This is a genomic window from Micromonospora sp. WMMD712, from assembly GCF_029581295.1.
Taxonomy (GTDB): Bacteria; Actinomycetota; Actinomycetes; order Mycobacteriales; family Micromonosporaceae; genus Micromonospora; species Micromonospora carbonacea.
The window spans coordinates 4,976,646-5,033,448 of sequence record NZ_CP120743.1 but is presented as its reverse complement, the minus strand read 5'-3'; the positions used below and the strand labels follow the sequence as shown (position 1 = coordinate 5,033,448).

Below are 56,803 nucleotides of genomic sequence, written 5' to 3'. Positions count from 1 at the left end.
GGCGCGGACTGGGCGCCCACGCCCGACGTCACCATCTTCCATGGCCCGACCGAGGAAGGGATGGACCGGTGGAGACCGGAGTGGGGTACGACCAGGACAGCCGGGTGGTCCTCCACCCGTTGGTCTATCTCGCCGACGGCGACGAGGTGACCATCGGTCGGCGGGACATCGACTCGTACGGCGTCTTTCCCAGCGACGGCGCGGAGTTGGTCCGGCGGCTCGCGGCCGGTGACACGCCCAACGAGGTGGACCGGTGGTACCGGAGCGAGTACGGCGAGAGCGCCGACATCGAACATGTGCTCGCCGCCCTGGACGAGCTGGGTTTCATCGCCGGGGCCGAGGTCGCGCACGAGGAGCCCGGCCCGGTACGCGGGCAGCGGCTGGGCGCCGTGCTCTTCTCCCGGCCCGCCCTGCTCGGCTACGGCCTCCTGGTCGCCTGGGCCGTCCTGGCGATGGTCCGCTCGCCGGATCTGGCGCCCACCTACCGGCATCTCTTCTTCACCGAATACTTCACCGTGATCGAGCTGGCCCTGGCCGCCGGCGCGCTCCCCCTGATCGTCCTGCACGAGGTGTTCCACGTGCTGGCCGCCCGCCGGCTCGGCCTCCGGTCGCGGGTCAGCATCGGACGCCGGTTCTACTACGTCGTCCTGGAGACCAACCTCGACGGGCTGGTCACGGTGCCGCGCCGGCAGCGCTACCTGCCGATCCTGGCCGGAATGCTGCTCGACGGGCTGGCGTTCAGCACCCTCACCCTGGCCGCCGACCTGACCCGGTCCGCCGACGGCGCGTTCTCCCCCGTCGGCCGGGTCTGCCTGGCGCTGGCCTTCGCGACCCTGCTCCGGCTCGCCTGGCAGTTGTTCCTCTACCTGCGTACCGACCTGTACGTCCTGGTCACGACCCTGCTCGGCTGCGTCGACCTGCACACCACCGCCAAGCGGCTGCTGCGCAACCGGGTGCTCGCAGCCGTGGGACGCCGGGATCGGATGGCCGACGAGTCGCAGTGGCATCCCGTCGACCGCCGGGTCGCCCGCTGGTACTCGTGGTTGGTCGTCGCCGGCTACACCTTCTCGCTGGCGCTCTTCGTCGTCGCCGTGGCCCCGGCCATCTACCGGATGTTCGCCGGCGCGATCGGTCGGTTCTCCGGGGCCACCAGCGCTCAGCTCATCGACTCGACGCTGTTTCTCGGCCTGAACCTGTCACAGGTCCTGTTCACCGTCTGGCTGGCGGCACGGGAGCGGCGGCAGCGCAGGGCCCAGAAGTTCCAGCACGTCATCGCCTGAAAGGGGCGTCATCATGGGCAGCCATCACTGGATCGCCGCCGATCGCCGGGCCGACCACGACCGGCTCCGAGGGACGCTGGAGCTTCCCCCGCTGCTCGCCCGGATCGACGCCCACCGCCGGCTCCGGGGTCCCTTCACGGCGGCGGGTCAGCTGGTGCGCGCGATCGGCGTCGACGCGCTGGCCCGCTGTCCCGAGCTGGGTCCCCGGCACCACATCGAGATCCTGACCGCCGCACCCGAGTTCGACGGCGCGGTGCCGCACATCCGCGCCACCCTGGAGCACCGGCCGACCTCGGAGGCGCGGACCCGCTACCAGGCTCGCCTGCACACCCTGCGGATCGCGCACGGGCTGACCGAGTTCGTCCGCGACTACCTCGCGGCCCTCGACGGGGCGCCACGGGCCATCGTGTTCGCCAACATGCAGGAGGCCGATCCGACCGACCGCGAGTTCGTCGCCGTGCTGCTCCGGCGGCTCGACGCGGCGCGGCTGACCGTCGTGGTGGAGACGGGCACCGAGCCGATGCAGGAGCCACCGGGACCGGTCAGCGTCTCGCTGCCGGCCACCCTGCGGGAACGTACGATCCGCCACGCCGCCCCGGTGGGCGCGACCACGGCCCGCCAGGAGGAGAACTCGCCCCGCGAGGATGGGGAGCCGACCGGTGACGGGGACGCCGGAACCGACCCCCTGGCCGGTCTGGACGACGCGGCGATCCGCGAGCTGGCCCGGGCGCACGTGGCGACCGAGTGCCTCGACGACGATCCGGCCGGGCTGGCCGCGTACCGGAGCCTCTCCACCGCCGACCGGGCCGTCCTGCACGACGAGCGTCGGGCCGTCCTGGTCTCCCGGAACGAGCCCTCGCTGCTGCTCGGTGCGGTCCCGTTCCACGCCGAGCGGGGAACCGGCTCGCCGGCCGAGATCGCCGCGGTGCTACGGGAGGCGCAGGTGTACTGCAAGAACCGTGGCCTCTACCACGCCACGGTGGAGCTCGGCCTGCGCGGCCGGGCGGTCCTGGACCTGGCGGACGCCCCGGACCTCTGGTGGGACCTCACCGGCGACGTGACCACCTCGCTGGCGGCGACGAGCCGCGCGCAGGAGGCCGAGGCGCTGTACGACGAAGCCCGCACGATCTCCACCGATCCGGCCATCCACATGCACGCGGCGTACGGCACCTCGATGCTCTTCGCCCGGCACTACGACGACGAGCGGCGCGATCCCGAGCGGGCCCGCCGCTGGCTCAACCAGGCCATCGCCATCGCATCGCTGCTGCCCGACCCGAAAGAGCGCGCCTTCCAGTCCGCGTTCCAGCGCAACGGCCTCGCCCTGGTGGAGACCCGGCAGGGGCGGCCGGAGGCGGCGCTGCTGCTGCTGAACGAGGGCATGGCCCTGCTCGACCGGGAACTCGAACCCGAGGAGCAGTTGCTGCACCGGACCGGGCTGCGCTACAACCGGGCCCAGGTGTACGGCATGTTCGGCAGGCTGGAGGAGGCCCTCGCCGACTACGACTTCGTCATCGACGCCGATCCGAACTTCCCCGACCACTACTTCAACCGGGGCAACGTCCGCCGCCGGTTGGGCCGCAACGCGGAGGCGATCGAGGACTACCAACACACGCTGCTGCTCTCCCCGCCGTTCCCGGAGGCGTACTACAACCTGGCCGACGCCCGGCTCGAACTGGGCGACGTCGAGGGCGCTCTCGCCGACCTCGACCGGGTGCTCGAACTGGAACCGGAGCACGTCTCGGCGCGGGTGAACCGGGCGGGGATCCGGTGCGACCTGGACGACCTCGACGGCGCCTGGGCCGACGTCACCGCCGGGCTGGCCGTCGCCCCCGACAACGCCCACCTGCTCTGCCTGCGCGGCCGGGTGCTGGCCGAGCGGGGCGAGACCGAGGCGGCCGACCAGGCGTTGACCGCCGCGCTCGGGGTCGACGCCGGGCTGGCCGAGGCCTGGGCGCTGCGGGGCGGCGTCCGCTACGGCGCTGGCGACCTGACGGCGGCGGTCACGGATCTCGACCACGCGGTGGAGCTGCTCGACACGCCGGAAATCCGGTACAACCGGGCGCTCGTGAACCACGCGGCGGGCCGGTTCGCGGAGGCCGCGGGGGACTACCGGGCGGTGCTCGCGGTCGCCGACGACGCCGACGCGGCCGAACGGCTCGACGTCTGCCTCGCCGCCATGTCCGCGCCGGCCACGGTCTGAGGCGTCGGTGGCCACCCGGGAGCGGACGGCTCCGCCGGTCGCCGAGGTGTTCACGGAGGCGATGGCGAGACTCGTCTCCGGGGTCGCGGTGGTCACCGTCCGCCGCCCGGACGGCACACCGGGCGGCCTGCTCGTCTCGTCCGTCTGCTCGTACAGCGTCCGTCCGCCCTCCCTCCTGATGTCCATCGGCCGGGAGTCGCGCTCGTATCGCGCGCTCCTGGACGAGGCCGAGTTCGGCGTGCACCTGCTGGGTGCCGCGGACTGCCAGGTCGCGAGGGTGTTCGCCGGCCGGAGCGACGACAAGTTCGCCGGGCTGGACTGGAGCTGGGAGGAGACCGTGCCGCGGCTCCACGCCACGCCCGTCTACCTGCGCTGCCTGCGCCGCCGGGTGTTCGAGCACGGCGACCACGCGGTCGTCATCGGCGAGGTCGCCCGGGGTGGTCTCGCCGACGGCGAACCGCTGGTCTACTACCGACGGGCCCTGGGCTGGCGGTTGACCTCCGCCGGGCCGGCCCAGTCGCCCTGACCACCTGCGGCCCGGCCGAGGCCGGCAGGATATCCGGGGCCGGATCGGCAGCCCTTCACCCCGCACCGGCGGCCGGTCCGCGGCTGGTCCGCCCCGCTGCCACCCGGACCGGTCGCGCACCAGACCGCAGAGCAGTGCGGCGACGGGGCGGCCGATCCGGTGAGGATCGCCCGCTGGAGGGCGCGCAGTCCCGGGCCGGGCTCGATCCCGGCCTCGTCGACCATCGTCCGACGGGCCAGTTGATAGGCGCCCAGTGCCTCGGCCCGGCTCCCGGAAAGATAGAGGGCGAGCATCCGCTGCTGGTGGAAGCTCTCCCGTAACGGGTACCGGGTGCAGAGTTCCTCCAGCTCGCCGACCAGCTCCAAGCTCCGGCCCTGGCACAGGTCCACGCCGATCCGTTCCTGTAGCAACGCGAGCCGTTCGGTCTCCAGGCGGACGGCGTGCCGGCCGATCGCGTCGGATCGGCCGGCGTCGACCAGCGCCGGCCCCCGCCAGACCGCCAGGGCCCGCCGGAACAGCTCCCCACCCTCGGCGCACCGGCCCTCGGCGAGCTGGCGGCGCCCTTCGGCGGCGAGGGACCGGAACCGGTGTACGTCCAGTTGGCCGTTGCCGACCCGGATGACATAGCCGAAGGGCCGCGTCAGCAGAACCGGGTGCTGCCGGCCGACGCCGGACTCGGCCCAGTTCGGGGTGAGGATCCGGCGTACCGCGCTGACGTACATCTGGAGCGCGGCGACGGCAGACCGGGGCGGCCGGTCGTCCCAGAGCCCGTCGACGATCCTGGAGACCGGAAGCGGCTCGTTGGCGTGCAGCAGCAACAGTGTGAGCAACGCGCGTTGCAGCGGGGCGGTCGGGGCGCACGACTCGCCGTCGCGGAACACCTCCAGCGCGCCCAGAATGCCGAATCGCAGACCTCCGGACGGCGCGGGCTCAGGCATGGTGGAAAGTGCGACAGGTCTCGCCGGCATCGACGCCTCTCGCGGAAACAGGCAGAGCGAGGTCCATTCTTCGCGGCATCCTTACCCTCCGGTTTCGATACTGCGAGCGGGCAGCCGCAATCGTGCACAGGCGGTGCCGCAATCGACGAAACGCGCTGGAAACAAAGAGCCCGGCCATCGCAGCCGAGAGTAAGGCTAGCAACACGGCAAGTGAGTTAGCAATACCATTCGTGAGCTCGACTCACGATCTTGAAATGGGCGAGCGGGAACTATTGGCAGATCCACCTTCAACGAATTCCGAACGACCTGACATCGTTTTCACATGATTCGCCGTCCATGAATAACATAAAGCTTCCATAGTTGACCGATCCGGATTTTTCGGAGCGGGCATCCCGAACAGAAATGGCCTTTTTCTTCCTATGTAGCGGTTGGCTTCCGACACGACCGGAGACGAGAACGGCACCGCAGGATCCTTGGTGGCCCGGCGTGCGCGTAGACAGCAGCCCCGCAGGCGCGGCTCGTGGAGGGCGGCGGGCCGAGCGGTAGCTGATCGATCCGGCCACCCCGCGGGACGTCGCATTCGCCGCCACCCGGCAGCACTACGGTGAAAGGCCGGCGGCGGCCAGGAGTCACCAGCCGGCCGACACAACGGAAGGTCGTGTCCATGCCCAGCGGTCGTCTCATGCGGATCCACAGCGCCGAGTTCGAGGCCATGGCCGCCCGGGTCCGGCGGGTCACCGAGCTGACCTCCCGCCTGAACGTGCTGCCCTTCGAGGACGAGGCGGGCAAGGCGGCACTGTTCGCCCAGATCCTCGGCAGGCCGCTGCCCGCGCGGGTCACCGTCTATCCGCCGTTCTACACCGACCACGGCCTCAACCTCGACCTCGCCGAGCGCGTGTTCATCAACCAGAACTGCACGTTCCTCGACTACGCCGGCATCCGGCTCGCCGAACGCGTGATGGTCGGCCCGAAGGTCACCTTCATCACCAGCGGCCACCCGGTCGACCCCGAGGAGCGGCGGCTGTATCTCACCGGCGCGCCCATCGACGTGGCGGAGAACGTCTGGATCGGCGCGGGCGCCACGATCCTGCCCGGCGTCAGCATCGGCCGGGACGCCGTCGTCGCGGCGGGAGCGGTCGTGGCCGACGACGTCCCGCCGGCGACCCTGGTCACCGGCGCGAAGGCGACCCCGCGCCGCCAGTGGTGAGCGCCCGCTCCCGGCAGCACCCGCTCCCGGTGGCGCCTGCTCCCGGTAGCGCCCACCCGGGGAACGAGATCGTGCTCGATCAGGGAAAGAGTGCCCTCGCGCCGCCTTGGACACGACTCTTTCCCGGATCGAGCACGATCTTGCGGGTCGACGCCATCAGGCCAGCCGCACAATCAGTCCAGGATCGCCGTCGCCTCGACCTCGACCTCGACGTCGGGCTCGAAGAGGTGGTCGACACCGATGAGCGACGCCGGGGGCAGGGGCTGCGGCAGGCCGAGTTCCCCCGCGACGTCGTCGACGCCGGCCATGAAGTCGCCGATCCGCTCCGGCGCCCAGTTCGTGACGTAGAACGTCAGGCGGACCACGTCCGAGAAGCTCGCGCCGGCACCGGCGAGACCCTGGGCCGTGTTGCGGAGCGCCTGGGCGACCTGCCCCCGAAGGTCACCGGTCGCGACCGGCCGCCCCGCCTCGTCGCGGCCGATCTGGCCCGCCACGTGGACGTGGCGCGACCCCGACGCGACCGCGACGTGGTGGTAGGGGACGGGCTGCATCATGCCCTGGGGGGAGAAGAGCTGGACACTCATCATGTTTCCTTCCTCGCACCAAACTTGGTATCTCATTGATACCTGGTGCTTGGAGGAAACTTCAACGAGACTAGGTGTCATGGCAGATACCGACCCCGGCACGGCGGAGCGCCTCGACCTCACGCAGGCACACCGGGAGCTCCTGGACCAGGTCCTCGACAAGTGGTCGCTGGAGGTGCTCAACACCCTCTGCGAACGACCCTCACGGTTCAACGAGCTACGCCAGGCGATCCCGACCGTCAGCCAGAAGTCGCTCAGCGCGACCCTGCGCCGCCTCGAACGCAACGGCATCGTCGAACGGCGCGTCCTCTCGTCGCGCCCGGTCGCCGTCGAATACCGGATCACGCCACTGGGCAAGACCCTCCGGCAGCCGGTAGACGTCCTCCTCGACTGGGCCGACGAGCACCTGGGCGCGATCGAGGCGGCCCGCCGGGCGTACGACGGGGCAGACCCCACCGCCTCGTGACAGCGGGCGAGGCCCGCAGCTCGACAGCGAGCGCCCGCCCCGAGCACGGGACGGGCGCGACGCGCTCGTGTCGGGTCAGGCCCGCCCGGGGACGTGCGCGACGAACGCCCGCCACGCGACCGGCCCGAACGCGAGCGCCGGCCCGGCCGGGTCCTTCGAATCGCGCACGCCGACCACGCCCGGAAGGTTGTCGGCGACCTCGACACATGCGCCGCCGTTGGAGCTGCCGCGGGTGGACTTCCGCCACCGCGCGCCGGTCAGATCATCCATGCTCTCGCCCTCAGCAGGTCGATGGTCTGGTCTCGCGGCAACGAGACTGACCTGACGGTAACCCCGATCGCCCGGCGGTGACTTCGCCAATTTGCTGCACGGGACGGGCGCGACGCGCTCGTGTCGGGTCAGGCCCGCCCGGGAACGTGCGCGACGAACGCCCGCCACGCGACCGGCCCGAACACGAGCGCCGGCCCGCTCGGGTCCTTCGAGTCCCGTACGCCGACCACGCCCGGAAGATTGTCGGCGACCTCGACGCAGTTGCCGCCGTTGGAGCTGCTGCGGGTGCTGGTGCGCCACTGGGCGCCGGTCAGGTCAGCCACGGTCGCTCTCCCAGAAAGTCGATGGACTGGTCTCGCGGCAGCGCGAGCGACCTCACGGTATCCCAGACCGCCCACAAAGGAGCAACGTCGTTCGTGATGTGCCCGGCGGCCTGATCGTCGAGGTAGCCGACGTCGTCTCCGTCGGGCGTCGTCGCGATGACGAAGGGCCCGGCCCGTCCCGGATGCAGGCCGGCGCTCAGCGGCAGCACGTACACCATCACCATGGGCCGCTGAGCCATGGCGAGGAGGTGATCGAGCTGCGGGCGCATCACCTCGGGCTTGCCCCGACGCAGGGCAGCTTCGTCGACCACGAAGACGGACAGCGGCGGCCGGGGCCGATCGAACACCGCCGCGCAACGCTGAAGCCGCATCTCCACGTGATCGTCCGCATCCGCCACCAGCGGACCGCAGGCAAGAACCGCACGGGCGTATGCCTCGGTCTGAAGCAGGCCCGGAATGACGACCGACTCGAAGCATCGCAGGCCGGTGGCCTCGCGTTCGATCTCCGTCCACGGGCGGAACCACGCCGGCTCCTTCCACCGCAGTACGTCCGGCCACAGCTCAAGCACGTCCCTGCCGAGAAGCTCCGCGACCTTGGCACGGTGCCTGGTCTGCGGAATCCGTCCCCGGCTCGCCCAGCGGGCCGCTGTCTTCGGGTCCACGCCGATCTCGGCTGCCAGGCTCTCCGCCGTGTGCCCGCTCTCCACCATCGCCACCTGCACGCCTTTGTGCACCACGCACCCTCCCGCAGCATCTCGCTACATCCCGCATACCCGGGAGACATAGTGCAACGCGCTGTGTTCGCTCCGCAACAATCGGCAAGGCGACGGGTGGGACGACGTGGCCGGGGTAGGGATGACCCCGACGGCCGCACGTCTGACGCCCGGCGCGACGCCGCCCGAGCCGCCCGAGCCGACCGAGCGCTTCCTGTCCCGGGCCAGCCCCCCGGGAGCTGAGCCAAGCGTGCGCGCTCGGACGGGCCGGGACCACGTCAGGGGTTCGCCGGGGCCCGCCCGCGGAGGGATCAAGCCTGACCGCCCGGAGCGGGCGGGCCCCGGCGAACCCCACCCCCGCAGGACAGCCCTACAAACCCCCACCCCGCAGGACAGCCCTGCAATCCCCCACCCCCGCAGGGCGGTCAGGCGAACGCGCTGAGCCCCGTCAGCCGCTGCCCGACGACGAGCTGGTGGATCTCGGAGGTGCCCTCGTAGGTGAGCACGCTCTCCAGGTTGTTGGCGTGCCGCATGATCGGATACTCCCCCGAGACGCCGTTCGCGCCGAGGATGGTGCGGCACTGCCGGGCGATGGCCAGCGCCTCCCGCACGTTGTTCAGCTTGCCGACGCTGACCTGCTCGGGCCGCAGTCGCCCGGCGTCGGCGAGCCGGCCCAGGTGCAGCGCCAGCAGGAAGCCCTTCTGCCACTCGACGGCCATGTCGGCGAGCTTGGCCTGGGTGAGCTGGAAGCCGGCGAGCGGCCGGCCGAACTGGGTGCGCGTGGTCGCGTACGCCAGGGTGGTCTCCAGGCAGTCGCGGGCCGCGCCGAGCGCGCCCCAGACGATGCCGTGCCGGGCCTCGGTGAGGCAGCTCAGCGGGGCCTTGAGCCCGGCCGCGCCGGGCAGCAGCGCGTCCGCCGGGAGCCGGACGTCGTCGAGCGCGATCTCGCCGGTGACGGAGGCGCGCAGCGACATCTTGCGCCGGATCTCCCGCACCGACACCCCGGGCGCGTCCAGGGGTACGGCGAATCCGCGCACCCCCTCCTCGGCGCGGGCCCAGATCACGGCGACGTCGGCGACCGGCGCGTTGGTGATCCACATCTTGCCGCCGTGCAGCAGCCAGTCGTCGCCGTCGCGGCGGGCGCGGGTGGCCATCGACGCCGGATCGGAGCCGTGGTCGGGCTCGGTCAGCCCGAAGCAGCCGATCGCCTCGCCGGTCGCCATCGGGGGCAGCCAGCGCTGCTTCTGCTCCTCGCTGCCGTAGCGCCAGATGGCGTACATGGCCAGCGAGCCCTGCACCGAGACCAGGGACCGCACGCCGGAATCGCCGGCCTCCAGCTCCAGGCAGGCCAGCCCGTACGCGACGGCGGTGGCGCCGGCGCAGCCGTACCCGGTCAGGTGCATGCCGAGCAGGCCGAGCCGGCCGAACTCCCGGGCCAGCTCGCGGGCCGGCACCTGGCCCCGCTCGTACCAGTCGGCGACGTGCGGCCGGACCCGGTCGTCGACGAGCCGGCGCACGACGGACCGGATCTGGCGCTCCTCGTCGTCGAGGAGGGAGTCCAGGTCCAGCAGGTCGACAGGAGTCATCCCGCCACCCTAACGAAGGCTCAGGAGCGGGTCACTCGTGCTGACCGGCCAGCACCAGCACCCGGGCGTGGATCTGGTTGCGCTGCTGGAGGGCGGCGCGCAGCGCGCGGTGCAGCCCGTCCTCCAGGTAGAGCCCGCTGTTCCACTGCACCACGTGGGGGAACAGGTCCCCGTAGAAGGTGGAATCCTCGGCGAGCAGCTTGTCCAACGCCAGCTCGCGCTTGGTGGTGATCAACTGGTCCAGCCGCAGCGGACGCGGCGGGATCTCCGCCCACTGCTTGAGCGTCAGGTTGTGCTCCGGATAGGGACGCCCGTCCCGGACCGCTCTGAAGATCACGACGGCACGCTCCCCTCCCCCTCACCGTTCCGACCCACCGCGCCGGGTCGGATCGCGGCGTGGCACCGCGCGGCACGGCACCGATGACCGTGCCAGCGTAGCCGCCCCCGCCACACCGCGTTTTACTCCCTCATGTCGCTTTCGCGACCACTGTTGGTCGACCCCGCCCGGCGACGCCGAGCCGGGCCGCCGACGCCCCCCGGCGTCAGCTCCAGCGCCCCCGCCGGACCACCTCGTCGACCGGGCGACGCCCCCGCCGCAGCGACGGCGACCGGTGGTCCGGCGCACGGTAGCCGACGGTGAGCGCGCCGACCGGGTCGAACTCCGCCGGCACCCCGAACGCCTCCCGGTACGCCTGCGTGCGCTGCGCCGGGATGCCGAAGAAGCACGCGCCCAGCCCCTCGTCGACGGCGGTGAGCAGCATCAGCAGGGCGGCGAAGCCGGTGTCGACATACCAGTACGGCACCGGCCAGCGCTCCTGCGCGCGGTCCGTCCAGCCCTTGTCCGGCTCGGCGTAGCGCTCCAGGTACGCCGAGCGGTTGGCGTGCGGCACGACGATCAGCGGGGCCCGCCGCATCCCGGCCAGCCACCGCTCGCGCCCGCCGCCGTCCGGGGTGGTCGCCGCCCAGAACCGCTCCCGGTCCGCCGGCTCCTCCAGCACCAGGAACCCCCAGCCCTGGGCGAACCCGGCGGACGGGGCCCGCACGGCGTGGTCGAGCAGCCGCCGCACCACGTCGGGCGGGACGGGGCGGTCCGGGTCGTAGTTGCGCACCATCCGGCGTCGCCGGAGCACCTCGGCGAACTCCACGCGGCCCGCCTCCGTTGCTACCGGGCCCCGGGCCGGATGCCCATGGTGCCCCGCCAGGTGTCGCCCGGCTCCAGGGTGATCACGTCCTTGCCCGAGCGGTACGCGTCCGGCGGGCAGGTCATCGGCTCGACCGCCACCGAGCGGCGGTGCCGCTCGCCGGTGAGGGTGTCCCCGGAGAAGATCTGCCACCAGCCGAACTCGCGGTCCGCCCAGACGGTGACGGCCGCCGCGTCGTCCGGGGCGGCCAGGGTCACCGAGGAGCCGCCGTCGGCGTCGCGGACCACGTCGCCGAACGCCGTGTCGAGCACCGCGTGGCCGATGCGCCGGGGGCTGGTGTAGTCGTACTCGGTGCCGGCGACCGGGGTCGCCCCGACCGGCAGCAGCCGCCCGTCCACCTGCACCCGCAGCTTCGCCGGCACCCGCAGGGCGAGATCGTCCACCGCCACCCCGGGAAGTTGCAGGTAGGGGTGCATCGAGAAGCCGAACGGGCAGGGCTCCCCGCTGACGTTGGTGGCCTCGTGCTCGATGCGCAGGCCGCCGGGGCCGACCGAGTAGCGGTTGCGCAGCCGAAGCGCCCACGGGTAGCCCGGATGCGGGGGCAGGTCGTAGCCCAGGGTCACGGCGTCGTCGGACTGCTCGACGAGGTGCCACGGCACCCAGTTGACCAGGCCGTGCAGGGCCACGCCCCGGCCCGGCTCGGTCAGCGTGAGCTGGAACTCCCGGCCGCCGAAGGCGTACTGGCCGTCGCGGATGCGGTTGGGCCAGGGGGCCAGCACCTGCCCGGCCCCGCCGGGGCAGAGCTCGTCGGCGGCGAACCCGTCGACGTAGTCGACGCCGTCGTGCCGGTACGTCCGCAGGCCGCCGCCGACCTCGACGAGCACGGCCTCGTGGCCGGCGGCGGAAATGGTCCACTGGGTGCCTGACGGCGGGCGGGGTGCGGCGTTCTGCATGCCGGTGACCTTAGTCGGTCAGCTCTGTGCACGGGGTGCGCGGTCCGTCACCGCGCGCACCCCGCCGCCGACGGTCACCCCCGCGCCCCCGACGTGGCCGCCCGGTAGCGCACCAGGGCCGGGAAGACGGCCGCCAGCAGCACCGCGAGCACCGCCGCGGCGAGGCCGCCGCCGACCCAGGCGACGCCGGTGCCGAGGCCGGCGGCCGTCGCGCCCGCCCGCAGGTCGCCGAGGCGGGGCCCGCCCGCCACCACCACCGTGTTGACGCCCTGGAGCCGGCCCCGCATCCGGTCCGGCGCGTGCACCAGCAGCATCGTCTGCCGCAGCACGGCGCTGACCAGGTCGGCCGCGCCGGCCACGGCGAGCAGCCCGACCACCAGCCAGAGCTGGCGGGCCAGCCCGGCGGCGGCGATGGCCAGCCCCCAGCCGACGACGGCGCACACCAGCGCCACCCCCTGCCGGTGGAGCCGGCCGATCCAGCCGGAGGTGAGCCCACCGAGCATCGACCCGATGGCGATGGCGCTGAACAGCCAGCCGACGGCCGCGCCGCCGCCGAAGCGTTCCTCGGCGATCTCGGGGAACAGCGCCCGGGGCATGGCCAGCACCATCGCGACGAGGTCGATGGCGAAGGAGAGCAGCAGCACCGGCGTGGTGGCCAGGTAGCGCAGCCCGTCGACGACGCTGGCCAGCCCTGCCTTGCGGGGCGCGCCGTCGCCGTCGGGGTCCGGCTCCGGCGGCAGCGCCGGCATCCGCAGCGTCGCCCAGACCGCCGCCGTGAAGAAGACCGTGTCCACGGCGTACGCGATGGGCAGCGCGACCCCGACCTCCCAGGCCGCGAAGATCAGCCCGGCCAGCAGCGGCCCCAGCACGGACGCGGCGGTGTGGGTGGTGAAGTTCAGGGTGCTCGCGGCCGGGACCAGCTCGGCCGGGACGAGCCGGGGGATGCTCGCGGTGCGGGCCGCACCGCTGACCGCGAACCCGACCGACTGCAACGCCACCAGGACCAGCAGCAGCACCGGGCTGCCGACCCGGAACACGGCCTGGGCCAGCAGCCCCACCATCGACGCCCACAGCACCGCCTGGCTGACCAGCAGCACCGCGCGCCGGTCCCGGGCGTCCGCGACCGCGCCGCCCCACAGCCCGAAGACCAGCAGCGGCAGGAACGCGGCCACGCCGAGCAGCCCGACCCAGAACGAGTCCCGGGTCAGCGCGAACATCTCCACCGGCACGGCCACGGCCGTGAACTGGAAGCCGAGCATCGCGACGCTGTTGCCGACCCAGATCCGCCGGTAGACGGGCACCCGCAGCGGGCGCAGGTCGATCGCCCAGCGGCGCGCCCCGCGCGGCCGGGTCTCCTTGACGGCGGTCACGGGGCGAGCCGCTCCACGACCCATCGGCCGTCGTCGGCCGGCCCGGGGTCGGGCGCGGTGCGGCGGAACCGCAGCCGGTCGTGCAGCCGGCTGGCCCGGCCCTGCCAGAACTCCACCGTCTCGGGGCGCACCCGCAGGCCGCCCCAGTGCGGGGGCGCGGGCACCGGGTCGACGTCGGCGAACCGCTCGGCCGCCGCCCGGTAGCCGGCGTCCAGCACGGCCCGGTCGCCGATCACCCGCGACTGCTCGCTGGCCCACGCGCCGAGTTGCGAGCCGCGCGGCCGGCTGGCGAAGTAGGCCTCGGTCTCGGCCCGGTCGACGGGCTCGATCCGCCCGGCGACCACCACCTGCCGCTGGCGCGGAAACCAGGGAAAGACCAGGCTGGCGTACGGGTTGGCCAGCGCCTCCGCGCCCTTGCGCGAGCCGTGGTTGGTGAACAGCACGAAGCCCTGCGGGTCGTACCCCTTGAGCAGGACGGTGCGCCCGCTGGGGCGGCCGGCGCCGTCGGCGGTGCCGAGCACCATCGCGTTCGGCTCGGGCAGGCCGGACGCCACCGCGTCGGCGAACCAGCGGGCGAACTGGGCGTGCCAGTCGGCGGCCAGGTCCGTCTCGGAAAGGCCCAGGTCGGCGGCGTACTCGTTACGCATCCCGGCCGGACCGGGTGTGTCACCCGTCACAACTACCCTCCCCTTCGGTGGCCCCGTCACCCTCGGCGACGCTGGCCAGCCCCTACCGCCCAGTCTCATCGACCTCGCCCGCTTGTCCACCGGCGGGGATGTCGCGTGCAGCACAGTCGTCGCGGGTCGCGCAGCCGGTTACCCACCAGGCAAGATGTCACGAACACGTCCCTGAGGGTCGCCTAAGGCGCTCGGCCGGCCGGGCCGGATGAGCCCAGGCGGGCGCATCGAGCAGATCCAGGAGTAAGAATGGCCGACTTCAAACCGGGTCTGGAGGGCGTCGTAGCCTTCGAGACCGAGATCGCCGAGCCGGACCGCGAGGGCGGCGCGCTGCGCTACCGCGGCGTGGACATCGAGGATCTGATCGGTCAGGTCTCCTTCGGCAACGTCTGGGCGTTGCTGGTCGACGGCCGGTTCGGCCCCGGCCTGCCGCCGGCCGAGCCGTTCCCGGTGCCCGTGCACTCCGGCGACATCCGGGTCGACGTGCAGTCCGCCGTCGCGATGCTCGCGCCGTACTGGGGGCTCAACCAGCTCCTCGACATCTCCGACTCCCAGGCCCGCGAGGACCTCGCCCGGGTGTCGGTCACCGCGCTCTCCTTCGTCGCCCAGTCCGCGCGCGGCCTGGGCCTGCCGGCCGTGCCGCAGAAGGAGATCGACAAGGCGGAGACGATCGTCGAGCGCTTCATGAAGCGCTGGCGCGGCGAGCCCGACCCCCGCCACGTGAAGGCCGTCGACGCCTACTTCATCTCGGCCGCCGAGCACGGCCTGAACGCCTCCACCTTCACCGCCCGGATCGTCGCCTCCACCGGCGCCGACGCCGCCGCCTGCATCTCCTCCGGCATCGGCGCGCTCTCCGGTCCCCTGCACGGCGGCGCGCCGTCGCGGGTGCTCAGCATGCTGGAGGCCGTCGAGCGCAGCGGCGACGCCGAGGGCTACGTCAAGGGCGTCCTCGACCGGGGCGAGCGGCTGATGGGCTTCGGCCACCGGGTCTACCGGGCCGAGGACCCGCGCGCCCGCGTGCTGCGCCGCACCGCCAAGGAGCTGGGCGCGCCGCGCTTCGAGATCGCCGAGGCGCTGGAGAAGGCGGCCCTGGCCGAGCTCCAGGCCCGCCGCCCGGACCGGGTGCTCGCCACGAACGTCGAGTTCTGGTCGGCCGTGGTGCTGGACTTCGCCGAGGTGCCCGCGCACATGTTCACCTCGATGTTCACCTGCGCCCGGATGGGCGGCTGGAGCGCGCACATCCTGGAGCAGAAGAAGCTCCAGCGGCTGGTCCGCCCGTCCGCCCGCTACGTCGGGCCGGGCACCCGCAAGCCGCAGCAGGTCGAGGGCTGGGACGCCATCCCGCACGGCGTGTAAGTGCAAGGAAGGGCACCCTGTTAACGCCTTCTGCATAGCAGGGGCCCCCTGCAAACACCCACCACCTGGGTGCGCGACGCCCGTCCGATCCACCCGTCGACGCGACGACGGAAGGGGCCCCGCCGGTTCGGCGGGGCCCCTCCGCGCGCCAGAAGGTCCGTCCGGCCCCGCGTGACCGGGGCGGGGTGGCGACGTAACCGGGCGGATGTGTCATACGCCTCAGCTCAGGCGGCGGGACCGTCGGGTGCCCGGGCCGCCCCGGGTGCAAGGATGGGGGCTCGGCAGTGCCGCCGGACCGGGCTCGGATCCGGCCGGCCGTGCGTCCCGCGCACGCGTCCGTCCTCCGCGCCCGACCACCACCTGTGACCGGGCCCCGCCCACGCGGAAGGATCTCGACAACCGTGGCTGACGCACCGACCATCCGGATTCCCGACGACATCAAGCCCGCCGACGGGCGGTTCGGCTGCGGGCCGTCCAAGGTCCGTCCGGCGGCCGTCTCCGCCCTCGCCGACGTGGCGACGGGCTTCCTGGGCACCTCGCACCGGCAGAAGACCGTCCGCGACCAGGTCGCCCGGCTGCGGCGCGGCATCGCCGAGTTCTACTCCCTCCCCGAGGGCTACGAGGTGATCCTCGGCAACGGCGGCACCACCGCCTTCTGGGAGGTCGCGACGTTCGGCCTGATCCGCGACCGGGCGCAGTTCGCCACCTTCGGCGAGTTCGGGGCAAAGTTCGTCAAGTCGGTCAAGGACGCCCCGTTCCTCGGCGAGCCCACCGTGCGCAAGGCCGAGCCGGGCAGCGCCCCGGCGCTGGTCGCCGAGGCCGGCGTCGACGCGTACGGGCTGCCGCAGAACGAGACCTCCACCGGCGTCGCGGTGCCGATCAGCCGGGTCGCCGGGGCCGACGAGGGCGCGCTGCTGCTGGTCGACGCGACCTCGGCGGCCGGCGGCCTGGCGGTGGACGTCGCCGAGACCGACGTCTACTACTTCGCCCCGCAGAAGTGCTTCGCCTCCGACGGCGGCCTCTGGCTGGCCCTGATGTCGCCGGCCGCCCTGGACCGGGCCGCCGAGATCAAGGCGTCGGGCCGCTACATCCCGGCGTTCCTCGACCTGGTCACCGCGATCGACAACTCGCGGCTGGAGCAGACCTACAACACCCCGGCGCTGGCCACCATCTTCCTGGCCGCCGAGCAGACCGACTGGATGAACGAGCAGGGCGGCCTGGCCTGGGCGGCCAAGCGCACGGCCGAGAGCGCCGGCATCGTGTACGGCTGGGCCGAGCGCTCCGCCGTGGCGACCCCGTTCGTCACCGACCCGGCGCTGCGCTCCAACGTGGTCGCCACGATCGACTTCGCCGACGGGGTGGACGCGGCGGCGATCGCCAAGGCGCTGCGGGCCAACGGCATCGTCGACACCGAGCCCTACCGGAAGCTGGGCCGCAACCAGCTCCGCATCGCGCTCTACCCGGCCGTCGAGCCGGCCGACGTGGAGGCGCTGACCGCCTCGATCGACTACGTGGTCGAGCGGCTCTGAGGCATCGTCACACTGGGTGGCCGCCGCACCGCCGCCGGCCACCCAGTGTGATCATCTTCGCAGCTCATCCGCGACATGCGGGTGTCGCATCCCCCACCGGGTTGCGGATGGGCGTACCGTGGTGCGGGACGCCCGGGTGGCCGACCCGTGGCGTGCGGCCAGCGAAGCGGGACGGAGGCAACGCTCATGCGCCCAGTACGCTTCGTCGCCCTCTCCGAGGACGGCCAGGCTCTGGTGCTCGCCGACGAGGTCGGGCGGCTGCTCGCCCTGCCCATCGACGAGCGCATCGCCGGCGCCCTGCACGCCGAGCCGGGCGCGCCCCCGCTCGCCGTGGTGCCGAACACCACCGACCACCCCCTGCCGTCGCTGTCCCCGCGCGACATCCAGGCCAAGATCCGCTCCGGCGAGTCCGCTGAGGACGTGGCGCGCGTCGCGGGCGTCCCGGTCGACCGCGTGCTCCGCTACGCGGGCCCGGTGCTCCAGGAGCGGGCGATGCTCGCCCAGCACGCCCGGCGCACCCGCCTCAAGGGCGCGGAGAAGCCGACGCCGCTGGCCGAGGTGGTCAACGGCCGGCTGGCCCAGCACGGGATCGACACCGAGAAGATCTCCTGGGACGCCTACCGCCGCGACGACGGCACCTGGCGGATCATCGCCACCTGGCCGTCGGGCAAGGCCACCGCGCAGGCGGTGTGGGATCTGGACAAGACCCGGCAGCACGTGGTCCCGCACGACGACATGGCGCAATACCTCTGCGCCGAGCGCCCCACGCCGATCCTCGGCCAGGAGCCGGCACCCGAGCGGGGCGGCCACGCGCTGCCCGGCCCCTCGCGCGGCGAGCCGAGCCGGGGCGGGCACGGGCTGCCCGCGGCGGCCGGCGACCACAACCGCCCGGGGCGCGACCCGATCCGCGCCGGGCGCGACGCCCTGCTCGCCTCCCTCGACCGGCCGCTCGGCTCGACGTCCGGCCGGGGCCTGGAGCCGCGCACGCCGGCGGCGGCGCTGGCCGGCTCGGACGCGCCCCGGCAACGGCCGGTCGGCGGCGGGGCGGCGGCCCTGCTCGGCGGCGGCCAAGGCTCGGCGTTCGACGACGACTCCGACGCGCCCAAGGAGGTCCCGGCCGTGCCGTCGCTGGCGGTGCTCCGGCCCCGCCGCACGGGCGCTGCCGCAGCGGCGGCCTCCGGCGGCGAGGCCACCGACGCCTCCGGCAAGCCGCGCAAGCGCCTGCCGAGCTGGGACGACGTGCTGTTCGGCAGCGGCCCGGCGGCCCGCGAGTCCTCCTGACCCACCCGTGGCCGGGCGGTGCGCCGCCCGCGCGCCGCCCTGCCACGGCGAGGCATTCGGCGTCCCGCCGTGGCAGGGTGGGCACATGAAGTACACCAATCTGGGACGCACCGGCCTCTCGGTGAGTCGGCTCTGCCTCGGCACGATGAACTTCGGGCCGCAGACCAGCGAGCCGGACAGCTTCGCCGTCATGGACCGGGCGATCGAGCACGGCATCAACTTCTTCGACACCGCCAACGTGTACGGCTGGCAGACCGGTGAGGGGATCACCGAGCAGATCATCGGCCGCTGGTTCGCCCAGGGCGGCGGCCGGCGGGAGAAGGTGGTGCTGGCCACCAAGGTCTACGGCAAGATGGGCGACTGGCCCAACGAGCAGGGCCTCTCCGCCCGGCACATCATCCGGGCCTGCGAGGACTCGCTGCGCCGGCTCCAGACCGACGTCATCGACCTCTACCAGATGCACCACGTCTCCCGGGCGACCCCGTGGGAGGAGATCTGGCAGGCGATGGAGACCCTGGTCGCCCAGGGCAAGGTCGTCTACGTCGGATCGTCCAACTTCGCCGGTTGGCACATCGGGCAGGCGCAGGCGGCGGCGCAGCAGCGCAACTTCCTCGGCCTCGTCTCCGAGCAGTCCATCTACAACCTGCTGACCCGGGCCGTCGAGCTGGAGGTGGTGCCGGCCGCCCAGCACTACGGTCTCGGCATCATCCCCTGGTCCCCGCTGCACGGCGGGCTGCTGTCGGGCGCCCTGCGCAAGATGGCCGAGGGCGGGGCGGCCCGCAGCACCTCGGGCCGCGCCGCCGAGAGCCTGGCCGAGCACCGGTTGACCATCGAGGCGTACGAGAAGTTCTGCGCCGACCTCGGCCACGACCCGGCGGACGTGGCGCTCGGCTGGCTGCTCTCCCGGCCCGGGGTGACGGCCCCGATCATCGGCCCGCGCACCATCGACCAGCTCGACCGGTCGCTGGGCGCGCTGGACGTCCGGCTCGACGAGGCGGCGCTGACCCGGCTCGACGAGCTGTTCCCGCCGCTGGGCAAGGGCGGCCCCGGCCCGGAGGCGTGGGCCTGGTAGACGCGCGGCACGCCGCCAGGCGCGCCGCCGCACGTCGCGCGGCACGCCGCCTGGCGGCTCCCCGCGATGTCGGCGACATGGCGGCTTCCCGTCCCGGGGATACCGCCATGTCGCCGACACGACGGGCCACCCCGGGCCCGACCGGCCCGATCCGACCGGGACCCGGCCCGACCCGGCCCGGCCGCCGGTCCCGGTCAGATCGGCCAGGCGGCCACCCGGTCGTACGTCGGCTTCGGGCCCTGGTGGCTGCGGACCAGCACCAGCTCGGTGACCGGCCACGGCGGCCCCAGGTAGTCGTGCAGGGCCTCCCGGTCGGCGGCCACGTCGGCGCGGTCGACCCGGTCGCCGGGGCGGGCGATGGTGAGGTGCGGGGTGAACGGCTTCTCGTCGTACGGCAGTCCGCCCCGGCGCAGCCCCGCCCGGACGAGCCGGGCCAGGACGCGCAACGCCTCGACGTCGCCGCGCACGTCCACCCAGAGGACCGTGCACCGGCCCCGGCCGAAGCTGCCCCCGCCGCCGAGCCGCAGCACCGCCGACCCGGTCCGGCCGCCCACCAATCGGTCGGCCACCGGCAGCTCGGCCACTGCTCGACCGGTCGCCGGCAGCTCGGCTACCGCTCGGTCGGCCCCCGGCAGGTCGACCACCGCTCGGCCGGCTACCGGTCGGTCGGCTGCCGGCAGGTCCCGGGTGCGGAACGTCTCGGCGGCGGGGCCGAGGGCGTTCTCGACGTCGACGAGGCGGCTGGCGTCGACCTGGCCGAGGAAGGCCACGGTGAGGTGCGCCCGCGCCGGGTCGGCGAGCCTGACGTTGGTGCCGGCCGCCGCCGCGCGCCCGACCCGGAGCCGGGCCACCGCGCTGCTCAGGTCGGCGACGGCCTCGGGCGGCGGAAAGACCCCCACGAAGAGCCGCATCCCGGCGTCGGGCACAAACGCGCCGGTCACCGGTCGACCCGGGGCTGTCAGCGGTGCCGCTGGCGGTGCCGGGGGCGGGCGGCGGGCAGGGTGAGACCGGCCGCGTGCAGCATCCCCTCGACCCGGACCCGCTCGATCTGCCGGTCGACACCCTCCAGCTCGCCCAGGTGCTCGGGGAGCCCGAGGCAGCGGCAGGCGGCCCGCAGGTGCGCGTCGTACGCGTCGACGACTGCCGCGTGCCAGATCACCGTCCGACCGCCCGGGTTGACCCGGTGCCCGGCGAACCGGTGCAGGTCGGCGGCGATCTGCTGGAGGGACCGGCGGTCCTCCCGGTCGAACTCGGTGAGGTCGATGCCCCGGGTCAGCCCGTCGGCGTCGACGGCCCGGTTCAGCCGGGCGATGGTGCGACGTTCACGGCGTCGTTCGCGCCACTCGGCGTAGCCGCAGGCGACCCGGTCGATGATCTCGTCGGCGCAGAACACCAGCGCAAAGGCGACCGGAAGACTCGCGACAGCAACGAACGCCAGGGCAAGGAGCATCGCTCGGCCTACCTCCACGTATCGACGCTATGCTCCCGCGAGCCGCACCGCCACCGGTTTGTTGACATTCATAGACGCCAATCTCCTGGCACCCCCCGCGAGCTGCCCCGCGTGGTTAGGAAGGGGCCCCTGCTATGCAGAAGGCGTTAACAGGGTGCCCCTCCTTGCTTCCACCACGTAGAAGCGGGGGGACGGGAGCACCCGCAGGCGCAGCCGGGCCCCCGAGCGGCGCAACTGCCAGGCGAGCGCCAGCAGGGCGGTGGCCAGCGAGATCAGCCCGCCGATCCAGATGCTCGCCCCGGCGCCGAACCACTCGGCCACCCAGCCGATGACCGGCGCGCCGACCGGGTTGGTGCCGAGGAACACCAGCACCCACAGCGCCATGACCCGGCCCCGGAACGCGGCGTCGGTGCCGAGCTGCACCCGCTGGTTGGCCGACTGGGCGAAGAAGACCATGAAGAACCCGGCGGGCAGCAGCAGCGCCACCACCATCCAGTACGCCGGGGCGAGCCCGACCAGGGTGCCGAAGACGGCGCACCCGACCGCCGCGCCGAGCACCAGCCACACCGAGGGGCGGCTGCGCCGCCCTGTGCCGGCCAGCGCCCCGGCGAGCGCGCCGACGGCCAGCGCCGTGCTGAACAGGCCGAACGATGCGGCACCGGTGTTGAACACGGTCTTGGCCAGGGCGGCGAGGGTGAGCTGGAAGTTGAACAGGCTCATCCCGATGACCGACATCACGGCCATCGGCAGCAGCAGGTCGGGGCGGCGGGCGACGTAGCGCAGGCCGTCGACGACCCGGGCGGAGTCCCGCTCGGCGACCGGGAGGAGGTCCTTGCGGTGCAGCTCGGCGGGACGCATCCGGACCACGGTGGCCAGCGGCCCGAGCGAGCTGAGCGCGGTGAACAGGAACACCGGGCCGACGTCGACGGCGGCGATGGCCAGGCCGGCGACGGCGGGGCCGACGATGCGGGCCGAGTTGAACACGGCAGCGTTGAGCGACAGCGCGTTGGGCAGCAGCGACGTGCCGACGAGTTCGGAGACGAACGCCTGCCGCACGGGCGTCTCCACCGCGTTGGCGACGCCGAGCAGGGCAGCGAAGACAAAGACGTGCCAGAGCCGGACGAGGCCGGTGAGCACCAGCAGGCTCATCCCGAACGACAGCACCGTCCAGAACGCGTTCGCGACGAAGAGGAGCAGACGCTTGTCGTACCGGTCGGCGAGCCGCCCGGAGAGCAGGGTGAGCAGCAGCACCGGGGTGAACTGGAGGGCGGTGACCACGCCGAGGGCGGTGGCGGAGTCGTCGGAGAGTTCGAGGACGAGCCAGTCCTGGGCGATGAACATCATCCAGACGCCGATCAGTTTGATCAGCTGCCCGGACGCGAATAGCCGGTAGTTGCGGACCTGCAGTGACTGGAACATCGTGCTCAGCTTCGCCTGCACCCTGGATGCGCCTCCTCGCTCGTACGCCTCATCGACGGCGGACGGCGCGGACGGCGGCGACGCCCCGGCGGGCGCGGCGCGCTCAGGCGCGGGCGAGCTGCTGAAGGATCTCGGCGGCCCGTTGCAGGGTCTCCCGGTCGGCCTCGGGCAGCTCGGCCAGGCGGCGGGCCAGCCACTCGTTGCGGGCCCGTTCGAACTGGTCGAGCACGGCCCGGCCGCCCTCGGTCGCCGAGAGGATGACCTGCCGGCCGTCGGTCGGGTGGGGGGTGCGGCCCACGAGGCCACGCTCCTCCAGCTTCGCGACGATCTTGGTCATCGTCGGCGGTTGCACCCGTTCGACGTCGGCCAACTCCCGGGGCGTCAGCGCGCCCGCCAGCACGAGGCTGGTGAGCGCGGAGAGCTGGGTGACCGTCAGGTCGCCGACCGGTCGGGCCTGTCGGACCCGCCGGTTGAGCCGGGTGATCGCATCACGCAGCTGGGGAGCCAGCTGCGCCGGTGGCACGCGTCTCGCCGTCACCGTCCGCTCCGTCACGATAGTTAGCCTAACTAATGAGCCTGGCTAACGACAGCCGATATGACCATGCTCACCAGGGGGTGTGCGACCCGGGGGTCGGGGTACCGGTCCGGCACCCCGACCCCCGGGACACGAGGTGCGTCAGAGTACGACGGACTCGATCGGCCCGCGCAGGAAGTACAGGACGAACAGCGCCGCCACCGCGTACAGCAGGGGGTGGACCTCGCGGGCCTTCCCCTTCGCCAGCTTCACCACGACGTACGAGATGACGCCCGCGCCGATGCCGTTGGAGATCGAGTACGTGAACGGCATCAGGGTGATCGTGAGGAACGCCGGGATCGCGATCTCGTAGTCGGTCCAGTCGATCGTCCGCACCGCCGTCATCATCAGGAAGCCGACCACCACCAGCGCCGTCGACGCCGCCTCGAACGGCACCACCACCGCCAGCGGCGCGAGGAACATCGCCAGCAGGAACAGCGCGCCCGTGACCAGGTTGGCCACGCCGGTGCGGGCCCCCTCCGCGACACCGGCGGCGCTCTCGATGTACGACGTGTTGCTGGAGACGCTCGCCGCGCCACCCGCCGCCGCCGCGATCGAGTCGACCAGCAGGATCTCCTTGGCCCGCGGCGGGGTGCCCCGCTCGTCGAGCATGCCCCCCTCCTGGCCGATCGCGACCATCGTGCCCATCGTGTCGAAGAAGTCCGTGATCAGCAGCGTGAACACGAACATCAGCGGCACCAGCCAGCCGACCCGGGTCCACGAGTCCAGCACGTTGAAGTTGCCCAGCAGCGACAGGTCGGGCAGGTCCACGACCGTCTTCGGCAGCTCCGGCACGTTCAGCGACCAGCCCTTGGGGTTGGGCTTGCCGTCGACGAACGACGGGCCGACGTTCGCTACGGCCTCCACGACGATCGCCAGCACGGTCGAGGCGAGGATGCCGATCAGGATCGCGCCGCGTACCCGCCGCACCACCAGCACGATCGTGACCAGCAGGCCCACCACGAAGACCAGCATCGGCCAGCTCACGATCTTGCCGCCGATGCCCAGCCCCACCGGGACCGTGGTGTTCGCCGCGTCCGGGATCCGCCGGACGAAGCCGGCGTCGACCAGCCCGATGATCGTCAGGAAGAGGCCGATGCCGACGCCGATCGCGGTCTTGAGCTGTGTGGGCACCGAGCGGAACACCGCCGTACGCAGGCCGGTGAGCACCAGGATCGCGATGAGCACACCCTCGATCACCACCAGGCCCATCGCGTCGGCCCAGGTCATCTGCGGGGCGATCTCGTACGCGACCAGCGCGTTCACGCCCAGGCCGGCGGCCAGCGCCATCGGGAACCGGCCGACCACCCCCATCAGGATCGTCATCAGGCCCGCGACGAGCGCCGTCGCGGCGGCCAGCGCCGGGATCGCCAGCTTCTTGCCGTCGCCGTCGACGGCACTGCCGATGATCAGTGGGTTGAGCACCACGATGTACGCCATCGTGAAGAACGTCGCCAGGCCGCCCCGCACCTCCCGGCCCGGTGTGGAGCCGCGCGCGGTGATCTCGAAGAAGCGGTCGAAGGCGTTGCGGGGGTGAGCGGGATCGGGTGGAGTGCCGTTGTCCGGCGGCGCAATGGCCATCTGGTCCTCGCAGGTGATCATCCGTCTGTAGCGCGCATCGTCCCAGATCACGAGCCAACTGGGAAAGTTGATCGCGTACGCTTGCCCCCGTGCGACAGGAGCAACCGCCGCGGCCCGAGCCGCTCGACCCGCCGATGGTGCCGTTCGCGGTCGCCGGGCTGGTCGCCTGGGCGGTCGCCGGCCTGGTGCTGCTGCTCTTCTTCCGTGGCTGGCTGACCGAGCACGGCCACCGGGACTGGCTCTGGATCTGCCTGGCCGGTTTCCTCTGGGGCTTCCCCGGTCTCGCCGTGATGATGCGTCACGACGCCAACCGGCGTCGCCGCCGCGCCACCGCGCAGGCCGGTCAGGCCGCCGACACCCGCCGCTGAGCCCGCCCGGTCAGGGGTGGCCGTGCGGCTCGCCCGGCTCCGCCGCCTCCACCGAGCCCGGCGCCCGGCTCACCGACATCGCCTCGACGGCGCTGTCGTCGTAGATCGTGGGCAGCTCGTCGACCGGGCTGTCGGGCGTCTCGACCAGCGTCTCCGAGTGCGCGCCGCAGCCGTGGTCGGTGCTGACCACCCGGCCGTCATCGGGGGCGTAGAAGTTGCCGCACGCCCCGAACGCCTGCCGCAGCGCGCCGGCCAGCGGCAGGTAGAAGCCGCAGGTGCCGCAGCGGGCGGCGGCCGGGGCGGCGGTGGAGATCGGCGCCGACGGGCCGTGGTCCCCGTCGTACCAGCGCTGCGCGGCCTCGCTGCGCCCCTCCCGGGACAGCACGCGCGGCCGACCGAGGCCCAGCTCCCAGGCGGTCTCCTCCACCGCCGGGTCGTCGGACAGGACGTACCCGGGGGTGAGCCGCTCGTCGTCGGGCGGGGTCGGCAGCAGGTCGCCGGGGCCCAGGTCGCCCGGCTTGAGCCGCTCCTGCCAGGGCAGCCAGCCCGGCGCGAGCAGCGCGTCGGGGCCCGGCAGCAGAACCGTCTCGCAGACCGTGACCTTGCGGCTGCGCGGCACCCGGGTCACGGTGACCGCCCACCGCCAGCCCCGGTAACCGGACAGCCGGCACTCGAAGTAGTGGGTGACGACGCGGTCCGCCTCGGCGACGGCCTGGAGGTGGTCGCCGACGTCGGACGGCTCCACCTCGGTGATGGCGTCGCGGGCCACCTCGACGGCGGCGGCGCAGACCTGGTCGAGGCGGGCGGCACGAGCGGAGGCGGGCCTGGTCACCCTTCCATTGTTCCCCATGGGTGACGAAGACCGACAGGCACTCCCCGCAAGGTCGTTCTCCGGCGGTGCTGGCGCGGGGGTGGGGTACATGGGCGAGGATGGTGCACATGCCGCTGTTCTCCCGCTCCGATCGGTCCATGCTGGGGCGGACCGTCGGCACCGGCATCCGTGCCGTCCGCCTGCTGCTGCGCGGCTCGGCGCGCAGCGGGCGCTGGATGACCCGCCAGGCCGGCTCGGCCCGGGCCCGGGGCGCGGGCGGCGAGGTCGGCATGGTGCGCCTGTTCGACCTGCACGCCCTCTCCTGCGCGGGAGACACGCTGATCGCGATCGGCCTCGCCGGGACGATCTTCTTCAACGTCCCCCTCGGCGAGGCGCGCAGCAAGGTCGCGCTCTACCTGCTGGTCACGATGGTGCCGTTCGCCATGCTCGCGCCGGTGGTCGGCCCGCTGCTGGACCACTTCCGGCACGGCCGGCGGTACGCGCTCGCCGCCACCATGCTCGGCCGGGCCTTCCTGGCCTGGCTGATCTCCGACTACATGCACGGCTTCGGCCTCTATCCGGCGGCCTTCGGGGTGCTCGCGCTCTCCCGGGCGTACGGCGTGGCCCGCTCGGCGGCCGTCCCCCGGCTGCTGCCCGAGGGCCTCGGCCTGTCCCAGGTCGGCGCGCGGGCCAGCGTCTACGGCACGGTGGCCGGCGCGCTCGTCGCCCCGCTCGGGCTGGCCGCGTTCTGGTTCGGGCCGCAGTGGCCGCTGCGGGTCGCCTCGGTCATCTTTCTGGTCGGCATGGTGGTCGCGTTGCGGCTCCCGCCCCGGGCCGACTCCGAGCCGCCCGAGCGGGTGCCCCGGCCGCTGCGGTCCCTGGGCCGGCGGGCCGCCGGGGACCGGCCGCTGGGGCGTGGCCGTCCGGCCGGCCGCCTCGTCATCGCCAGCCTGCTCGGCGCGGCGCTGCTCCGCGCCGTCTACGGCTTCCTGCTGCTCTTCCTCGCGTTCGCGCTGAAGAAGGGCGACCTGACCACCGACTTCTTCGGGCGCGACCTGAGCGCGGAGATGGCGCTCGGCCTGGTCGGCGGGGCGCTGGCGGTGGGCAGCTTCCTGGCCACGGCGATCGGCACCCGGCTGCGCATCCACCGCCCCACCGCGATCCAGTCCAGCAGCACGATCATCGTGGCCGGCACGGCCGTCCTCGCCACGATCCAGTTCTCGCTGCCGATGGTCGCCCTGCTCTGCCTGGTCGCCACGCTGGCCAGCGGCGTGGCGAAGCTCGCGGTCGACGCCTCGATCCAGGAACGCATCCCGGAGCCGCTGCGGGCCAGCTCGTTCGCCCACTCGGAGACGGCGCTGATGCTCGCCTTCGTGGCCGGCGGCGCGCTCGGCCTGGTCCCGTTCGACGGCCGGCTGGGCATCGCCGTGGCCGCCGGGGTGGGCGTGCTCGCCGCCGCCCGCGGCGCGTACGTCGCCGGCAGGCTCCGCGACCAGCGGCTGCTCGGCCGCCCGCTCGGCGACGACGAGCTGGCCGACGACCCGGCCGAGGAGCCCACCGGGAAGCCGGCCGCCGGGGACCGCCCCCCGGCCGACGATCCGCCGGCACCCGACCCGACGACACACGACCCGGTGACCGACGTCGCCCCCACCTCGCCCGCGCCCGCCTCCTCCGCCCCGCCCGGCTACCACGTCTACCGGCCCTCGTCGGCGGTCGCCGGCGGGGTGGGCACGGCCGACGACGAGACCCGCCGGGAGCCCCGGGGGCCCCTGGCGTGACCGGCCTGCTCGTGGTGACGGCGGTGCCGGCCGAGGCCGAGGCGATCCGCGCCGGCCTCCCCGCGCCACCGGCCGGGGCCGCGCCGCACGCGGCTGCGCCGGCCGGGACCTCGCCTGCCGCCACCGGCGTGACCGTGGTGCCCTCCGGGGTCACCGTGGTGCCCGCCGGGGTGACCGTGGTGCCCGTCGGGGTGGGCCCGGCCGTCGCCGGGGCGGCCACCGCCCGGCTGCTGGCGCTCGCCGAGGCCGCCGGCCGCCCGTACCGGGCCGTGGTCAGCGCCGGCATCGCCGGTGGCTTCGTCGGCCGGGCGGCAGTCGGCGCGACGGTGCTCGCCAGCCGCAGCGTCGCGGCCGACCTCGGTGCCGAGTCGCCGACGGGCTTCATCCCGGTGGACCAGCTCGGCATGCCTGCCGAGCTGCTCGGCGCCGGCACGGCGGTGCCCGCCGACCCGGGCCTGTTGGCCGCCCTGCGCGCGGCCCTGCCGGCGGCCACGGTCGGCGCGGTGCTCACCGTCAGCACGGTCACCGGCACCGCCGCGAGCAGTGCCGCGCTCGCCGACCGGCACCCCGACGCGGTGGCCGAGGCCATGGAGGGGTACGGCGTGGCCGTCGCCGCCGCCCAGGCCGGCCTGCCCTTCGCCGAGCTGCGCACCGTCTCCAACCCGATCGGCCCCCGGGACCGCGGCGCGTGGCGGATGCGCGAGGCGTTCGCCGCCCTCACGGCGTCCGCGGTCGCGCTGGGTCAGGCCGTCGCGGGGCCCGCGCAGGGCTGAGACGCCCGGTCGAGGCGCATCGCGTAGTGCCCCCGTCCCTCGATCCGGTATCCGCAGGCGAGCAGCAGGTCGACGCCGCCGTGATCCGCGACGGCGTGCGCCACCCGGATCCCGGCCCGCTCCATCTCCACGGTCAACGCCTCCACCAGCCGCCGCCCGATCCCCAGCAGCCGGCATGGCCCGGCCACGAGCACGCCGTCGAGCACGATCTCCCGCTCACCCGCGTCGATCAGATCGCCGTACAGCAGCCGAGGGTTGCGCTCGTGTGCCCGCAACTCCCCGAGCAGCCGGCCGTCGGGCAGCTCCGCCACGAACCGCCAGCACGTGTCGGGCAGCCCGTCGTCGGTGACGCGGCGCACCACGACCTCGCGGCGGATCCGCGTACCCCACCGGCGGTGGTCCCGACGCTCGCGGCTCAGCTCGTACGTCGCCGCCGGCAACCGCCGTGGCCAGTGCTGCGGCGGCAGCTTCCACCATCCCGCCCACCAGGCACCCGGCCAGTCCCTCGGCCCGTGCACCGCCCAGGCGTCCAGGTGCGCCGGGTACCGCCGCCCCGCCTCGTCCCGCAGCCCGTCGTGCGGCACCCGGGGCACCGGCACCACCTCCGGCACCCGGTCGTCGCCCGTCAGGTCGCCGGTGTGGTCGCTGGCCTGGGCGTCGGTGCCGTCGCCGACGTGGTCGCTGGTGTGGTCGCTGGCCTGGGCGCGGGGTGTCCCGATCGCCACCCGCCCACCGGCTGCCCGCACCAGCCGCTCCATCGTCCGGAACCGGACGTCCCCGGAGCGGCCCGACTCGATCCGCGCGAGCGTCGCCTGTGGCACCCCGGCGAGGTCTGCCAGCTCACGCTGGCTCAGGTCCGCGCGGCGACGCAATGCCCGAAGCGATCCGCCCAGGTCGACCCGGTCCGCTGTCTCTGCCATGCCTCGATGCTGTCGCCTATCCCGGCCGGTCATCAAGAACCCCCGTCAGGCTGTGGACAACCTGTGGATAACTCCACTCACCGCGAGGACCGGTACTGCGTGCCGCTCGCTAGGGAGCTGAGTCATCTACGACATCACGGCACCGGAGAACGGCACCGGAGCCACGTGCCAGGCGCAGGGCAGGAGGCGGCACGAGGCAAGGCTGCGCGAGCGAGGCAAGGGCCCGGAAGCCAGCGCAAGGCGGCACGGCGAGCCCGGAAGCCAGCGCGAGGCGGCGCGGCGGGATTCGCAAGACGAGCACAGGCGGCGCGGCAGGCTCGCAAAACAGCGCGGGGCGGGGCTGCGCAAGCGGCCCGCAGCTCCGGACGCGCGCGGGGCGGGGCAGCGGGCTCGCAAGACAGCGCGGGGCGGGGCGACGCGGGCCGGCTAGGCCGCAGGGCGGGGCACAGCGAAGGATGGCCGGCATGCCCATTCCCGGCATGTCGGGAACCGCCCTTCCCCGGAGCCCCGGCCTGCCCGGCATCAACCTGTTCAGCACCAGCCCGTTCGCTGAGTCATCCACGACATCAGCTCCCTAGCGGGCGGAAGAAGTACCCCGAGCCCGCCCGCACCGTCGCCGCCCGGGCAGGACCGTCGCCGCCCGGCGGGCACCCCGCGGCGTGCGGGTGGCGGGGCAGAGCGGGGGCGGGGATACGGTGGGGGCGTGGCGCTCACCCTGGCGATCTCGCCCTGCCCCAACGACACGTTCGTCTTCGACGCCCTGGTGCACGGCCGGGTGCCCGGCGCGCCGCCGGTCGAGGTCACCTACGCGGACGTGGACGTCACGAACACCGCCGCCGAGCGGGGCGCGTTCGACCTGGTGAAGGTGAGCTATGCGGCGCTGCCGTGGCTGCTGGACGACTACCACCTGCTGCCCTGCGGGGGCGCGCTCGGCCGGGGCTGCGGGCCGCTCGTGCTGACCCGCCCCGACCGGGCCGGCACCGGGCAGGCCGGCAGCGGGCAGGCCGGCACCGCCGACCTGGGCGGGGCCACGGTGGCGGTGCCCGGCGACCGGACGACGGCGTACCTGCTGTTCCGGCTCTGGGCGGCCGAGCGCCCGCCGGCTCGGATCGAGGTGGTCCCGTTCCACGAGATCATGCCTGCCGTGGCGGCCGGTCGGTACGACGCCGGGCTGGTGATCCACGAGGCCCGCTTCACCTACCAGCGGCACGGGCTGACCGCCCTGGCCGACCTCGGCGAGTGGTGGGAGGGCAGCACGGGGCTGCCGATCCCGCTCGGCGCGATCCTGGCCCGCCGGGGCACGGTCGACCCGGTCGAGGCGGCCGGCTGGATCCGCGAGTCGGTACGCCAGGCGTGGGCCGACCCGGAGGCCAGCCGGGCGTACGTGCTCGCCCACGCACAGGAGATGGAGCCCGACGTGGTGGACCGGCACATCGCCCTCTACGTCAACGAGTTCACCGCGGACCTGGGGGACGCGGGGTTCGCCGCCGTGGAGGCGCTGCTGGGCCGGGCCGCCGACGCCGGGCTCGTGCCCCGGACCGCAAGCCCTCGGATCGCCGGCCCTCAGACCTCCAGCTCGCGCGCCACCGCGTGGACCAGCTGAGCGATCTTCTGCGCCGTCTTCTTGTCGGGGAACCGCCCCCGCCGCAGGTCCGGCTGGACCTTCGCCTCCAGCACCTTGATCATGTCTTCCACGAGGCCGTGCAGCTCCTCCGCCGGCCGGCGACGCAGCTCCGCCACCGACGGCGGGGCCTCCAGCAGCTTGACCCCCATCGCCTGCGCGCCCCGACGGCTGTCCACCACGCTGAAGTCGACCCGCTGACCACCCTTGAGGTCGGTGACACCCGCCGGCAGCGCGCCCTTCGGCAGGAACACGTCGCCACCCTCGTCGCTGGTGACGAACCCGTATCCCTTGGCCGCGTCATACCACTTCACTCGACCCGTCGGCACCTGAGAACCCCTGCTTCACTTGAGACGTCTACTGCTCCAAGGCTAGCCGGATCATGGTGGTGAGCGCCGCCGGGAATCCGGTGAGGTCGGCCAGGACCAGGCTGGCCCCGGCGGAGCGCAGCTCCTCGGCCGAGCAGGGGCCCGTGGCGACCGCCACGCCCGGCACGCCCGCCGCCTCGGCGGCGACCATGTCGGCGGTGTGGTCGCCGACGTACAGGGTCGCGCCGTGCGCGCGCAGCGCCGTCGCCTTCCCCTCGGCGAAGAGGTCACCGGCCAGCTCGTCGACGGCCAGCCCGAGGTGGTCCAGGTGCAGCCGGGCCAGTCGGCCCAGCTTCGAGGTGACGACCACCACCCGGCCGCCGTGGGCGTGCACCGCCTCGATGGCCTCGACCGCGCCGGGCATCGGCAGCGTGGGCGTGACCGCGTACGCCGGGTACAGCTCGCGGAACGCCTCGACGGCCGAGTCGACCTGCTCCGGCGGAAACCAGCGGGCGATCTCCACCCGCAACGGCGGGCCGAGCCGGGACACCGCCGCGTCGGCGTCCACGGGCACGCCGGTGCGCGCCGTCAGCGCCCGGTACGCCGCGGCGATGCCGGGACGCGAGTCGACGAGGGTCATGTCGAGGTCGAAGCCGACGGTCAGCGGGGGCATGCCGAGAACCTACCCGGCCGGCGGGTCCAGCCGGACGTCCGAGGGGCGCGCGGGCCCCGTCCCGGGCTAGCGTGGAACGACGATGACGACCTCACTCGCCGACCACCTGCGGACGCTGCCCGACGAGTCCCTGGCCGCCCTGCTCCAGCTGCGGCCGGACCTCGTCGTGCCCGTGCCGGCCGACGTGTCCGCGCTCGCGGTCCGGGCCCAGTCCCGGGTGTCGGTGGCCCGGGCGCTGGACGGGCTGGACCAGTTCACCCTCCAGATCCTCGACGCCGCCCGGCTCACCCGGGACCCGGACGACGGCACCACCTCCACCGAGGCCGTCCTCGCCATGGCCACCGCCGGGCCGCGCCCGCCCGCCCCGGCCACCATCCGGGGCGCGGTGCACAAGCTGCGCGCCCTGTTCCTGCTGTACGGGCCCGAGCACGCCCTGCGCGTGGTCGACGGCGTCGACGAGGTCGCCCCGTACCCGGCGGGGCTGGGTCGACCCGCGACGGAGCTGGACGCGCGCACGGCGGCCCTCTGCGCGGACCCGGCGAAGCTGCGCCGCACGCTGCTGGCCGCGCCCCCGTCGGCGCGGGCGATCCTGGACCGGCTCGCCGCCGGCCCGCCGGTGGGCAGCGTGCCCCCGGGCGCGCTCCAGGCCCCGCCGCTCGGGGCGGAGGACAGCGTGCCGCCGGACCCGACCAACGGCGGCGCGCCCACCGGGTCGCCGGTGCGCTGGCTGGTCGACAACCGGCTGCTGGTGGCGGTGTCCGCCGGCACGGTGGAGCTGCCCCGCGAGGTCGGCCTGCTGCTGCGCCGCGACAGCGGCCCCCTCGGGCCGCTGCGCACCAGCCCACCTCCGGTGGCCGCCGTCGCGCGCGAGGCGAAGGCCGTCGACTCCGCCGGGGCCGGGCAGACCATGGAGGTGGTACGCCACACCGAGGCGCTGCTGGAGCTCCTCGCCGCCGAGCCGGCTCCCGTGCTGCGCTCGGGCGGGATCGGGGTGCGTGACCTGCGCCGGCTGGCGAAGGCCCTCGCCCTGGACGAGGCGACGACCGCCCTGCTGCTGGAGGTGGCGTACGCGGCGGGGCTGGCCGGCGAGCTGGAGCTGTCCGGGGCGACGACCACCCGGTACGGCGCCGACCAGCAGGTCCTGCCCACCGGCGGGTACGAGGTGTGGCGGGCCGTGTCGCTGGCCCGGCGCTGGGAGCAGTTGGCCCGGGCGTGGCTGCTGATGACCCGCCAGGTGGGCCTCGTCGGGCAGCGCGACGACCGGGACCGACCGATCGGCGCGCTCTCGCCGGAGGCGGAACGGGCCGGCGCGCCGTCCGCCCGCCGGGCCGTGCTGGCGGTGCTGGCCGACCTGGAGCCCGCCGTCGCGCCCACCCCGGACGAGGTGCTGGGGCTGCTCGACTGGCGGGCCCCCCGACGCAGCCGGGGCCGGGAGGCCGCGCACCGGGAGGCCCTGGTCGAGGCGGCCCGGCTGGGCGTGACGGGGCTGGGGGCGCTCACCTCGTACGGGCGGCTGCTGCTGGCCGACGTGGCCGAGGCCGACGAGCGGGGCGGCGACGACCCGCTGGGGTTGCGCGCCGACGCCGAGGACGCGTCCACGGCCGTGCGGGCGCTGGACGGGCTGCTGCCCGCGCCGGTCGACCACTTCCTGGTGCAGGCCGACCTGACGGTGGTGGTGCCCGGCCCGCCCGACCCGGCGCTCGCCGGCGAACTGGAGGTGGTGGCGGAGCACGAGTCGGCGGGCGGGGCGAGCGTGCACCGGGTCACCACGGCCAGCGTGCGCCGGGCCCTGGACGCCGGCTACTCGGCCGACGACCTGCACGACCTGTTCCGCCGCCGGTCCCGCACGCCGGTGCCGCAGGGATTGACCTACCTGGTGGACGACGTGGCGCGCAAGCACGGCGGGCTGCGGGTCGGCTCCGCCGGTGGGTACGTGCGCAGCGACGACGAGGCGCTGCTGGCGGAGGTGCTCGCCGACCGGCGGCTGGAGGCGCTGGCGTTCCGGCGGCTGGCCCCGACGGTGCTGGTCACGCCTTACCAGGTGAACCGGATGCTGCTGGCGTTGCGCGACGCCGGGTACGCCCCGGTGCCGGAGGACGCCGCCGGGGCGGCGGTGCTGACCCGGCCACGGATCCGGCGGGCCCCCGGGCGGGCCCCGGTGGGCCGGACGGTGGATCCGTTGGCGTCGCCGAAGCTGGCCCTGCCCCGCCTGCTCGGGGTGGTGGAGCAGATCCGGCGGGGCGAGGCGGCGGCGCGGGCCGCCCGGCGGGCCCCGGCGGTGGTACGCGGCACGCCGGCGCGCACCGGCCCGGCCCCGGTGCACGGTCACGCCGACGCCCTGGCGGTGTTGCAGCAGGCGGTGCGGGACAAGGCGCTGGTCTGGGTGGGCTACGTCGACGCGCACGGGGCGACCGCGTCGCGGCTGGTCCGGCCGGTGTCGATCGGCGCGGGCTACCTGCGCGCCGAGGACGAGCGCACGGAGATGCTGCACACGTTCGCGCTGCACCGGATCACCGCGGCGGTGCTGGAGGGCACCTGAGCCGCCCGGTCGGCGTCGCCGCCGGCGGGTGGCGTCAGCGGCGGCTGCGGCGCACGGTGCCGACCACCGACACGGCCAGCAGCAGGGCGAACCCGGCCCCGGCGGACTCGCCGACGGAGGCGACGAAGCCCTGCCGCTGGACGAGCCAGCCGTAGAGGAACCAGCCGACGAGGAGCACGGCGGCGGTCGCGTACGCGAGCAGCGTCGCCGCCGACACCTCGCCGGCAGGCGCGGGCTCGTCGTCGCTCGTCACGTGCCGGGCCGGCGGCCGAAGAGGACCACCCGGCTGCCGACCTTGCCCAACTCCCAGGCGCGGAGGGCGTCGGCGGGGAGGAGGTTGACGCAGCCGTGCGAGCCGATCGACTTGTCGTGCAGGTAGGTCGTGGTCTGGTGGTAGCCCATGCCCTGCGTGAAGTGCTGCCAGTAGGGCAGCCACACCTCGTACGGGTCGGACCACTCCTTGACGTTGCGGTAGTTGATCGTGAAGGTGCCGGCGGGGGTGGCGTAGCCCTTCATGCCGGTGCGGGTGACCGTCGGGCCCCACACCACCTTGCCGCCGCGCAGCGCCCACGTGGTCTGCCGGGTCAGGTCGATGCAGAACGTGGTGCCGGAGGAGGCGGCCTTGCAGCGCTTGGTGTCGGTGGTGGCGAGGCGCTTCGCCACGTCGTACGTGGTGGGGCCGGCGCGACCGGCGGCGGGGCGGACGTCGTACCGCTGCTGGAACTTCTTGATGGCGGCGCAGTCGGCGGCGGACTGGCGGCCGTCGACGGTCACCCGCCCGAAGCCGCCCAGCTTGGCGAGGTAGGTCTCCACCTCGCGCTGGTGCTCGCCCAGCGGGCACCCGGCCGGCGTCGGCTTCGGCGCGGGCTTCGGCTTCGCCTTCGTCGGGGTGGGCTTCGGCTTCGGCTTGGCCTTCGTGCGGGTGGGTTTCGGTTCCGGCCGGGTCCGCTGGTCGGAGCCGGACGAACCGCCCGCCCCCGTTTCCCGTTCCGCCGAGCCGGCCTGGGCGAGCCCTCCTCCACGGCCACCCGGGTCGGCCTGGCGTTCGGGCGTGCACGCACCGACACCGACCAGCGTGACCACGGCCAGGGCGACGACCCGGGCGCTGAAGCGAACCTGTCTCATGGGGCCTCCCCGGGGCGGTCGTCCCACTGCCTAGACGCCGGACGTACCGGAATGGTTGCACCTGGTGTCCGAATTTTCGGCCCCATTCGGGCTTCGTGCAACACTGGATGGTCGGCCCGGGGCGGGTAGCCGCCCGCCGGAGGGCCGTTGACCAGGGCAGAGGGAGGGCGCCGGCGTGAGCGGTGGACCACTGATCGTGCAGTCGGACAAGACGCTGCTGCTGGAGATCGACCACCCCGACGCCCAGTCCTGCCGGATGGCGATCGCCCCGTTCGCCGAGCTGGAACGCTCGCCGGAGCACGTGCACACCTACCGGCTGACCCCGCTGGGCCTGTGGAACGCCCGCGCCGCCGGCCACGACGCCGAGGCCGTGGTCGACGCGCTGCTGAAGTACAGCCGCTACCCGGTGCCGCACGCGTTGCTGGTCGACGTGGCCGAGACGATGGACCGGTACGGCCGGCTCCAGCTCGCCAACGATCCGGCGCACGGCCTGGTGCTGCGCGCCCTGGACCGGGTGGTGCTGATCGAGGTCGCCAAGAGCAAGAAGCTGGCCGGGATGCTCGGCGCGAAGCTCGACGACGACACGATCGCGGTGCACCCGTCGGAGCGGGGGCGGCTCAAGCAGGCGCTGCTGAAGCTGGGCTGGCCGGCGGAGGACCTCGCCGGGTACGTCGACGGCGAGGCGCACCCCATCGAGCTGGCCGAGGGCGGCAAGGACGGCGGCAGGCCGTTCACGCTGCGGTCGTACCAGCGGGAGGCCGTGGAGGCGTTCTGGGCCGGCGGGTCCGGCGTGGTGGTGCTGCCGTGTGGCGCGGGCAAGACCCTCGTCGGGGCGGCGGCCATGGCCGAGGCGAAGGCCACCACCCTGATCCTGGTCACCAACACGGTCGCCGGCCGGCAGTGGAAGCGGGAGCTGATCGCCCGCACCTCACTGACGGAGGAGGAGATCGGCGAGTACTCGGGTGAGCGCAAGGAGATCCGGCCGGTCACCATCGCCACGTACCAGGTGCTCACCTCGCGGCGCGGCGGCGCGTTCACCCACCTGGACCTGTTCGGGGCGCGCGACTGGGGCCTGGTCGTCTACGACGAGGTGCACCTGCTGCCCGCGCCGATCTTCCGGTTCACCGCGGACCTCCAGGCCCGCCGCCGCCTCGGCCTCACCGCGACCCTGGTCCGCGAGGACGGCCGCGAGGGCGACGTGTTCAGCCTGATCGGGCCCAAGCGGTACGACGCGCCGTGGAAGGACATCGAGCAGCAGGGCTGGATCGCCCCGGCGCAGTGCACCGAGGTGCGGGTGACCCTCACCGACGCCGAACGGATGTCGTACGCGACGGCGGAGGCGGAGGAGCGCTACCGGATGGCGGCGACCGCCCGCACGAAGCTGCCGGTGGTGCGGGCGCTCGTCGACCGGCATCCCCAAGAGCAGGTGCTCGTCATCGGCGGCTTCCTCGACCAGCTGCACCAGCTCGGCGAATACCTGGACGCGCCGATCGTGCAGGGGTCCACCACGAACAAGGAGCGGGAGCGGCTGTTCGACGCCTTCCGGTCGGGCGAGGTACGCACGCTGGTGATCTCGAAGGTCGGCAACTTCTCCATCGACCTGCCCGAGGCGGCGGTGGCGATCCAGGTCAGCGGCACGTTCGGGTCGCGGCAGGAGGAGGCGCAGCGGCTGGGCCGGGTGCTGCGGCCGAAGGCTGACGGCCGGCAGGCGCACTTCTACACGGTCGTCTCCCGGGACACCATCGACACCGAGTACGCGGCCCACCGGCAGCGCTTCCTGGCGGAGCAGGGCTACGCGTACACGATCGTGGACGCCGACGACGTCCTGGGCCCGCCCCTGCCCAGCGTGGACTGACGCTGGCGCAGCCGCTCAGCGGCTCAGCCTGGTCTCCTTCGCCATGTGCGACAGCTTCTCGGGATTGCGGACGGCGTAGAGCCCGCCGATGCGGCCGTCGTCGACGTGCACGGCCAGCACGGTGTCGAGTTCCCCGTCGAGCCGGACGACGAGCGCGGGGCTGCCGTTGACCTGCGTCGGCTGCAACGACGTGACAGCGGCGACCCGGCCCCACCCGCCGGTGAGCAGGCGGGCCACCTTGTCGGCGCCCACGACGGGCCGCAGGACGGCCTGCTTGACTCCGCCGCCGTCGCCGAGCAGGACGACGTCCGGGGCGAGCAGGTCGAGCAGCCCTTGCAGGTCGCCGGTCTCGACCGCCCGCCGGAACGCGTCGAGCACGGTGCGGGTCTCGGCTGCCGGCACGACCCGGCGCGGCCGGCGCTCCGCCACGTGCGACCGGGCCCGGTGCGCGATCTGCCGGACCGCGGCGGGACTCTTGTCGACGGCTTCGGCGATCTCGTCGTACCCGAGGTCGAACACCTCGCGCAGCACGAACACCGCCCGTTCGGTCGGACCGAGGGTCTCCAGCACCAGCAGCATCGCCATCGACACGCTCTCGGCGAGCGCGACGTCGTCGGCCACGTCGGGCGCGGTGAGCAGCGGCTCGGGCAGCCAGGGGCCGACGTAGGACTCCCGGCGACGGCCGACCGCGCGCAGCCGGGTGAGCGCCTGGCGGGTGGTGATCCGCACCAGGTAGGCGCGTTGGTCCCGCACCACACCGAGGTCCACGCCCGCCCACCGCAGCCAGGTCTCCTGGAGGACGTCCTCCGCGTCGGCGGCCGAGCCGAGCATCTCGTACGCGACGGTGAACAGCAGGTTCCGGTGGGTGAGGAACGCCTCGGTGGCCGGGTCCGGCGACCCGGTGCCCCGGCCGGCGTCGGCTGCGGTCTGCGGTGTGCCCGCCATGGGTGGCCCCCGTTCGCTCTCGGCTGCGTCGCTTCGCTTTCGGCTGCGTCGCCCATCAGACGCCGGACCACGCCGCCGTGTGACACCTCCGCCTGTGGCGATCGTCACCCGACCCCGGCCGTCACGGGGGGGGCCGGGCGCCGGCATCTCGTGTTCGTCCCATCTCCGGGGCAACGAGCGAAGGACGGAAGCCATGGACGCCCGATTCGACCTGTTCAGCAACGAACTGGCCACGAGGTTCGCCAAGCGGTTCGCCAACGCCGGCATGGTGATCCACCAGTCGCCGCTGCCGAAGGCCACGCAGGAGCTGGTGTCGCTGCGGGCCAGCCAGATCAACGGCTGCGGCTGGTGCATCGACATGCACACCAAGGAGGCCGCCGCCGACGGCGAGAGCCAGGTCCGGCTGCACCTGGTCGCCGCCTGGCGCGAGTCGACGGTCTTCACGGAGGCGGAGCGGGCCGCGCTGGCGCTCGCCGAGGAGGGCAGCCGGCTCGCCGACGCCCACCAGGGCGTGTCCGACGAGACCTGGGCCGAGGTGCGCAGGCACTACGACGACGACCAGATCGCCGCGTTGGTCTGCCTGGTCGCCCTGATCAACGCCGCCAACCGGCTGGCCGTGATCGTGCACCAGCGGGGCGGCTCCTACCAGCCCGGCATGTTCGCCGCGGCCCTCGGCTGACCGGCCACCCTGCTCGGTCGGCCCCAGGTCGGCGGGGTGGCGGTGTCACGGCGGCCGGATGCCACCACCCCGCCGCCATCGAGGACCTTGTATGGGTGCTCGGATGTCAGTCCACAGTGGCACAATCGGGGACCGTCACCGACACCCGTCGAAGGGACCCGAGTGAAGCGCCGAATCCTGTCCGCACTGACGGTCGCCACCGTCGCTCTCGCCGGCTCCGCCGTGGCTCCCACGGCCGCCTCGGCGAGCGACGCGTGGGGCATCGTCTGCAACCTCACGCAGAACACCTGGCTGCGGGCCGCCCCGCACGCCCAGGTCCTGCGCACCCTGACCGCCGGGCGGGGCTTCCGCTGGCACGGCCAGGTCTGGGCGGAGGACGACGACGTCTGGATCTACGGCCACGGCGCCGAGGACCCGGCCATCGACGGCTGGGTCCCGGGCGGCAACACCACCTGCTGAGGCCCGCTCCCCACACCCCGATCGTCGCGCTCACGCAGGGCCTGGCCTGAGGTTGTTCGCCCGCCGTTCACGGCCGGGACAGCTCACGCTCGGCCCTGCGTGCCAGCCTCCGTCGCAGCGACAAGACGGAGGACGACGTGACACCGAAACACACCCTCACCCCGACGGCCGGCATCGTCGCCGCGGCGCTGGCCATCACGGGCACGCTGGCCGTGACCGGCACGCCGGCCGCCGCCGGCCCCGCCGACGCCGGCCGGCACCACCCCGCCGGGGGCCGCATCTTCGACCGCGCCGCCACCTACCCCGTGTTCCAGAACCGGCCGGCCGGCGAGGACCCGGCGACGGAGACGGTCGCCGAGATCTCGGCGGTCAGCCCCGACGGCCGCACCCTGGTCTACACCGACGCGGCGGCACGCCGGATCGGGTTCCTCGACATCGCCCGCCCGGACCGGCCGCGCGGGCTCGGCACGCTCTCCCTCGCCCAGCTCGGCGACGCCGAGGACGAGCCCACCTCGGTGGCCGTCGTCGGCCGGTACGTCCTGGTCGTGGTCAACACCAGCGCCGGCTACACCGCCCCCTCCGGCCGCCTCGACGTGATCGAGCTGGCCACCCGCCAGCGGGTCCGCAGCATCGACCTCGGCGGCCAGCCGGACTCGATCGCCATCAGCCACGACCAGCGGTACGCGGCGATCGCCATCGAGAACGAGCGCGACGAGGACGCCACCCCGCCCGGCCGCAAGAAGGGCGACCTGCCCCAGGCCCCCGCCGGCTTCGTGCAGATCGTCGACCTCGACGGCAGGGCGACTCCGCAGCGGTGGAAGCTGCGGACCGTGCCGCTGACCGCCGCCGACGGGCAGGCCCTGCCGGCGCTGGCCGCCGCCGGGATCACCGAGCCCACCGACCCGGAACCCGAGTACGTCTCGATCAACGGACGCAACCAGCTCGCGGTCACCCTCCAGGAGAACAACGGCATCGTCCTGGTCGACCTGCCCACCGGCCGGGTCACCCGGGCCTTCAGCGCCGGCACCGCCTCGGTCGGCGGCATCGACACCGGCAAGGACGGCCGGATCGAGCTGACCGGCTCGATCACCGACGTGCCCCGCGAGCCCGACGCCGTCGCCTGGGTGGACGACCGCTACCTGGCCACCGCCAACGAGGGCGACTGGCGGGGCGGCACCCGCGGCTGGTCCGTCTTCGACAGCCGCACCGGCCAGGTGGCCTGGGACGCCGGCAACACCTTCGAGCGCCTCGCCGTCCGCCACGGCCTGCACAACGAGGACCGGGCCGCGAAGAAGGGCACCGAGCCGGAGGGCGTGGCGATCGCCGAGTACGGCGGCGTGCGGTACGCGTTCGTCGGCTCGGAGCGGAGCAACTTCGTCGCCGTCTACGACCTCAGCCGGCCCACCGCCCCGGTCTTCCGGCAGGTCCTGCCCACCACCAACGGCCCGGAGGGGCTGCTGCCGATCCCGTCGCGGGGGCTGCTCGCGGTCTCCAGCGAGACCGACGAGGCCGACGCGGGAGTACGCGCCTCCGTGTCGCTCTACCGGCTGGGCGGGGGCACCCCCGGCTTCCCGAGCCTCGTGTCGGCCGACGACGCACAGGGCGCACCGATCGGCTGGGGGGCGCTCGGTGCCCTCTCCGCCGCCCCGGGCCGGCCGCAGCAGCTCCACAGCGTCACCGACGCGGCGTACACCCCGACCCGGATCCTCACGGTCGACGCCGGCCGGTCCCCGGCGGTGATCACCGACTCCCTGCCCGTGACCGACGCCGACGGCAACCCGGCCGCCTACGACGCGGAGGGGATCTTCGCCCGCCCGCAGGGCGGCTTCTGGCTCGCGGTCGAGGGCGCCAAGGGCGCGGAGAACAAGCTGGTCCGGCTCGACGCCGCCGGGCGGACCCGGCAGATCGTGCCCCTGCCGGCGGAGGTCGCCGCCGGGCTCGGCAAGCAGGGCTTCGAGGGGGTCGCCGCCAGCACCGACCGGCACGGCCGGGAGATCGTCTGGGCGGTGCTCCAGCGCGAGGTGTCCACCGACCCGGCGGGCGTCGCCCGCATCGGCCGCTACGACGTGACCGCCGGAACGTGGAGCTGGTTCGGCTACCGGCTGGAGTCCACCGCCGTCGCGGGCGACTGGATCGGGCTGTCCGAGGTGACCGTCGTCGGCGACCGGCTCGCCATCATCGAACGGGACAAGCTGAACGGCCCGGCCGCCGCGCTCAAGCGCCTCTACACCGTGCCGATGCCCGCCGGCCCGGCCGCGCCGGGCCCGCTGACGGTGCTGCCGAAGACGCTCGCCGTCGACGTGCTGCCGGCGCTGCGCGCCACCAACGGCTGGACCCAGGAGAAGCTGGAGGGCCTGACCGTGGCCGGCAACGGCCAGGTGTACGCGATCACCGACAACGACGGCGTCCAGGACGCCACGGGCGAGACGGTCCTGCTCCGGCTCGGCCCCGCCGCGAAGGTCTTCGGCCGCCGCTGACGCCCCGCTGCCCGGGTACGGGCGGGCGTCAGCGCCGGCCCTGCCCGGATGCCGGGCAGGTGGCGGTATCCCGCTGCTCGGATACCCCCACCTGCCCGGCATGGCGTCGTCGGTCAGAGCACCCGGGTGATCCCCTCGGCGGCGACCCGGGCGTCGAGGCGGGAGCGGTCCAGGTTGGCGCAGACGACCACCGACGCGCCGACCGACAGCGGGGCCAGGAGCCACTTCAGCGGCTGCTCGTGCTCGGCCGCGTCGACCAGCAGCCGGTCACCCGACCGCAGGCCGAACTGGTCGGCCATCTCCCTGGCGAGGGCACCCCACGCGCCGAAGCTCGTGCCGTCGGGGGGTGGCCGCCTCCGCCGGGTGGACGCCGGCATAGTCGGGCGGCGCGTCGGTGTGCCGGAGCACCTCGGCGTCCCAGTCGAGCCAGCCCACCGGCACCTCCGCCAGCGGGCCGCGCCCGGTGCCGACGAGGTAGCGGTGCACCCCGTCGGGCACGTCCTCCAGCCAGTCGTCCAGCCGCTCCGGGGTGACGAACACCGCGTCGTACGGCCGGTCGCCGCCCGGCTCCAGGACCGGCAACCCGGCGGTGGCCCGGGGCCGGAACGACACGGCCAGCCCCACCGACCAGGCACCCAACAGCACGGCGGCGGTACGCCAGTGTGGCGGCAGCAGCACCGCGACCCGGCTCCCCGGGGCCAGCCCGCAGCCGTCGCGCAACAGCCCGGCGGTGCGCGCCGCCCAGCCACCCAGGTCAGCGGCGCTCAGGGCGACCCGGTCACCGGTCGCGTCGTCGCAGAAGGTGAACAGCGGCCGGTCGACCTCGTTGAGCCCGGCGACCGGCTGGGCCACCACGTCCGGCGCTCCCATTGCGCACCTCCCTGTGAGCGCGGCCCGCTCGGGCCACGGAAGGTCACCGTACCGCCACGAGCCGGCGCTACGACGACGGCATACGACGCCTCGGCACCGCCGCCAAGCGTGAAGCGATCAGGCGGCCCGGAGCTTCCGGATGACGTACTGGTTGAGGCTCATGCCGTCCTCGGCAGCCTGGATGGCGAGTTCGCGATGCAGGCTCTCGCCGACGCGGAGGTTGAACTTGCCCGAGTAGCTGCGGTCGGCGATCGGCTGGGGCACCTGCTCGCCCTGCTCCGCCAAGTCCGCGATCACCTCGCGCAGCAGATCCTGAAGCCCTTGAAGCGCTTCGATCTGGGAAGACGCGAGCCAGGAGAGCGACGGGTACTCGGCACAGGTCGCGACGAACTCACGATCCTCGGCGGACCAGGTGACGCGGTAGGTGTAGTGGGTGATGTCGAGACGGGCTTCGGGGTCCATCACAGGGCCTCCTTCTTGTCGATCGCCTTGAGCACCTGCCGAACCTGGTATGCCTTGGCCTTGCCCTTGTCGTTCTGGATGTTGACTCGTGGGTCGCCCGCCCAGGGCATCTTGAACACCGCGTGTGAGGTGCCGGCCTGCCGAGGCTCCCCGAAGTGGTGCTCGCACACCGCATAGAGCTCGTTGTAGGCAACGTTTTGCTGGTTGCTTCGCATCGCTGCAACGAGCTTGGCTACGGACGGCATGAGCCGATGGTACTGCGGGCGGTACCATTGACGCTACACTTCCCGTCAGTCGGCCCATCCACATGACCGGAGCCACCCGGGTGCCTCCATCTCACCAACCTGAGGCCGCCTCGACAGATCACAGAACCCGCGTGACCCGCTCAACGTCGATCAGCATGCCTCGGCCAGCGGGGCCAGAAGCTGGGGGATCACCCCCGCGTGCGCGGGGAGCAGGGGGTGCCGTCGACCACCCGCACCGTGAGCCAGGGATCACCCCCGCGTGCGCGGGGAGCAGGACGGGGGCGGGGCCGCGGACGGCTTGCCCGGCGGATCACCCCCGCGTGCGCGGGGAGCAGGTATTGACCCCGACGCAGACTTAGGGCCGGCCCGGATCACCCCCGCGTGCGCGGGGAGCAGCGCAACAGCAGCCCCACCTCGGTGCTGCCCGCGGGATCACCCCCGCGTGCGCGGGGAGCAGCCTGTCAACGCCGGCTGAACTTTGGCTCTGGCACACATTGTGTGGTTGATCTTGGCGATTGTTCACGGTGTGGCGAGGACGCGTTTGCGGAGGAGGTCGAGGTTCGCGCGGCCGTACATCTGTCGCTTGATCGTCTTGATGCGGTTGACGTGGCCCTCGACGGGGCCTGAGCTCCAGGGGTGGGCGAGGCCGGCGACGACGGCGTCGCGGTCGTTGGCCAGGCCGGCGGCGAAGCTGCGCAGTTCGGGGTATCCGGCGTGGCGGGCGCGGTCGATCCAGGCGTCGAGGTGCTGTCCGGTGCCTTGGTGGCGGACCAGTGCGGCGAATCCGCGGGCGAGGTCGGCGACGGTATCGAGGTCCGGGCAGCGGCCACGGGCGTTGGCGAGGTCGGTGTGGTCGTCGTCGGTGAGCTTGTGGCCGGGACGCATGATCCAGGCGGTGATTCGCCGGGCGGACGGCACCTGGACGGTCGCGGCGGTGGGGCGGGTGCGGTTCGTGGCGAGCCAGTCGCGCAGCACGCGCAGGCTGCCCTGGTAGCTGCGGGCCAGGATCTCGGCATGCAGATCAGCTGTCTCGTGGACTCCTTCGGTGAGGCGTTGCCGCAGGTAGGTGTGGAACGGGGCGAGGACGCTGGGGCGGCTGCTGGCGTTCGGGCCGATCAGCGCCTCGGCGGTGGCGGCGTGGGCGTACTTGCGGGCGGTTCTGACGTTCATGTCGAGCCGACGTGCCGTCGCGCTGATCGACAGGCCTTCGGCGCGCAGGGCGTGCACGGCCTCGTGACGGTGACGGGTGTTCGTCGCCCGGCGTCCCGTCCTGACCGGCTCGGCCGTGGGCGGTGCAGCCGGGACAGGTACCGGATCGGTGGTGTGCTCCCGTAGGCAGCGGCGGTGCCCACGGACGACCTTCTCGACGGTGTCGCTGAGGTTCTTCAACAGGTGCCACCGGTCGGCGACCTGAATGGCGTCAGGCGCGCCCTTGCGGGCGCCGTCGGCATAGCTACCACCACGATCCCGGCAGATCACCTGGACGCCAGGATGCTCGCGCAGCCAGTCGGCAAAGGTGTCGGCGGTGCGGTCGGGTAAGACGTCGATCGGCCGGCGGGTGTGCATGTCGATCAGCACGGTGGCGTATCGGTGCCCACGACGGCGGGCGAAGTCGTCCACGCCCAGGACCGTCGGCGTCACAGGCGGTGGGTCGGGCATCCGCCGGATCATCCGGATCAACGTCATCCTGGACACCGATGCCGCCAGGTGCTGCGCCAACCGACTTCCGGGTCGACCACCCAACGCCACCGCGACCGCTTGCAGGTCACTCGCCGCCGGGATCGTGTGGCGGGCATGCCGGCGGGTCAGCCCGGGCACCTGCTCCACGAACGTCCGCCGCCGGCAGTCGCTGTTGACGCAGGTAAACCGGCGGACCGTCAACGCGACCAGGACCTCGTGACCCCCCAGCCTGACATCGGCCAACCGCCGCACATAGCGACCATGCACACTGGTCGACCAGGTGCCGCAAGCGCCGCACGACGCCTCCACTGTCTGTGTCGTGGCGTCGATCCTGACCCCGAACGCCCGGACCACCACCGCTTCCAGCCGCAGGCCCACCAGATGCGGCAGCAACGCCGAGAGGATCTCCACCCCGGCACCCAACCCGAACTACCGGCGAACGCGACTCACAGAATGTGTGCCAGAGCCAGTTTTCAGGCGGAGCCGACACAGCCCATCTGCTCGTTCGGCGCGACGATCCCGTGGGGATCACCCCCGCGTGCGCGGGGAGCAGGCCGAGCTGCTTCTGAGCCCAGTACACGAAATCGGATCACCCCCGCGTGCGCGGGGAGCAGTCCGAGATCGACAACTTGGCGAAGGAGACGCCGGGATCACCCCCGCGTGCGCGGGGAGCAGGCTCGGTTCCTGGCTGGGATGGCGGGGCGCTGGGGATCACCCCCGCGTGCGCGGGGAGCAGACTTCCTGAGCTGGGGCGCTAAAGATCAACTACCCCGTTTTCCTTCACTTTACTCGGAGGGTGTCGATGATCCACTGGCCCCGTCCGGAGCCCTCCGCCCGAACCTCCGGCGCTTGGACGCCTTGCTCCACCCCGGGCCTACCGCCGGGTTGTACGGCCTCCGATCCGTAGGCCGACGCATCAGCGCGATCCCGTCGAAGTCCACCGGCTCCCAGTGGTGGTCATGCACCTCGAAGGCAAGTCGTTGCTCACCCGGCCGCTGGTAGACGAGCAGTGCCCTGCCGGGCCCGGCCATCTCGACGACCTTGGCCCAGAGCCGTTGTCGGATCCTGCCATTGACGTGTCCCACGTACACCCCGGCAGAGATTTCCAGCAGCCACTGCGTCAGGTGCCCACGCAGCCCTTCCGGGCAAGCGGTGAGGATGATGACGGTCATCAGAAGTCCACGTCCCCGGAGTAGTTCCGACCGCCGGCGAGTTCGTAGCCTCCCTCGTCCCACAGGCGTACGGCATCGCTGCCGGCTTCCTCGTCGAGCTGTTCCTCGTCGATCGGCACGGCCGAGCCATCGGTGAGCAGCAGGCTCCGGATGTCGCGGACGCACCGGTCGAGGAGTGCGCCGTCGTGGACCCGGTCGCGGACGGCTCGACGGGTGTCCGAGCCGATGTCGGTCGACTCGCCGGCCGCGATGTCGAAGGCGACCGGGATGCCAATTTCGGCCTTGTACAGGTCAGCGATATCGTAGACGAACGACCGCTCGTGGCCGGTGTGGACGAATCCGAGCCCCGGCGACGCACCGATGGCGACGATGACCGCGTGGACGATGCCATACAGGCAGGCGTGTGCCGCCGACAACGCCTGGTTGACTGGGTCACTGCCGTCGAAGTTGTCCGGGTCGTACTCCCGGTTGTTCCACGACACACCGGTGCGCACCGAGTGTTCCCGGTAGCAGCGGCGGACCCTCGCCCCTTCCTTGCCGCGCAACTGCTGCATCGTGAGCCCGCTGGTGTCTTCTCCGGGAAAGCGCATCCGGTACATCGCGCGCGCCACCTGGAGCCGCCGGTCCCGGTGCGAGACGGCGGCGGCCTGGGCGATCAGGAGACGGCTTGACCGGGCGAGCGAGCGCCCGTGTGCGTAGTACCGGATGCCGTGCTCACCCACCCAGACGACCGTGGCGCCGTTGTCGGCGATCAGCATCATCGCCTGCTGGGTGATGCTGGTGCCGGGACCCAGCATGAGGACCCCGAGCGTGGCCGCCGGCAGATGCACGACGCCTTTCTCGTCGGTGGCCGTGATCGCGTTGCTGTCCCGGTGGATGACGCATCGTTCGAGGTAGACGAAGCTGATCCGGTCCTGCGCGCGGTTGAGTTCCGCCAGTTCAGCCGGCGGCACGCCCGGGATCTTCTTCACGAGGTCGGCTGCGCGGGCGCGAGGGTCAGCAGCCCACACCCGTACGCCTTGGCGTGCCCGATTCCGCCGGTCAGGGCCCGCCGGAAGGTGTCCGCGTCGGTGATTCGGAGCAGGCCGTCGAACGTCACCGTGGTGAGGGTGACGGTGCCCGTGCCACGCTTGAAAGTCTGTGTCTGGCGACGGTGCAGCCGCAGGTTGGGCCGCCCGTCGTGCTGGCTGGCCAGGGCGAACCCGTGCCGGTCGGCCCGCCTGGCCAGCCAATCGATCTGTTCCTGCTCGCGCAGGTAGCCGAAGCGCTGCGTCTCCTTGGCGTCGGCGGTCTTGCGTCCGCTGTGCGTCGGGTTCGCGGTGAGCCGGAACGCCCATTCCTGGCTCGCGCGCAGTGAGCTGAGCAATCCGTCGTACTCTCGGGTCATCCAGGTCTCGGTGGTGGGCCAGCCGGCCTGCTCGACCAGATGGGTGAGATCGGGGCGGCCGGGACTGGCGATGTAGAGGTGGACGGTCGCGGTGCCCGGCGTGTCGAGCCGCCACAGCGTACGGGCGTCGGGGCGCTCGTAGTCTTCCACGGCGGCGAAGGCGCTTCGGACCGCCGCATGCATGGCGTGCGGTGAGGAGAGCAGCCTGCGCGCGTTCCGGCGAGCCGGGTTGATCTGGAATCGGGTCAGGAACATGCTCAGCCTCCCAGCAGGCTCAGCGGGTCGTGCTCGGCGACCCCGGCCCGCTCCGCGAGGTCGTTGGTGACGTCGACATGCCGGCGCAGCACCGACCGCCAGGTGTGCTGCCGGTGGGCGGGGTCGAAGCTGATCGGCTCGTCGGGCACTGTCTCGGCAACCGGCTCGCCCGGACGGGCGTCTCGGATGATCTCCAGCCGGACCGTCCGTGCTGCCCGGCGTCTGTACCACTCGGCCGCGAGCCACGGCCAGTCCTTCAGCGCCTCGTCAAGGGCCAGATCGTGTACGCCGAGGCTGATCGGACCGACCGGTGGGCACGACCGACGCCCGAGGTAGAGCGGGAACCGTGGCCGGTCCAGCGCCTCTGCCAACCCGTCCAGCAGGTCCCGCTCGCCGCCGACGGCGACGAGGAAGGCCGCATCGGAGAGGTAGAAGCGGTACGTCAGCGGTGCGCTGTGGCGGCCGTCGAGACTCCGGGCGGTCTGGAAGTCGCGCAGAATCTGACCGGGCTGGTCCAGCCGTACTCCGAATTCCAGGCCGAGCAGGTCGGTGAGCGGTTCAGTGCGTCGGACCCCCCGGGCGGCGGCGAGCAGGCCGATCACCCCGCTCTTGGTCGGAGCGATCTCGGTGCCCCGGCGGGCGAAGCGGCTGGACGAACCCCAGGATTGCAGGGGGGCGGCCAGCCTCAGCAGCAGTACGCTCATGCCGGCTGTCCGAGCGCGACGGTGACCTGCTCCCCCACTCCGGTGACCAGTTCGGTGAAGCTGACCGCCTTGCCGAGGTCGGCCAGCACGGCGGTCTTCTCCCCGACCTGGGTGACCCAGCTTCCCACGGGCCGTTCCCCGTAGGCGTTCTCGACCGCGACGGTGTGCCGTGCCAGCGCGGCGGCGGCCAGCTCGACCCGCCCGGCGGCGTGCGTCTCGACGATCGGTGTCTCGAAGGCTCCGACCAGGTTGATCGGCTGGGTGTCGCGCAGCCGCACCAGCACGGCGTCGGGGAGCGTCCGGTGGGCGAACGTGTTCTGCTTGCCCGTCGGCATGCTGCGGGCGAACGCGGTCAGGAATGCCTCGACGGCTGCCCGGGTCGCACCCTCGTCACCGAGGGTTCGGTGCAGCGCGTCGACGTCGACCGTCGCGTACCGGTACAGCGTGGACGAGTTGAACTCGATAGTGCCGATCATGCCGGCACCGGTCTCTGCGGCATCGGCCTTGCGGTCGTCGACCGCGGTGAAGTAGTCGAACTCGTTGTCGACCGCGTGCACGCTGATGGCGTGGGACACCTGGCAGGCGGCGTCGACGTTGATGTCTGCCATGTCGGCCACCATTCGGCCGAACATGGCGATGTCGACCGAGTGCTCCGTGTTGACCAGTTCCTTGAACCGGGCCTTGTCGAGGGCGCTGCCGGCCCGCGACGCGTCCAACGCTGCGGCGGCGAGATTGTCCAGTTGCCGGTGGCTCAGGAACAGTAGGTAGCCGGACTCGACGTCCTTCATCTCCCCCGTCTTCTTGTCGACCTTGGCCAGGCCACCGGTGACGAAGACCTCGGCGGCGAGGGCGGACGCCGCCTCGTCGGTCAGGCCGGGGTCGAGGGCCCTGATCCGGGCGGCGAGCGACTCGCCCACCCGCTTGGTCCGTTCGCCGAGCTGGGAGCGGTCGAGCAGGCCCGCGAAGGCGAGTCGGATCGCCCGCTTCCAGGCCTGGCTGGAGACCCGCGCGCGGCGTACGCCGCCGTAGACGGCGGTCTTCGGCGAGCCGGTGTCGTCGCGGTTCAGGTTGCTCGGGGGCACGGTCTGCAACGCGTAGACGTCGATGATGGCGCGGCTCATGAAGGGTCCTCCTCGGAATGGGTGGTGGCGTCGGGGCTGGGCCGGCTGCGGAAGAACTCCCGGCCCCAGCTGGCCTGGACCTTCGACGGTCCATCCGGCAGGCGCAGGGTCCGCAGGTCGTCGGCGAGCAGGCCGTAGTCGAGTGGGATCTGCTGCTCGCGCAGCATCGTGACGAGGCTGCGCAGGTGGTGGAGGCTCTCGTGGTAGGTGCTGGCGGTACCGAGCGCGGCGAAGCGCCGCCGCACGCCCTCCGGCCCGGCGGTCTTGCGGACGAGGTCGGCCAGAGCCTGGCCCAACCCGCGTCCGTCCAGGTGCATCCGCTCCCGGCGCGACTGCTGGTGCAGCGCGTACAGGGTCACCGCGTCGTGCACGGCGTACTCGGTGTCCGCCGCCTCCGCGTCGTCGTCCGGCCGGCGGCCCAGCAGCTCCTCGGGCACCTGGAGGTAACGCTCCAGCGTGAAGTCGAAGCCCGGAGCCCGGCCGATGCCGCGCCGGAGCCGGGCCAGCGCGCTGATCGCCTCGGGCTGCGGCACGGTGGCCAGCACCCGCGCCTGTAGGGTGCCGACCGTCCGGGCGACGTGGTCGCCGAGCCTGCTGCGACTTCGCCCCCACGGCCTGCGACCTGCGCCGGGCGACTCGTCGCCGCCGAGCCGAGCCGGCGGCTCGGTGTCGAGCATGGTCATGCTGCGGTCTCCTGCCTCTGGTGTGGTGACCCAGTCCCCGGCTCCCGCTCGGCCGTCATCGGTAGCGCCTTGGCCAGGCCCGAACGGAACCAGGCGTCAGCCTGCGAGCTGGAGTAGTGCACCTCCCGGCCGGCGCGGTCGGTGCCCGTCCGGCCGACCCAGGCGGCCGGCCCGGCCGTTCTGACCAGCTCACGGCCGAGCTGGTCGATCGCCCTGAAGACCAGCCGCTGCCACCACGCGCGCTCGGCGGCCGGGTCGCGGTCCGGACCGAGCCGGGCCAGCCAGTCGCGAAAGGCGCGGTCCAGCAGGGCGTACGCGCGTTCGGCCGCCCGGTCGGCCTCGCCGACGTCGTTGGCCCGGTTGCCGGCGGCGCGGGCCAGGTTGTCGGCGAGCCGGCGCAGCACCCTCACCGCGGCCTCGGCGTCGGCGGTGGCATCGACGGCTGCGGCGCGCAGCGGCGAGTCCTCGACCAGCAGCAGCACATTCATGGTGAGCGCGTCGCTGAACACCTCGTCCACCACCGCCTGTTGCGTGCCGTAGGTGACGCTGGTGGCGCGCGTCCGGGTCTGGAAGTCCGACCCGACGACACCGGTGACGGTCAACCGGGCCAGCCACTGCACCACCATCGGGGAGAGTCGCTGCGGTGCCTCGGCGACGGACGGTGGTGGTGCCGGCAGCAGGGTTTGCAGTCCGCGCCACAGCGCCCGGCCGTGGTCGTGCGGCCGGGGGAGGTAAATCGGGCTGCGCTTCTGCTTCTGCTCGCGCGGGGCGCTGCGTCCCCAGACGCTCATCGGCTCCAGCAGGTGCCGGTCCTGCCACTCGATCTGGTCGCCGTTGGCGATCATGGCACCGGTGACGCCGTCGGCGTCGCCGAAGAGCCGAATCCGGCGGGACTGCCAGGTGTAGAGACTCAGCACGCCGTACGGGCCGCGGGTGGAGTCAGCCTCCTCGGCAGCGGTCTGCGGCTCGCGCTCCCAGACCGGCAGGTCCCATTCGTCGGCCGCCTGCCAGCCGGGCGCGACCGGCACCAGGTTGAGCAGCAGGGTCTCCAGCAGGGTCGCGCCTTCCAGGTGGACGCCGCCCAGGGCCCCGAGCGACGCGACGCCGATGGGATAGCCCTTGCCGCCCTTCACCCGTGGATCGCCGACCGCCCCGGTCTTGATGCCGGAGGGGTCGTACGCCTGGCAGTGCACCAGCCAGCGGGCCGCCTCGGCGGGGGTGATCGAGTCCATGCCCGGCCCGGCGCGGGTGGTCAGGAACGGCATGCCGTTCGGCACGTCGGCGATGAGCCGCTCCAGCCCGTACGCGTTGTTCTTCGCCGCCCGCAGGTCTGCGACCTGGTAGAACGGGTGCTCCGGGTGGAACAGGTCGAAGCGGTCGCGGAAGGCGTCGAGGTAGTCGGCGATGTCCGGGAGCGGCAACCGCCGCTGCCGCCACAGCGCTCGCCAAGCTGTCTCACCGGGGGGACCACCGGTGACTCGGTGCAGGATCGCCAGCGCGAGCCGCAGGATCGCGAAGGTCTGGGTGGGCAACTCACAGGCGATCATGCGCGCCTCGCCGGCCTGCTCGAAGAGGCCGTGCAGCGACTCGTCGCGGCGCCGACCCATGTCATCCAGCACGGGGATCCATGGCTCGTCGACCAGCGAGAAGCCCGACTCTCGGTCGATGTTCGTCAACTCACTCCCCACCGTCTGAAAGGCGGCTCATCTGAAGACCTCCGTGCGGGTCGTAGTGAAGATCGAAGGGGCCCACGCGGGCATGGCCGTCACCGTCGATCTCAAGGAGGAGTTCCCCGGCGAGCCAGGGATTGTCCTGCCAGGCGCTCAGATCGATCCGGCCCTCCAGCTCGGCGATGATCTCGTCGATGACGTCGGCCGCGGTCATGGCTCGTGGCAGTGGCAGGGTGCAGCCGGCGACGAGGCGGCTCAGCCGCCAGCCGGGCGCGGACGCGGTGGGGACGACCACCCCACCGCCGTCGATCCATGGGGGAACCACTAGCCCGTCCGGCGTGCGTACCAGCAACAGGACCTCGAGGGACTCGCCATCGGTGTCGCGGACGTGACCTTTCGCCGCGCGGTCGTCGGCGTTGCCGACGCCGCCGGAGAGCCAGCCGATCAGTGGCACCCCGGCCTCGGCGACGGCGGCGAGGCGGAAGCCATCGGCCTTGAGTTCCTTGGTGGTGATCTCGTCGCGCTGCTTCGCCTCCGCCTCGGCCATCACCGGCTGCCAGGACGGCGGTCCGAGCGCCGCGTCGCCGTAGGCGGCCTGGGTGAGCGGAGCGATGTCCGCCGGCAGCCGCAGCGGCATGCCGTCGAGGTGCGGCAACAGCGCTGCGGCGCTGCGGAGCAGCATGGCCGGTTGGTAGACACGGCGTGATCCGGCGACCGGTTGCGGTGGCTCGGTCGTCCAGTCGGCACCGGTGATCCAGCACGTGGGCGTGGTGAGCCGGGCCGGCCGGTCGTCGCGCGGGTGACGGTGCAGTCGGCCGATGCGTTGCAGCACCAGGTCGACCGGGGCAAGGTCGGTCACGAGCAGGTCGAAGTCGATGTCAAGAGACTGTTCGGCGACCTGGCTGGCCACGACGACGTGCCGGGCCGGGCGGCTGGCGGTGCCCGGCGGGCCGAAGGTGTCGCGCAACCAGCGGTCCTTCGCCGCACGGTCGATGGCCATGAACCGGGAGTGCGCCACCGACACGGGGGTCTCCGGTCCAAGGGCCGCACGCAGCGCGGCTGCGGTCTCCTGGACCCGGGCCACGGTGTTGCGGACCACGAGGGCACAGCCGCCGTCGGTCAACTGGTCACGCAGCAGCTCCACCAGCGCCGATACGTCGTCGGTCAGGCGCCGCACCTGGACCTGGCTGCCTCGCCCCGAGTCGGCGCAGCTCGTCGCGGTGACGCCGCGCTCGGGCGTGGAGACCGAAACCAGGGGATAACGCAGGTCGGCACGGAGCGCGGCGTACGGATCGACGCGCGGCTTGCCCCGGTCGCGCCAGGTGAGCGGGGGCAGCGGCCCGAGCCGACCCGCGTCGTACGCCTTCATGAGCTCGGCCCGTCGGTGAGCCGGCAGAGTCGCCGACAGCACGACGACCGGCACGCCGTACGCCCCGAGCCACTCCAACGCCCGGTCGAGGAACCGCCCCATGTAGACGTCGTAGGCGTGCGCCTCGTCGATGACGACGATCTTGCCGGCCAGGCCGAGGTGGCGCAGCACCAGGTGCTTGCTGCGCAGCGCCGCGAACAACAGTTGGTCGATGGTTCCCACGACGAAGTTGGACAGCAGGGTCCGTTTGGGGCCGGCGAGCCAGACGTGCACACCGATGTCGGCACCCCCGGCGTCCTCGGCGATGCCGCTCGGCATCGACCTCGTGCGTAGGCGGTCGTACTCGGGGTTGAGGGCCGCCTTGCCGTGTGCCAGCCGCACGTCGCGGTCGCCCCGGCCGACCTGCGTGTCGGGCAGCCGGCGCAGCCAGGACAGCATCCGCCCGAACATGGCGTCGCTGGTGGCTCGGGTCGGCAATGCCAGGTAGCAGCCAGACGCCCCGGTCCGCCGGGCGAGGATCTCCACCGCCGCGAGGGCCGCCTCGGTCTTGCCCTCGCCCATCGTCGCCTCGACGATCATCATGCCGGGCACGGGCATGGTCGCGGCCAGCTTGGCGACCGTTCGCTGCACCGGGCGGGGCACCGCACCGGCGGGTAGCGCGAACCGCGCCGCGAACAGCTCGTCCACCGCCGACGGCGGTGCCACAGGCTGCCAAGGAACGGGCAGGTCCAGCAGCTCCCAGCCGGATCGCAGCCGGCCCTCGTCGGTGCTGTCCAGCACGTACGGGAAGAAGTCCTCGTTGCTGGCGATCCAGTCCGCGACGATGACGAGGCCGGTCAGGGCGGCCTGCACGGGCTGCGACAGCGCGACGCCGCTCCACTCGACGAGCCGTTCCCCCGCACCCGACCGCTCCGCCATCCAGGTCAGCAGTTCCTGCTGCACCCGCTGCCAGGTTGGATCGCCAAGCAGGTGTGGACGCACCTGCACGTCGCGGAGGCCCTCGTCGGTCGGCGGCACTCCGTGATGGCCGCCGACGATGACGGCGTACGGGTGGGGGTCGGTCCAGCCCTGTTGGTCCAGCCAGTCCGCCAGCACGATGTGGCCCGCCGTGGCGTGCGGGGCGTATCTGCGGTCGGCGCGGATCAGGTCCCGGTGGTAGCCGAGCCCGTGGTCGCGCATCCGGTCCGCCAGCGCGTACGCCTGGCAGGCGAAGGCGGGGGTGGCCTTGCCGATGTCGTGCACCCCGGCGATCCAGACAGCCAGGGTGCGGGCGTCCGCGTCGCCCCCGGGCAGTTCGTCGGCGACGCGTCGACGAACTGCCCGGCCCAGCCAGTGGTCCCACAGTTCGCCGGTCACGTCGGCGGTGTCGGCCAGGTGCCGCCAGAGCGGCAGCCAGCCCACCGGGGAGGTGCCCCTCCGATCGGTCTTGCCCCAGACGGAGCGTACCGCGTCGCCCAGCCGGGGACCGCTGGCGAGGGCACGGACGCTCACCGGCCCACCGCCGGCAACAGCGGGCTCGGCGTGCCACTGTGCGACAGGTAGAGCACATCCCGGGCGCGGGTCAGGGCGACGAAGAGGAGACACCGTTCGCGTTGCAGATCCTGCCGGTGGGCATGCGGGTCCTCGGCGGCGGAAGTGAGCGCGTTCGGCGCCGGAAGCACGCCCGCGTCGAGCCCGACGACCGCGAGGCACTGGAACTCCAGCCCCTTCATACGGTGCATGGTCGCCACGTGCACCCCGTCGATGCCGCGCTTGTCGTCGGCGACGTCGATGTGGGCCTCGCCCAGGATTCTGCTGATCGCCCTGACGAGCTGGCCGGTGCGGACGGCCACGCCGATGGCGTGCGGTTCCACCCCCTGCTCCAGCCAGGTCCCGACCCGCTCGATCAGCGCCTCCCACTCGCCGTCTCGGCTGTCGGCCACCGCGACCTCGGGCACGCCGCCCCGAGTGATCGAGCGGTAACCGCGCAACGTGTCGTCCTGCCCGTCCAACCCGACGGCGGCGTCGCCGTTGAGGACCCTGGTCGACAGTTCCAGGATCTCGTGGGTGGTCCGGTAGTTGATGGTCAGCCGCCGCGTCCGGCCACGCACCTCGATGCCGAGCTGGGCGAGGGAGACGTGGCTGTCGTAGATGCGCTGGTACGGGTCGGCGAGCAGGAACATGTCGTTCGGCCCGGGCGCGACGAGCGCCCGCAGCAGACGCCACTGCGCCGGGTGCAGGTCCTGCCCTTCGTCGACGACGACGTGCCGGTATCGGGCCGGCGAGCCGCGCAGGATCGCCGCCGCGTCATCGGCGAGCTGGGTGTGGGTGCGCAGGCGGCGTTTCGTCAGCTCCCCCACGAAGGCGTCGATCGCGGCCCACACCTGGGCCCGTTGGGCCGCGCGCAGCCCTGCTCCGCGGCCCTTGCGGGATGCGTCGCGATAGGCGTCCAGAGTGGTCAGCCGCTGCGCCAGCACGACCTGCTCCCACTCGTGCCGGAGGAAGGCGGGGCTGAAGGTGGTGACCTGGCCGGCGCGGTCCACGAAGGTGGGACCGGACTTCGCGGTGACCTGCCAGAGCTGGTCGACGATCTCGCTCTCGGCGATCGACAACCTCTTGCCGGCTCGGGTGACGGTGTCGTAGGCCAGCCGGTCGACGCTGATCACGTCGATGCGTGCCCGTACCGCCGGATCGGTGGTGAGCCGGTGGAGCTGTCGGGTGAGCGCGTCGGCGAGCGCGCGGGTGAAGGTGGTCAGCAGGACCCTCTCGCCCTCCGGCAGCCGCTCGGCGAGGAACACCGCCCGGTGCAGGCCCGTCACCGTCTTTCCCGTCCCGGCGCTGCCGGTCACCAGCGCGGGGCCGCTGTAGGTCTCGCGGTAGGCGATGTCGCGCTGGGTCGGGTGCAGGAAGGTGCGCCACACGTCGAACGGGTGGGCGAGGATGGCGGCGAGTTCCACCGGGCCGGAGACGAAGGCGATCCGCTCGGGCGTACGCCGTGCTGCGGTCAGGAGGTCGTCGGTGTCCACGCCGGAGATGATCCGGTCGGCCTGCTCCGTCCAGACCTCTTCCACGGTCATCCCGCTGGCCAGGCCCAGCAGGATGTCGAGCTGCGCCTCCGGCAGCCGGCCGACGAGGCTCTCCAGCTGTTTGTCCGTGGCGATGACGCGCAGCAGCGGCACCAAGTCCGCCTCGACGCCGAGGCGCACGAAGTCGGCGGTCGTGACGTGGTCGAACAGGCCGACGCTCGGGGGGTGCGCCGGCTCGGTGCGGGCGAACTCCTCGATGCCGTCCTGATCGCGCATCTCCAGCACGCCGAGGACCTGGTTGACTGTGAACCGGCGGCTCACCGCGAAGGAGATGGCGTCGTCGTGGGGCAGA

Annotated in this window: 55 protein-coding genes and 2 CRISPR repeat arrays (1 of these 57 running past the window's edge); of the genes, 18 read left to right on the top strand and 37 right to left on the bottom strand. The window is 73.2% G+C overall.

Annotation, left to right across the window (positions count from 1 at the left end; genetic code table 11):
• Positions 1-68: 68 nt before the first annotated feature.
• From O7633_RS21930 to O7633_RS21920, 3 genes are read left to right on the top strand one after another with little or no spacing between them, the layout of a single operon-like run.
• A complete protein-coding gene (locus O7633_RS21930; protein WP_282323750.1) occupies positions 69-1,280 on the top strand; it encodes a hypothetical protein in 1,212 nt (403 codons plus the stop codon).
• A gap of 13 nt (positions 1,281-1,293) precedes the next feature.
• A complete protein-coding gene (locus O7633_RS21925; protein ID WP_282323749.1) occupies positions 1,294-3,480 on the top strand; it encodes a tetratricopeptide repeat protein in 2,187 nt (728 codons plus the stop codon).
• 7 nt (positions 3,481-3,487) lie between these two features.
• Entirely contained in the window at positions 3,488-4,006 is a 519-nt protein-coding gene (locus O7633_RS21920; RefSeq protein WP_282323748.1) for a flavin reductase family protein, read from the top strand.
• Here the strand turns inward: O7633_RS21920 and O7633_RS21915 are convergent.
• Positions 3,949-4,944 (bottom strand): AfsR/SARP family transcriptional regulator, encoded by a 996-nt coding sequence (locus O7633_RS21915; RefSeq protein ID WP_282323747.1) that lies wholly within the window; start codon positions 4,942-4,944, stop codon positions 3,949-3,951. The genes O7633_RS21920 and O7633_RS21915 overlap by 58 nt on opposite strands.
• A gap of 664 nt (positions 4,945-5,608) precedes the next feature.
• Here O7633_RS21915 and O7633_RS21910 point away from each other — a divergent pair.
• A complete protein-coding gene (locus O7633_RS21910) occupies positions 5,609-6,151 on the top strand; it encodes a DapH/DapD/GlmU-related protein (RefSeq protein WP_282323746.1) in 543 nt (180 codons plus the stop codon).
• 173 nt (positions 6,152-6,324) lie between these two features.
• Here O7633_RS21910 and O7633_RS21905 read toward each other — a convergent pair whose 3' ends face one another.
• The gene (locus tag O7633_RS21905; RefSeq protein ID WP_282323745.1) at positions 6,325-6,735 is read right to left on the bottom strand and encodes a Rid family hydrolase; all 411 of its coding nucleotides are present in this window, start codon (positions 6,733-6,735) and stop codon (positions 6,325-6,327) included.
• 79 nt (positions 6,736-6,814) lie between these two features.
• On the opposite strand from O7633_RS21905, the gene O7633_RS21900 reads away from it, so the two are divergent.
• Positions 6,815-7,201 (top strand): helix-turn-helix domain-containing protein, encoded by a 387-nt coding sequence (locus O7633_RS21900; protein ID WP_282323744.1) that lies wholly within the window; start codon positions 6,815-6,817, stop codon positions 7,199-7,201.
• A 75-nt stretch (positions 7,202-7,276) separates the two neighbouring features.
• Here the strand turns inward: O7633_RS21900 and O7633_RS21895 are convergent, their stop codons facing one another.
• The 9 genes from O7633_RS21895 to pdxH all read right to left on the bottom strand — a co-directional run bounded on the left by O7633_RS21895 (position 7,277) and on the right by pdxH (position 14,205).
• Positions 7,277-7,471: a DUF397 domain-containing protein gene (locus tag O7633_RS21895; protein ID WP_282323743.1), complete on the bottom strand. Its 195-nt coding sequence runs from the start codon at positions 7,469-7,471 to the stop codon at positions 7,277-7,279.
• 128 nt (positions 7,472-7,599) lie between these two features.
• On the bottom strand, positions 7,600-7,794 hold the full coding sequence (locus O7633_RS21890) for a DUF397 domain-containing protein (protein ID WP_282323742.1): 195 nt from the start codon (positions 7,792-7,794) through the stop codon (positions 7,600-7,602).
• Complete coding sequence (locus O7633_RS21885; RefSeq protein ID WP_282328617.1) at positions 7,782-8,528, bottom strand: helix-turn-helix transcriptional regulator; 747 nt, start codon at positions 8,526-8,528, stop codon at positions 7,782-7,784. The genes O7633_RS21890 and O7633_RS21885 overlap by 13 nt, the downstream gene beginning before the upstream one ends.
• Positions 8,529-8,932: 404 nt before the next feature.
• Complete coding sequence (locus O7633_RS21880) at positions 8,933-10,093, bottom strand: acyl-CoA dehydrogenase family protein (protein WP_178063066.1); 1,161 nt, start codon at positions 10,091-10,093, stop codon at positions 8,933-8,935.
• A gap of 31 nt (positions 10,094-10,124) precedes the next feature.
• Positions 10,125-10,430, bottom strand: a complete 306-nt coding sequence (locus tag O7633_RS21875) for a type II toxin-antitoxin system VapB family antitoxin (RefSeq protein ID WP_043961565.1) — start codon at positions 10,428-10,430, stop codon at positions 10,125-10,127.
• Between the two features lie 205 nt (positions 10,431-10,635).
• The gene (locus O7633_RS21870; protein WP_074475239.1) at positions 10,636-11,238 is read right to left on the bottom strand and encodes a nitroreductase family protein; all 603 of its coding nucleotides are present in this window, start codon (positions 11,236-11,238) and stop codon (positions 10,636-10,638) included.
• A 17-nt stretch (positions 11,239-11,255) separates the two neighbouring features.
• The gene (locus tag O7633_RS21865) at positions 11,256-12,188 is read right to left on the bottom strand and encodes an aldose 1-epimerase family protein (protein ID WP_282323741.1); all 933 of its coding nucleotides are present in this window, start codon (positions 12,186-12,188) and stop codon (positions 11,256-11,258) included.
• A gap of 74 nt (positions 12,189-12,262) precedes the next feature.
• Positions 12,263-13,558: an MFS transporter gene (locus tag O7633_RS21860; RefSeq protein ID WP_282323740.1), complete on the bottom strand. Its 1,296-nt coding sequence runs from the start codon at positions 13,556-13,558 to the stop codon at positions 12,263-12,265.
• A complete protein-coding gene (gene pdxH / locus O7633_RS21855; protein ID WP_282328616.1) occupies positions 13,555-14,205 on the bottom strand; it encodes a pyridoxamine 5'-phosphate oxidase in 651 nt (216 codons plus the stop codon). Before pdxH ends, O7633_RS21860 begins: the two co-directional genes overlap by 4 nt.
• A gap of 279 nt (positions 14,206-14,484) precedes the next feature.
• Here pdxH and O7633_RS21850 point away from each other — a divergent pair, with 279 nt between their 5' ends.
• From O7633_RS21850 to O7633_RS21835, 4 genes are all read left to right on the top strand, one after another.
• A complete protein-coding gene (locus O7633_RS21850) occupies positions 14,485-15,591 on the top strand; it encodes a citrate synthase 2 (RefSeq protein WP_074475243.1) in 1,107 nt (368 codons plus the stop codon).
• Between the two features lie 401 nt (positions 15,592-15,992).
• Positions 15,993-17,120 (top strand): phosphoserine transaminase, encoded by a 1,128-nt coding sequence (gene serC / locus O7633_RS21845; RefSeq protein ID WP_282323739.1) that lies wholly within the window; start codon positions 15,993-15,995, stop codon positions 17,118-17,120.
• A 186-nt stretch (positions 17,121-17,306) separates the two neighbouring features.
• Entirely contained in the window at positions 17,307-18,401 is a 1,095-nt protein-coding gene (gene sepH / locus O7633_RS21840) for a septation protein SepH (RefSeq protein WP_074475245.1), read from the top strand.
• An 85-nt stretch (positions 18,402-18,486) separates the two neighbouring features.
• The gene (locus tag O7633_RS21835) at positions 18,487-19,473 is read left to right on the top strand and encodes an aldo/keto reductase (protein WP_282323738.1); all 987 of its coding nucleotides are present in this window, start codon (positions 18,487-18,489) and stop codon (positions 19,471-19,473) included.
• Between the two features lie 194 nt (positions 19,474-19,667).
• Here O7633_RS21835 and O7633_RS21830 read toward each other — a convergent pair whose 3' ends face one another.
• The 5 genes from O7633_RS21830 to O7633_RS21810 form a co-directional block, all read right to left on the bottom strand.
• A complete protein-coding gene (locus O7633_RS21830; RefSeq protein WP_282328615.1) occupies positions 19,668-20,384 on the bottom strand; it encodes a 2'-5' RNA ligase family protein in 717 nt (238 codons plus the stop codon).
• 47 nt (positions 20,385-20,431) lie between these two features.
• Entirely contained in the window at positions 20,432-20,941 is a 510-nt protein-coding gene (locus O7633_RS21825) for a hypothetical protein (RefSeq protein WP_282323737.1), read from the bottom strand.
• Between the two features lie 114 nt (positions 20,942-21,055).
• Complete coding sequence (locus O7633_RS21820) at positions 21,056-22,363, bottom strand: MFS transporter (protein ID WP_282323736.1); 1,308 nt, start codon at positions 22,361-22,363, stop codon at positions 21,056-21,058.
• An 82-nt stretch (positions 22,364-22,445) separates the two neighbouring features.
• Positions 22,446-22,895, bottom strand: a complete 450-nt coding sequence (locus tag O7633_RS21815; protein WP_278131260.1) for a MarR family transcriptional regulator — start codon at positions 22,893-22,895, stop codon at positions 22,446-22,448.
• A gap of 123 nt (positions 22,896-23,018) precedes the next feature.
• Positions 23,019-24,497: an NCS2 family permease gene (locus O7633_RS21810; RefSeq protein WP_282323735.1), complete on the bottom strand. Its 1,479-nt coding sequence runs from the start codon at positions 24,495-24,497 to the stop codon at positions 23,019-23,021.
• 89 nt (positions 24,498-24,586) lie between these two features.
• Here O7633_RS21810 and O7633_RS21805 point away from each other — a divergent pair, with 89 nt between their 5' ends.
• A complete protein-coding gene (locus O7633_RS21805; RefSeq protein ID WP_282323734.1) occupies positions 24,587-24,865 on the top strand; it encodes a DUF2530 domain-containing protein in 279 nt (92 codons plus the stop codon).
• A 10-nt stretch (positions 24,866-24,875) separates the two neighbouring features.
• Here the strand turns inward: O7633_RS21805 and O7633_RS21800 are convergent, their stop codons facing one another.
• Positions 24,876-25,715, bottom strand: a complete 840-nt coding sequence (locus O7633_RS21800) for a DUF3027 domain-containing protein (protein ID WP_178063057.1) — start codon at positions 25,713-25,715, stop codon at positions 24,876-24,878.
• 89 nt (positions 25,716-25,804) lie between these two features.
• Here O7633_RS21800 and O7633_RS21795 point away from each other — a divergent pair, with 89 nt between their 5' ends.
• Entirely contained in the window at positions 25,805-27,454 is a 1,650-nt protein-coding gene (locus tag O7633_RS21795; RefSeq protein ID WP_282323733.1) for an MFS transporter, read from the top strand.
• Positions 27,451-28,227: a futalosine hydrolase gene (locus tag O7633_RS21790; RefSeq protein WP_282323732.1), complete on the top strand. Its 777-nt coding sequence runs from the start codon at positions 27,451-27,453 to the stop codon at positions 28,225-28,227. Before O7633_RS21795 ends, O7633_RS21790 begins: the two co-directional genes overlap by 4 nt.
• Here the strand turns inward: O7633_RS21790 and O7633_RS21785 are convergent.
• Positions 28,197-29,147: a helix-turn-helix transcriptional regulator gene (locus O7633_RS21785; protein WP_282323731.1), complete on the bottom strand. Its 951-nt coding sequence runs from the start codon at positions 29,145-29,147 to the stop codon at positions 28,197-28,199. The two genes, O7633_RS21790 and O7633_RS21785, sit on opposite strands and share 31 nt — an antisense overlap.
• A 703-nt stretch (positions 29,148-29,850) precedes the next feature.
• Here O7633_RS21785 and O7633_RS21780 point away from each other — a divergent pair.
• On the top strand, positions 29,851-30,750 hold the full coding sequence (locus O7633_RS21780) for a 1,4-dihydroxy-6-naphthoate synthase (RefSeq protein ID WP_282323730.1): 900 nt from the start codon (positions 29,851-29,853) through the stop codon (positions 30,748-30,750).
• Here O7633_RS21780 and O7633_RS21775 read toward each other — a convergent pair.
• Both O7633_RS21775 and O7633_RS21770 read right to left on the bottom strand, forming a co-directional pair.
• Positions 30,711-31,097: a cold shock domain-containing protein gene (locus tag O7633_RS21775; RefSeq protein ID WP_007074225.1), complete on the bottom strand. Its 387-nt coding sequence runs from the start codon at positions 31,095-31,097 to the stop codon at positions 30,711-30,713. The two genes, O7633_RS21780 and O7633_RS21775, sit on opposite strands and share 40 nt — an antisense overlap.
• 28 nt (positions 31,098-31,125) lie before the next feature.
• Positions 31,126-31,749, bottom strand: a complete 624-nt coding sequence (locus O7633_RS21770) for an HAD family hydrolase (RefSeq protein ID WP_074475255.1) — start codon at positions 31,747-31,749, stop codon at positions 31,126-31,128.
• Between the two features lie 82 nt (positions 31,750-31,831).
• On the opposite strand from O7633_RS21770, the gene O7633_RS21765 reads away from it, so the two are divergent.
• Positions 31,832-34,288 (top strand): helicase-associated domain-containing protein, encoded by a 2,457-nt coding sequence (locus O7633_RS21765; protein WP_282323729.1) that lies wholly within the window; start codon positions 31,832-31,834, stop codon positions 34,286-34,288.
• Between the two features lie 34 nt (positions 34,289-34,322).
• Here O7633_RS21765 and O7633_RS21760 read toward each other — a convergent pair whose 3' ends face one another.
• A complete protein-coding gene (locus O7633_RS21760; protein WP_282323728.1) occupies positions 34,323-34,541 on the bottom strand; it encodes a hypothetical protein in 219 nt (72 codons plus the stop codon).
• Positions 34,538-35,413, bottom strand: a complete 876-nt coding sequence (locus tag O7633_RS21755) for a L,D-transpeptidase family protein (protein ID WP_278131240.1) — start codon at positions 35,411-35,413, stop codon at positions 34,538-34,540. The genes O7633_RS21760 and O7633_RS21755 overlap by 4 nt, the downstream gene beginning before the upstream one ends.
• Before the next feature lie 175 nt (positions 35,414-35,588).
• Here O7633_RS21755 and O7633_RS21750 point away from each other — a divergent pair, with 175 nt between their 5' ends.
• On the top strand, positions 35,589-37,268 hold the full coding sequence (locus tag O7633_RS21750; protein WP_074475259.1) for a DNA repair helicase XPB: 1,680 nt from the start codon (positions 35,589-35,591) through the stop codon (positions 37,266-37,268).
• 15 nt (positions 37,269-37,283) lie between these two features.
• On the opposite strand, the gene O7633_RS21745 is transcribed toward O7633_RS21750, so the two are convergent.
• Positions 37,284-38,213 (bottom strand): RNA polymerase sigma-70 factor, encoded by a 930-nt coding sequence (locus tag O7633_RS21745; protein WP_282323727.1) that lies wholly within the window; start codon positions 38,211-38,213, stop codon positions 37,284-37,286.
• 193 nt (positions 38,214-38,406) lie between these two features.
• On the opposite strand from O7633_RS21745, the gene O7633_RS21740 reads away from it, so the two are divergent.
• The 3 genes from O7633_RS21740 (at position 38,407) to O7633_RS21730 (ending at position 41,828) form a co-directional block, all read left to right on the top strand.
• Positions 38,407-38,892, top strand: coding sequence for a carboxymuconolactone decarboxylase family protein (locus O7633_RS21740; protein ID WP_278131233.1), 486 nt, complete (start codon positions 38,407-38,409; stop codon positions 38,890-38,892).
• A 162-nt stretch (positions 38,893-39,054) separates the two neighbouring features.
• Complete coding sequence (locus tag O7633_RS21735) at positions 39,055-39,351, top strand: hypothetical protein (RefSeq protein WP_074475262.1); 297 nt, start codon at positions 39,055-39,057, stop codon at positions 39,349-39,351.
• A gap of 137 nt (positions 39,352-39,488) precedes the next feature.
• A complete protein-coding gene (locus O7633_RS21730) occupies positions 39,489-41,828 on the top strand; it encodes an esterase-like activity of phytase family protein (protein ID WP_282323726.1) in 2,340 nt (779 codons plus the stop codon).
• A gap of 113 nt (positions 41,829-41,941) precedes the next feature.
• Here O7633_RS21730 and O7633_RS21725 read toward each other — a convergent pair whose 3' ends face one another.
• The 14 genes from O7633_RS21725 to O7633_RS21660 all read right to left on the bottom strand — a co-directional run.
• Positions 41,942-42,127: a hypothetical protein gene (locus O7633_RS21725; RefSeq protein WP_282323725.1), complete on the bottom strand. Its 186-nt coding sequence runs from the start codon at positions 42,125-42,127 to the stop codon at positions 41,942-41,944.
• Complete coding sequence (locus O7633_RS21720) at positions 42,096-42,698, bottom strand: TIGR03089 family protein (protein WP_282323724.1); 603 nt, start codon at positions 42,696-42,698, stop codon at positions 42,096-42,098. The genes O7633_RS21725 and O7633_RS21720 overlap by 32 nt, the downstream gene beginning before the upstream one ends.
• 117 nt (positions 42,699-42,815) lie before the next feature.
• Entirely contained in the window at positions 42,816-43,160 is a 345-nt protein-coding gene (locus O7633_RS21715) for a type II toxin-antitoxin system HicB family antitoxin (RefSeq protein WP_282323723.1), read from the bottom strand.
• The gene (locus tag O7633_RS21710) at positions 43,160-43,405 is read right to left on the bottom strand and encodes a toxin HicA (protein ID WP_282323722.1); all 246 of its coding nucleotides are present in this window, start codon (positions 43,403-43,405) and stop codon (positions 43,160-43,162) included. The genes O7633_RS21715 and O7633_RS21710 overlap by 1 nt, the downstream gene beginning before the upstream one ends.
• 185 nt (positions 43,406-43,590) lie before the next feature.
• Positions 43,591-43,862: direct repeats of the CRISPR family, unit length 28 nt; unit sequence GGATCACCCCCGCGTGCGCGGGGAGCAG.
• Positions 43,863-43,924: 62 nt separating this feature from the next.
• Positions 43,925-45,496: an ISL3 family transposase gene (locus O7633_RS21705; protein WP_282323721.1), complete on the bottom strand. Its 1,572-nt coding sequence runs from the start codon at positions 45,494-45,496 to the stop codon at positions 43,925-43,927.
• Positions 45,497-45,609: 113 nt separating this feature from the next.
• Positions 45,610-45,821: direct repeats of the CRISPR family, unit length 29 nt; unit sequence GGGATCACCCCCGCGTGCGCGGGGAGCAG.
• 49 nt (positions 45,822-45,870) lie between these two features.
• Complete coding sequence (gene cas2e, locus O7633_RS21700) at positions 45,871-46,257, bottom strand: type I-E CRISPR-associated endoribonuclease Cas2e (protein WP_282323720.1); 387 nt, start codon at positions 46,255-46,257, stop codon at positions 45,871-45,873.
• Positions 46,257-47,228 (bottom strand): type I-E CRISPR-associated endonuclease Cas1e, encoded by a 972-nt coding sequence (gene cas1e / locus O7633_RS21695; protein ID WP_282323719.1) that lies wholly within the window; start codon positions 47,226-47,228, stop codon positions 46,257-46,259. The genes cas2e and cas1e overlap by 1 nt, the downstream gene beginning before the upstream one ends.
• A complete protein-coding gene (cas6e, locus tag O7633_RS21690) occupies positions 47,225-47,899 on the bottom strand; it encodes a type I-E CRISPR-associated protein Cas6/Cse3/CasE (RefSeq protein WP_282323718.1) in 675 nt (224 codons plus the stop codon). The genes cas1e and cas6e overlap by 4 nt, the downstream gene beginning before the upstream one ends.
• A gap of 2 nt (positions 47,900-47,901) precedes the next feature.
• Positions 47,902-48,603: a type I-E CRISPR-associated protein Cas5/CasD gene (gene cas5e, locus O7633_RS21685; protein ID WP_229406495.1), complete on the bottom strand. Its 702-nt coding sequence runs from the start codon at positions 48,601-48,603 to the stop codon at positions 47,902-47,904.
• Positions 48,600-49,724 carry a type I-E CRISPR-associated protein Cas7/Cse4/CasC gene (cas7e, locus tag O7633_RS21680; RefSeq protein ID WP_229406494.1) on the bottom strand — a complete coding sequence of 375 codons (1,125 nt, stop codon included), beginning with the start codon at positions 49,722-49,724 and terminating at the stop codon, positions 48,600-48,602. The genes cas5e and cas7e overlap by 4 nt, the downstream gene beginning before the upstream one ends.
• Positions 49,721-50,407: a type I-E CRISPR-associated protein Cse2/CasB gene (gene casB, locus O7633_RS21675; protein WP_282323717.1), complete on the bottom strand. Its 687-nt coding sequence runs from the start codon at positions 50,405-50,407 to the stop codon at positions 49,721-49,723. The genes cas7e and casB overlap by 4 nt, the downstream gene beginning before the upstream one ends.
• Positions 50,404-52,083, bottom strand: a complete 1,680-nt coding sequence (casA, locus tag O7633_RS21670) for a type I-E CRISPR-associated protein Cse1/CasA (protein ID WP_282323716.1) — start codon at positions 52,081-52,083, stop codon at positions 50,404-50,406. Before casA ends, casB begins: the two co-directional genes overlap by 4 nt.
• 1 nt (position 52,084) lies before the next feature.
• Positions 52,085-54,937, bottom strand: a complete 2,853-nt coding sequence (gene cas3, locus O7633_RS21665; RefSeq protein WP_282323715.1) for a CRISPR-associated helicase Cas3' — start codon at positions 54,935-54,937, stop codon at positions 52,085-52,087.
• Positions 54,934-56,803, bottom strand: the 3' portion of a protein-coding gene (locus O7633_RS21660; protein WP_282323714.1) for a UvrD-helicase domain-containing protein. The gene runs 236 nt beyond the window's last position; the window shows 1,870 of its 2,106 coding nt (coding positions 237-2,106); the start codon falls outside the window, past its right edge — the gene reads right to left on this strand; it ends in the stop codon at positions 54,934-54,936. Before O7633_RS21660 ends, cas3 begins: the two co-directional genes overlap by 4 nt.

Coding starts and splice junctions, on each gene's coding strand:
- O7633_RS21925 (WP_282323749.1), top strand. CDS start 1,294: ATGGGCAGCCATCACTGGATCGCCGCCGATCGCCGGGCCGACCACGAC.
- O7633_RS21915 (WP_282323747.1), bottom strand. CDS start 4,944: ATGCCTGAGCCCGCGCCGTCCGGAGGTCTGCGATTCGGCATTCTGGGC.
- O7633_RS21910 (WP_282323746.1), top strand. CDS start 5,609: ATGCCCAGCGGTCGTCTCATGCGGATCCACAGCGCCGAGTTCGAGGCC.
- O7633_RS21905 (WP_282323745.1), bottom strand. CDS start 6,735: ATGAGTGTCCAGCTCTTCTCCCCCCAGGGCATGATGCAGCCCGTCCCC.
- O7633_RS21900 (WP_282323744.1), top strand. CDS start 6,815: ATGGCAGATACCGACCCCGGCACGGCGGAGCGCCTCGACCTCACGCAG.
- O7633_RS21895 (WP_282323743.1), bottom strand. CDS start 7,471: ATGGATGATCTGACCGGCGCGCGGTGGCGGAAGTCCACCCGCGGCAGC.
- O7633_RS21880 (WP_178063066.1), bottom strand. CDS start 10,093: ATGACTCCTGTCGACCTGCTGGACCTGGACTCCCTCCTCGACGACGAG.
- O7633_RS21865 (WP_282323741.1), bottom strand. CDS start 12,188: ATGCAGAACGCCGCACCCCGCCCGCCGTCAGGCACCCAGTGGACCATT.
- pdxH (WP_282328616.1), bottom strand. CDS start 14,205: ATGCGTAACGAGTACGCCGCCGACCTGGGCCTTTCCGAGACGGACCTG.
- O7633_RS21850 (WP_074475243.1), top strand. CDS start 14,485: ATGGCCGACTTCAAACCGGGTCTGGAGGGCGTCGTAGCCTTCGAGACC.
- sepH (WP_074475245.1), top strand. CDS start 17,307: ATGCGCCCAGTACGCTTCGTCGCCCTCTCCGAGGACGGCCAGGCTCTG.
- O7633_RS21835 (WP_282323738.1), top strand. CDS start 18,487: ATGAAGTACACCAATCTGGGACGCACCGGCCTCTCGGTGAGTCGGCTC.
- O7633_RS21830 (WP_282328615.1), bottom strand. CDS start 20,384: ATGCGGCTCTTCGTGGGGGTCTTTCCGCCGCCCGAGGCCGTCGCCGAC.
- O7633_RS21810 (WP_282323735.1), bottom strand. CDS start 24,497: ATGGCCATTGCGCCGCCGGACAACGGCACTCCACCCGATCCCGCTCAC.
- O7633_RS21800 (WP_178063057.1), bottom strand. CDS start 25,715: ATGGGGAACAATGGAAGGGTGACCAGGCCCGCCTCCGCTCGTGCCGCC.
- O7633_RS21795 (WP_282323733.1), top strand. CDS start 25,805: ATGCCGCTGTTCTCCCGCTCCGATCGGTCCATGCTGGGGCGGACCGTC.
- O7633_RS21785 (WP_282323731.1), bottom strand. CDS start 29,147: ATGGCAGAGACAGCGGACCGGGTCGACCTGGGCGGATCGCTTCGGGCA.
- O7633_RS21770 (WP_074475255.1), bottom strand. CDS start 31,749: ATGCCCCCGCTGACCGTCGGCTTCGACCTCGACATGACCCTCGTCGAC.
- O7633_RS21765 (WP_282323729.1), top strand. CDS start 31,832: ATGACGACCTCACTCGCCGACCACCTGCGGACGCTGCCCGACGAGTCC.
- O7633_RS21755 (WP_278131240.1), bottom strand. CDS start 35,413: ATGAGACAGGTTCGCTTCAGCGCCCGGGTCGTCGCCCTGGCCGTGGTC.
- O7633_RS21745 (WP_282323727.1), bottom strand. CDS start 38,213: ATGGCGGGCACACCGCAGACCGCAGCCGACGCCGGCCGGGGCACCGGG.
- O7633_RS21740 (WP_278131233.1), top strand. CDS start 38,407: ATGGACGCCCGATTCGACCTGTTCAGCAACGAACTGGCCACGAGGTTC.
- O7633_RS21725 (WP_282323725.1), bottom strand. CDS start 42,127: ATGGCCGACCAGTTCGGCCTGCGGTCGGGTGACCGGCTGCTGGTCGAC.
- O7633_RS21720 (WP_282323724.1), bottom strand. CDS start 42,698: ATGGGAGCGCCGGACGTGGTGGCCCAGCCGGTCGCCGGGCTCAACGAG.
- O7633_RS21715 (WP_282323723.1), bottom strand. CDS start 43,160: ATGGACCCCGAAGCCCGTCTCGACATCACCCACTACACCTACCGCGTC.
- O7633_RS21710 (WP_282323722.1), bottom strand. CDS start 43,405: ATGCCGTCCGTAGCCAAGCTCGTTGCAGCGATGCGAAGCAACCAGCAA.
- cas2e (WP_282323720.1), bottom strand. CDS start 46,257: ATGACCGTCATCATCCTCACCGCTTGCCCGGAAGGGCTGCGTGGGCAC.
- cas6e (WP_282323718.1), bottom strand. CDS start 47,899: ATGTTCCTGACCCGATTCCAGATCAACCCGGCTCGCCGGAACGCGCGC.
- cas5e (WP_229406495.1), bottom strand. CDS start 48,603: ATGAGCGTACTGCTGCTGAGGCTGGCCGCCCCCCTGCAATCCTGGGGT.
- cas7e (WP_229406494.1), bottom strand. CDS start 49,724: ATGAGCCGCGCCATCATCGACGTCTACGCGTTGCAGACCGTGCCCCCG.
- casB (WP_282323717.1), bottom strand. CDS start 50,407: ATGACCATGCTCGACACCGAGCCGCCGGCTCGGCTCGGCGGCGACGAG.